This window comes from Nitrococcus mobilis Nb-231 (assembly GCF_000153205.1).
GTDB lineage: Bacteria > Pseudomonadota > Gammaproteobacteria > Nitrococcales > Nitrococcaceae > Nitrococcus > Nitrococcus mobilis.
Map to the genome: position 1 here is coordinate 2322023 of NZ_CH672427.1, position 57671 is coordinate 2379693.

The following is a 57671-nucleotide window of genomic DNA, read 5'->3' on the forward strand; positions in this document are numbered from 1 at the left end:
CCGGCGAGGGTATCGCGTAGCGTGCTCCAACGCTCGCAGATGCCGTGGGCGGCGAGGCAGTGGCGGATGAGCTGGACGAACTGATAGGCGAGCACGGTGATGAACAGGTGCCCCTCGGCGCGCTCTTCCTTGTGATGGAAGATCGGGCGCAGGCCGAGCTCCGATTTCAGGCTTCGGAAGACCGCCTCAAGGTCGGTGAGCATGATGTAGGTGCGCCACATTGTCTTCTCGTCCCAGCCGGTCTCGTTGCTGCGCAGGCAATAGACGCCCGGCTCGGTGACCAGAGAGCCTTTCACGGGCAGGCGCTGCCAGTGGATCGCACGGGCGCGCTCGCCGCTGTCACCGGCGATCACTTCAATGTGGTAGTGCTGGCCGAGGCCGCGGCTTTTCTCCTTGAGCCGCCCGATGCGCTCCCAGAGCTTGTCGATGCGCTTGGTGGTGCCCCGCCGGCTGAGTCCGGTCGCAAGCTTGTCGAGCCCAGCCTCGAAGCGGTCCATCAGGCGCCCGGCGATCGCTTGCTCCTTGCGCACGCGGCCCTCGGAGCGACAATACAGGCGCACCTCCTGGCCATCAGCCGAGGGCACTTTGAGTAGCTCCACGGCCTGCCCGCCGGCGTTGTCGAGGGTGATGGCCTCTTTAAAATCGACCGCGCGGCGGCGCTCGCGGCTGACCACCAGATAGCGGTAGCCCTGCTCGGCCAGCCAGGCGAGGTTGCAGGCCCTAGACTCCCAGAAGCTGTTTTCTTTGACCATCCGATATTAGATGGGGGCAGTGGATAAGAACTCAAGGGCCATTGAGCAGAGGTCGATGCAGTTGGCTGTACTGCTACATCCGGGCCGGGTTGCTATAAGGAGGCGCGTTAGCGTGGCTCGAGCGCCGTCAAGTGCCGGCCCACGGCTAGCCGCGAGCCAACCAAGCCCAAAAACGCCCCGCAACCGAGCAGGGTGAGTCCACCGGAGAAGCCGATTCCGGCCAGCTCAAAGCGACTGCCATAGAGACTCGCCAGGTGGCTGACCGGCCCGGCCAGCAACAATCGGCCCGTTTCTACCAGCAGACAGGCGAGTAGCCCGCCCGCTAGCCCGTGCCATAAACCCGAGTAAAGGAAAGGACGGCGAACGAAGGCATCGGTGGCGCCGATCAGTTTGACGATAATGATTTCATCACGGCGGTTTTCGATGTCGAGTCGGATGGTGTTGCCCACCACCAATATGACCGTGATACCGAGCAGTGCGGCCACGACCCATGTGCCGCGCTCGAACAGATAAAGGATAGCGTGTAGGCGCCGCAGCCAATCTCGATCCATGCGGATGCGCGCAACGCTCGGTAAGGCGGCCAACTCGTCGATGAGCGAATCCACCTGCGCGGGCGTCAGCGCGCCGCTCGGCTCCACCTCGATGACGGGCGGCAACGGATTGCTTGGCAGCAGTGCTAGCGCTTGGCGGAATCCCGAGAGCTCGCGAAGCTCCTCCAAGCCTTGCTCCGGGGTGATGATCCGCGCGTGAATGACGCCGTTGCGAGTGCCAATCTGCTGCGCGAGCAGCGCCACTTGCTTGGTATCCAGATCACGTTTGAGAAACAACGAGGCGTGCGGCTGTCCTTGCCAGCCACTGGTCAATGTCTGGATGTTATCCAACAGCAAAAGGAAGGCGGCCGGCAATGCGAGTGCGATGCCGATCACGCCGGCCGTCATCAGGCTTGGTACTCGGTTGCGGGTAAATGCTCCCAGTGAGCCCACCAGAGCCCGTGCGTGCTGCTCGAGCCAGGTTTTGAGAAACCGGCGCCAGCGGCCATGTGGCTTCATCGGCGCCTCAGATCTCCTGGCGCTGGCCCAGACCGTCATCGATCAGCTTTCCATCGGCCAGGGTCAGGCGTCGATGTCCCAGGCGGTTAATCAAAGTCACGTCATGGCTGGCGATCATCATGGTGGCGCCCAGTTCGTTGAACTGCTCGAACAGCCGCATGATCTCTCCCGAAAGAGCTGGATCGAGGTTGCCCGTGGGTTCGTCGGCCAAAAGAATAGGCGGGCGAGCAACCACCGCGCGCGCGATACCGACGCGTTGTTGTTCACCGCTGGAGAGCGTGACCGGATAGTGACGCTCCTTATCTAGCAATCCTACCTTATCGAGCGCGGCGCGAACGCGGCGGCCGATTTCTCTGTAAGGCGTCCCGGCGATGATCAGCGGCAGGGCCACATTATCGAACACCAGGCGATCATAGAGCAGACGGTGGTCTTGAAAAATCATCCCGATGCCGCGGCGCAGTAGTGGGATGCGCCGGCGCGGCAAGCGCGCCAGACTCATGCTGGCTATGAAAATCTGCCCCCGTGTCGGTCGCTCCAGCAGTGGAATCAGTCGCAGCAACGTGCTTTTGCCGGCGCCTGAGTGCCCGGTTACGAAAACCAGTTCACCGCGGTTGATGTGCAGCGAGATGTTAGATAGAGCTTCTTTGCCGCCAGGGTAGCGCTTGCCGACCCCTTGCAATCGGATCATTCAGCTGCGCTCTCCTGCGCCGGCGCGGCGAGCAGGGCATCGACGAACTCCTCAGCGGTGAACGGGCGCAGGTCCTCGAGTTGCTCGCCCACGCCGATGCATCGAATGGGCAGACCGAGCTGTTGGGCAATGGCAAAAATCACACCGCCTTTGGCGGTGCCGTCGAGTTTGGTGAGGGCGATGCCGGTCACCCCCACTGCCGCATGGAACTGGCGGGCCTGCGCCAGCGCATTCTGGCCCGTGCTGGCATCTACGACCAGTAACACCTCGTGAGGTGCGGAACTATCCTGTTTGCTCAGGACACGCTTTATTTTTTTGAGCTCCTCCATGAGGTTGCTCTGCGTGTGTAGGCGTCCGGCGGTGTCAGCGATCAACACATCGATGCCCCGGGCAAACGCGGCCTGGTGGGCGTCATAGATCACCGAGGCGGCATCCGAACCGGTGGGTTGGGCAATGACCGGAATGTCGCCGCGCTCGCCCCAGATCTTGAGCTGCTCGACGGCGGCCGCTCGGAATGTGTCGCCGGCGGCGAGCATCACCTCGTAGCCATTATCCTGTAGGCGCCGTCCAAGTTTGCCGATGGTCGTGGTCTTACCCACGCCGTTGACACCGACGGTGAGCATCACGTAAGGGTGAGTGTCGATGACCAGCGCTTGTGTGCATGGTGCCAGGATTGCGATCATTTCGTCGCGCAACGCGTTTTGCAGGGCCATCGCATCGGCGAGCTGATTGCGCTTTAGCCGCTCGGTGAGGTTATCGACGATGCATTGGGTCGCCTCGACGCCGACATCGGCCATGAGCAGCAGCGTTTCCAACTCCTCAAGCAGTTCCTCATCGATGGCTTTGCGGCCGAGGAATAGTGAGGAGAATCCGCTGCCGGTCTTGCGCAGCCCCGAATGTAGACGGATGAGCCAGCCGGTGCGCGGCGCGCCTTCCTCCTGAATCGTACGGCTCGGTTCAGCCGGCTCGCTCGCCTCAGGCGCTTCACCCCGTTCCGGCATCGACTCGGTGCTTTCAGCCGATTCGGTGGCGCGATCTTTCCTGTGTTTCTTACGACGAAAACTCAGCATGGAATTCAACGTTACTGGCTGTCCCCAAGGAGAATGGTATCCTACCACTCCTTTTGCTGCGCCGAAGGGAATAGGGCGAGTGATTATGACCAGAACGGCCATTGTTATGCTACTCACGGGTCTGCTGTTATACAGCACCGTATGCGCCAGCGCCGACGACTCCGCACCCAGTACCGAGCAATGGCCGGTTAGCGAGTACCGGCTCGACAATGGAATGCGCGTCATCGTTCGAGAAGACCACCGGGCGCCAGTGGTTGTCTCGCAAGTATGGTACCGCGTGGGGTCGGGCTACGAGCGGCTTGGCCGCACGGGTATCTCGCACCTGCTCGAGCATATGATGTTTAAAGGCACCGCGAAGCATCCGCCCGGAGAGTTGCTGCGCATAATCGCTCGCAACGGTGGACGCCAAAACGCTTTCACTGGGCGGGATTTCACGGTTTATTTTCAGCAACTGGCAGCGGACCGGCTCGAGATCGCTTTTCGGCTCGAGGCCGACCGGATGCAGAATCTGATTTTGGATGCGCAAGAGCTGGCCAAAGAGCGCCAAGTGGTCATGGAAGAGCGGCGCATGCGCGTCACGGATCAGCCTAGAAGCCATTTCGGCGAGCACTTCAACACCATCGCTTACCCGGCAAGCCCCTATGCGTGGCCCGGTCTCGGCTGGCAAGCGGACCTCGAGGCCATCACCCTAGCAGAGCTGCGAGGCTGGTACGCTCGGTGGTACGCTCCGGGCAACGCCCTGCTGGTGGTCGTCGGGGATGTACAGCCAGAGCATGTGCTGCGTCTTGCCAAAGCGGCTTTCGGCAAGGTGCCGGCGCGCGCTACGACGCATCCGCATCGCGAAAATTATCTTCAAGCGCCTGGTGAACGGCGCCTCGTCATGCACAGCAAGGAGGCCAAGGTGCCCTATGTGCTACTGGGCTACCAGGTGCCTTCGGTGGCGACCGCCCAGGAGCGCGACGAGATTTACGCGCTTATGGTGCTGGCGAGTATTCTCGATGGTGGCAAGGGGGCGAGACTGTCCCAAGAGCTGGTGCGGGATCGGCGCATTGCGGCCTCGGCCGGTGCCGGTTACAGCGCGGTCGCACGATTGGATTCGTTGTTCGTGCTTGACGCCGTGCCCAGCGACGCTGAGGTCGCCATCGACTCTCTAGTAAAGGCGCTGCGCGAGCAGGTGCAGCGCCTGCAAAGTGAGCCGGTGGATACCGAGACACTCGAGCGGGCGAAAAATTTGCTGCTTGCGGATCACCTTTATGAGCTTGACTCCATGTTCTATCAAGCCATGCAGATCGGCATGCTGGAGACGGCCGGGGTCGATTGGCGCATGCTTGAGGTCTACCCTGGCAAAATCCGTGCGGTGAGCGCCGCAAGCGTACAGGCGGTTGCCCGTAAGTATCTGATACCCAGTCGATTGACGGTAGGCACCCTATTGCCGCAGACGCCGCCCGATGACGACGCGCAGACGGGCAACGGGGAGGGACGGTCGTGAAGGCGCGATTCATCATACTGGTGCTTTGCGGGTTACTTGCGTTGCCTGCGGCGCGTGCGGCGATGCCGGAGATCCAACATTGGACTACGGCGAGCGGTACCCGGGTGTATTTCGTTGCGACCTCCGTGCTGCCGATCGTGGACCTGAGTCTGGTCTTCGACGCCGGTGCCGCGCGCGATGGGAATAAATCGGGTCTTGCGGCGCTTACCAGCCGGCTGCTTACGGATGGCACTGCAGAACTCGACGCCGGGGCGATTGCGCGGCGCTTCGAGCGTTACGGCGCACGGGTGGCGACGGATAACAGCCGTGATACGGCCCGACTCACCGTGCGGAGCCTGAGTGCATCGGAGAATTTGCAGCCCACACTCGATCATCTCATCGAGGTGCTCAGTAACCCGACTTTCCCCGCCGCAGCGCTCGAGCGACGTCGCGCGCAGGCGCTGGTCGGCCTACGTCAGGCACAGCAGAACCCGGGCCGCGTTGCCGAGCGCGCTTTCGCTCAGGCGCTTTTCGGTGATCACCCCTACGCCAATCTGTCGCAGGGCAATATCAGTGGCGTGCAAGCCGTTACCCGGGACGATGTGCAGGCCTTCCACGACCGCTACTACGTCGCTGCCAATGCGATCATCGCGATCGTCGGCGATTTGCAACGCCCGCAAGCCGAATCCATTGCCACGCGGTTGGCGCAGGCGCTAAAGCCGGGCTCGGCCGCGCCCGCATTGCCGCCCGTGCCGGATCTAAAAAGGGCTAAAATCGTCCGTCGCTCGTTCGATTCCTCCCAGACGCACATTCTAATAGGCGCGCCCGCGATTTCCCGTACCAATTCCCACTACATACCGCTCTATGTCGCCAACCACGTGCTTGGCGGCAGTGGCTTGGTTTCAGTGCTCGCTGATGAAATGCGCGCGCAACGCGGCCTCTCCTATAGCACTTCCAGCACTCTGATAACCGCTGCGCAGCGGGGTTGGTTCGAGCTTGCGAGCTCGGTGCGCAACGACAAACTCGACGAGAGCTTGCAGGTATTACGAAACATCCTCCAGCGCTACGCGGCTTCCGGTCCGAGTCGGCAGCGACTGGAGGCGGCGAAGCGTAACATTACCGGTAGTTTCCCGTTGCGACTGGACAGCAACCAGGACATTCTCGCTCATATAGTTATGATCGGCTTCTATGGGCTGCCCTTGGATTATTTACAAACCTTCCCGAAGCGAGTGGAGGCCGTATCGCAGCCGCAAACGCGGCAAGCGTTCCAAGCGCATGTCGATCCCTCGCATATGGTGACGGTGCTGGTGGGGCCGAAGGCGGTGATTGGTGATGTATCGACTGATTGACGAACATCATGCCAGGTCAAAACCAGCTGCGTATCATTGGTGGGCGATGGCGGCGCCGCTGGCTGCGTTTTACTGCGATCGCGGAGCTGCGACCGACTCCCGATGCGGTGCGCGAGACGCTCTTCAACTGGCTGCAATTCTCCGTAGAAGGTACGCGCTGTTTGGACCTGTTTGCCGGCAGCGGTGCCTTGGGACTGGAAGCCGTCTCGCGCGGGGCGCGTCAAGCCGTGCTCGTGGAGCGCTCGCAAGTCGTAGTCCGATCCTTGTTGGCGAATGTGGATCGATTGCAGGCGGGCAGCGTGGTGCGAGTGATCCACGCTGAAGCACAACGGTTCCTGGCCGGTAAGCCGGAGCCTTTCGATCTGGTGTTCCTTGATCCTCCGTTCAAATCCATGCTTGCTGAGCGGGTTTGTCGGCAACTTGACTCAGGCGGATGGCTTACCGATGGTGCCTTGATCTATCTGGAAACGGATAGTCATTGCTCATTGGGTGAGTTGCCAAGTAACTGGCGACCCCTGCGCGCCGGAGTCGCTGGAGCGGTGTGCTATCGTCTGCTGCGATACGAAGCGGCGGCGCTCGCCGGGGATGATTAAGATATGGGCATTGTTGCGGTTTACCCAGGGACGTTCGATCCCATCACCAATGGCCACAGCGATCTGATCGAACGGGCCGCCAGCCTGTTCAATCGGGTTATCGTCGCTATTTCGGGCGCACCCGGGGCGGCGAAACAACCGGCGTTCAGTCTTGAGGAGCGAGTGGCTATGGCCAAAGAGGCGCTCGCTTGTCACGCCAATGTCGAAGTGACGGCGTTCGAGTCGCTGTTGGCGAATTATGTGATCGAACGTAAGGCCAACGTCATTTTGCGTGGCTTGCGGGCCGTCTCGGATTTTGAGTACGAGTTTCAATTGGCCGGTATGAATCGACAGCTTGCCCCACGTGTCGAGACGCTGTTTCTGACCCCCGCCGAGCAATATGCCTACCTTTCCTCGACTCTGGTGCGAGAGGTGGCCATGCTTGGCGGCGATGTAAGCCGATTTGTCCATCCCGTAGTGAAGGAGGCGCTGCGCCGACGCCTCAAGCGCGATTAGCCGGTGCCTTGGCGTCGGATCGCTGAAACGGCACAGGGTGGGTAATCATGGTTCAAACGCAGCAGCGGTGGCTGATTTTTGTTTTTGTTAGCGCTGTTCTGAGCTCCTCGGGCAGCCTGAGCCTGGCGGCAACGGGGCCGGGGCGGGCGGCCGTGGCGAGCGCGCACCCCTTGGCGACCCAGGCCGCGCTCGAGGTATTGAGTAAGGGCGGTAACGCCTTTGATGCCGCAGTTGCGGCGAGCGCTGCGCTGGCTGTGGTGGAGCCGGCCAGTTCGGGTCTGGGAGGTGGCGGCTTCTGGCTGCTGCACGTTGCCGCCAGCGGGCGCGATATCATGGTGGACGGCCGCGAACGCGCCCCGTTGGCAGCTACTCGGGACATGTATCTAGGCTCTGATGGGAAGGTCAAGGCTCACCTGTCCCTGGATGGGCCCCTGGCGGCCGCGATCCCGGGTGAGCCGGCGGCATTGGTCCACATCGCCGAGCACTACGGTCGGTTACCGCTCGCGGAGAGTCTGCGACCAGCGATTCGCTATGCACGGCAAGGTTTTGCGGTCGACGCACATTATTACCGGCTCGCGCAGTTTCGACAGCCGGTGCTCAAACGCTATCGAGCAGCGGCGGCGGTATTCCTGCAGGCTGGGGGCGTACCGAAAGTCGGCTGGATGCTGCGCCAACCTGATCTCGCTGTTACGCTGGGGGCCCTCGCCGAGGCCGGCCGAGCCGGTTTCTACGAGGGCGAGATCGCGCGTCGTTTAGTCAGGGCGGTACGCGCAGCCGGTGGGATCTGGTCGCTCGAAGACCTCAAGCAATACCGGGTGGTCGAGCGTGAGCCGGTCCGCCTACGGTATCGTGGGTTGAACGTCGTCACGGCCGCATTGCCCTCGGCCGGTGGGCTACAGCTTGCCATCATGCTCAACATCCTGGCGGGCTACGATCTCGGCTCGCTCGATAAGGCCCACCGTATCCATTTGGTGGTGGAGGCCATGCGCCGTTCCTATCGAACGCGGGCCCGCTATCTTGGTGATCCTGACTTTGTCGCCGTCCCGCGCCGGCGTCTGGCCTCGGCGGCCTACGCTTCGGCATTGCGGCAGGGGATCGAGTTGAACCACGCTACGCGTAGCACCGCGCTTGGTGAGCTCAGCGATCCGCCGGGTCAAGGCGCGGACACCACCCATTTCTCCATAATCGATGCCGCGGGCAATCGCGTATCGGCCACGCTGTCGATCAATTATCCGTTCGGCAGCGGTTTTGTCGCCGCCGGTACCGGGGTCGTACTCAATGATGAAATGGATGACTTTGCTACCCATCCCGGTGAGTCGAACGTTTATGGTTTGGTCGGGGGGGAAGCCAATGCCATAGCACCGGGCAAGCGGCCGTTGTCCAGCATGAGCCCAGCGTTCGTTGAAACCCCGCAGCGGATAGGGGTGCTGGGTACGCCCGGGGGCAGCCGCATCGTGAGCATGGTGCTGTTGGGCATTTTGGGGTTTGCCGACGGGCAGCCGCCAGCGGTTTGGGTTTCTCGGGCGCGTTACCATCACCAGTATTTGCCCGATGCCATCCAATACGAGCCGGATGCGTTCGGCGCCCAGCTGCGCGAGCGCCTCGCCGCCATGGGGCATCGCTTCGAGCCACTCACGCAGGACTACGGCAACATGCAAGCCATTCTCTGGGAGCGCCGCGGCAATAGGCTGCAGGCCGCTTCGGATCCGCGCGGCAACGGCTCGGCCCGGGTGACGAACCGGCCCGCCACGATTATGCCAGGCGATTGACCGATCCTGCTGAAAGCGTCTCGACCGCGCAGCCTTTGTGCACATACTCGTCAAGGCGAGGGTGGTTTCGTGTCGAGCCAATCAGACGAATAAAAAAGCCCCGCCACTGGCGGGGCTTTTGGCCGGTATTACATTGGCCGGTTGGGTGGGTTACATCATACCCATATCGCCCATACCGCCCATGCCACCAGCGCCGGCGCCCATACCCTCTTTCTCTTCCTTTGGGTGCTCGGCCACCATGGCCTCAGTGGTGATCATGAGTCCGGCGATCGAAGCGGCGTTCTGTAGAGCCGAGCGGGCCACCTTGGTCGGGTCGAGGATGCCCATGGAGACCAAATCACCGTACTCCCCGGTCTGCACGTTGTAACCGTAATTGCCCTCGCCCTCGCGGACCTTATTGACGACGACAGCGGCGTCCTCGCCGGCGTTGGTGACCAGGATGCGCAGCGGCTCCTCGATCGCACGCCGAACGATGCCGACGCCGACCTCTTGGTCGTGGTTGTCGCCCTTTAGCCCATCAAGACCCTTCTGCACCCGAATTAGGGCCACGCCACCACCGGGGACGATGCCTTCTTCGACCGCGGCGCGGGTCGCGTGCAGGGCATCCTCGACGCGGGCCTTTTTCTCCTTCATTTCGACTTCGGTGGCGGCACCGACCTTGATGACCGCAACGCCGCCGGCGAGCTTGGCTACGCGCTCCTGCAGCTTCTCGCGATCGTAGTCGGAGGTAGCCTCCTCGATCTGCTTGCGGATCTGCTCGACCCGGCCCTTGATGTCCTCATTGCGCCCGTTGCCACCGACGATGGTGGTATTCTCCTTGGTGACGTTGACTTTCTTGGCGCTGCCCAGATCGTCCAAGCTCGCTTTCTCGAGCGTCAGGCCGATCTCCTCGGAGATCACGTTGCCGCCGGTGAGCACGGCGATGTCCTGGAGCATGGCCTTGCGTCGATCGCCGAAGCCAGGTGCCTTCACGGCCGCCACCTTGACGATGCCGCGGATCGTATTGACCACCAGCGTCGCCAGGGCCTCGCCTTCGACGTCCTCGGATACAATCAGCAGCGGTCGGCTGCTCTTGGCTACATTCTCCAGCAGCGGCAGAAGTTCCCTGATATTGGAAATCTTCTTGTCGCAGAGCAGAATAAAAGGATCATCGAGCTCCGCGGACATGTTCTGCTGGTTGGTGATGAAATAGGGGCTGAGATAGCCGCGGTCGAACTGCATGCCCTCGACCACTTCGAGTTCGTTCTCGAGGCCAGAGCCTTCTTCGACCGTGATCACCCCCTCCTTACCGACCTTTTTCATGGCATCGGCGATGATCTCGCCGATGGCGGATTCGGCATTGGCGGAGATGGTGCCTACCTGGGCGATGGACAGGTCGGTATCGCAGGGTTTGGAGAGCTTCTTGAGCTCCTCGACCGCCGCATTGACGGCCTTGCTGATGCCACGCTTGAGGTCCATCGGGTTCATGCCGGCGGCGACCGCCTTCATGCCCTCGCGCAGGATGGCTTGGGCCAGCACAGTTGCGGTGGTGGTGCCGTCGCCCGCTTTATCGGAGGTTTGCGAGGCCACCTCCTTGACCATCTGCGCGCCCATGTTCTCGAACTTGTCCTTGAGCTCGATCTCCTTGGCGACGGAAACTCCGTCCTTGGTCATCGTTGGAGAGCCGAAGCTTTTCTCCAACACGACATTGCGACCGCGCGGGCCCAGTGTCACCTTGACCGCATTGGCCAGAATATTGACGCCCGCAATCATGCGGTGGCGCGCGTCGTCCGAGAAGCGTACATCTTTCGCTGCCATTGTCGGTTTCCCTCTCGAGAATTCGGTCCGTTAACTAAACTGTTCTTGGGAGCCTTCGTGACGTTTTGCGATCAGTCTTCGACCACGGCCATGACATCGTCCTCGCGCATCACGAGGAGATCTTCATCGCCGATTTTGACCTCGGTGCCGGCAAATTTGCCGAACAACACCTGGTCGCCGACCGTGACGTCCAGCGGCCGTATCTCGCCATTGTCGAGCTGCTTGCCGTTGCCGACGGCGATGATCTCACCGCGGATCGGCTTCTCGGCCGCAGTATCGGGGATAACGATGCCCCCCGGCGAGGTCCGCTCCTCCTCCAGGCGCTTTATGACCACTCGATCATGCAAGGGGCGTAGTTTCATCGAGCCTTACTCCCTATTAAAATGTATCAAGCAAGTGTTCCATAGTGATCGGCGATTATTAGCACTCACCGATAGTGAGTGCTAATAATAATCCCCATGGCGCGTCAGTCAATAGTCTGATGGCCAGCCGATCATCCTTTCTTGGCGCTGCCGGCGATCTAGGGATAGGGATGGCAGGGTCAAAATTCAACGCTTAGTCGGCCAGTGCGTCGAGAAAATCGAAGGTGTAGTGGTGGCGACAAACTGTCTTTTGGTGATTTCGACCTGTCCGGATCAGTCGTCTGCGCAGACCATCGCGGCGGCGTTAGTGGAGGGCGGGCATGCCGCCTGCGTCAATATTGTGCCTGGGTTGACTTCAGTCTATCGTTGGCAAGGCCAAGTTGAGCGCGACTCCGAGCTGTTGCTGCTGGCGAAGACGACAGCCGAAGCGTATCCTCGCGTGCAGGAGATTCTACGCCGACTGAATCCGAATGAACTACCCGAGATCATAGCGCTCCCTGTTGATCGGGGTCTGGCCGATTATCTCAATTGGGTATCCCATCAAACGGCACAAGAGGGCTGACAAGCTGATGAGGCTGCGACTGATTGCTCGCCTTGTGTCGCTGCTGGTTTTGTTGTCCATAGCCTGCGCTATCAGTGCTGCGCCGAGCGGTGTACTGGCCGGCTTGTTCGGCAGCGACGAGCCGGTACTGCTGCCAGTGGAGCAGGCGTTCCCAATCAGCGCCGAGTTGGTTGCGCCGGATCGCCTCGTTGCTCGATGGGATGTGCAGCCGGGTTATTATCTTTACCGCGATAAGCTGGCCTTTGAGCTGGCAGACACAGGTAACTCAATTCGGCGCGCGCAAACTCCGGCGGGGGAGCCCAAAGAGGACCCTTACTTCGGGCGTCTAGAAGTTTATCATCACCCGGTCGAGGTCACGCTGCAGCTTGAGCATGCGGCGCGCCGCCCGTTCGAACTGGTGGCTCACTATCAGGGCTGTGCCGATGCCGGGCTGTGCTACCCGCCACAGACGACCCGTTTGCGCCTCGTTCCCGCAAGTGCGGGTCTCGGCGTCGATGTAGATACGACTCGGGATGCGAGTGCGGCGGATGTCGATTTGTTATCAGCGGGGACGAATCAGCTGGCGCAAATTTTGCAAGAAGGGCGGCCGCTGGCCATTCTTGCGACCTTTTTCGTGGCCGGTTTGTTGCTCGCGTTCACCGCTTGCCTGTACCCGATGATCCCGATCCTCTCGGGGCTGATCGCCGGTGATCGCCACCGGCGCAAAGGATCGCGCGCCTTCTTGCTCTCCCTGGTCTATGTCGAGAGTACGGCCCTAGCCTATGCGATCGCCGGAGTCATCGCCGGTCTCACCGGGCAGGCCGTGCAAGCCGATCTGCAAAGCCCCTGGTTTCTCGGGGCGTTTGCGGCCGTGTTCATCGCTTTGGCGTTATCGATGTTCGGGCTTTACGAGTTGCAGCTGCCCAGCCGTTGGCAGACGCGGCTTTTCGAGGCCTCGCGGCATCAACGCGGCGGCACTGTGGTGGGCGTGGCCGCGATGGGTGCGCTCTCCGTGCTGATCGTGGGTGCTTGTTCCGGACCGGCGTTGGTTGCGGCGCTGGTCTTCATCAGCAGTACCGGGGAGGCCTGGCTGGGCGGGCTCGCCCTGTTCGTGCTTGCCAATGGCATGGGCGTGCCGCTGTTGCTGATCGGTACCGCCGCCGGTAAATGGCTGCCACAGGCCGGGCACTGGATGGAGACGGTGCGCCGGGTTTTCGGTGTGCTTTTTTTAGCAGTCGCGTTGTGGATGCTCGAGCGGGTGCTTCCGGCTGAGCTCGGTTTGGCGCTATGGGGCGCGTTGCTGCTTGGCTGCGGTGTCTATCTGGGTGGCTTGGATCGACTCACCGGTGCGGCGGGCGGCATGCAGCGGCTGTGCAAAACGGGTGGTTTGCTGCTGCTCATTTGGGGCAGTGCGGCTCTGATCGGTGCGGCTAGCGGTGGTGGCGATTTGCGCCAACCGCTGCGTGCGCTTGTCGCCGTGCCGCCGACTTCGGTCAGCGTGAGTTCCACACATGGTTTTCGTCAAGTGAACAGTGTTCAGGAACTCGATGCCGCGCTGCAGCGGGCCAGTGTCGCGGGGCAGCCGGTTGTATTGGATGTGTACGCCGATTGGTGCGTTTATTGTGTAGAGCTCGATGAGCGGACGTTCAGCGATCCTCGGGTCCAACAATTGCTTTCTCGAGCGGTTAGGCTGCGTGCCGATGTCACCGCCATGAGCCCCGCCCACAAGACGTTGCTCCGACGCCTCGATGTGTTTCTGCCGCCGGCGGTTATGTTCTTCGGTTCAGACGGCCATGAGCGTCGAGGCTTGCGCGTGGTGGGCTTCCTCGAACCTGCCGCTTTTCTGCAGCGCGCACAGCTCGGCCTCTTTGGGGGCGCCTCATGAACCGAGGGCCGTTGTGGTGGTCGTTAATTGTCCTGATTGTTCTGCTGGTGGGCGTCACGATAGGAATCGGTAGCCACACTTGGTATAGCAATCTCGAAGGGAGTCAACGCCCGGTCTTTACGCTGCCGGCCATGAGCAGCGGCAAGCAAAAAAGCATCGCCGAGTGGGACGGTAAGCTCGTAGTGCTCAATTTTTGGGCTACCTGGTGCGAGCCTTGTCGTCGCGAGATTCCGCTTCTCATAACGCTGCAGCGGCAATATGAGGAGCGTGGCTTGCAAGTGCTCGGAGTCGCCATCGACAGTCGAGTTGCGATTCGCGATTTCGCCGCTACGTTAAGTATCAACTATCCCGTGCTCTATGGTGTCGAGGCTGCTATGGATGTCGCCGCGAGCTACGGCGACGAGCAGGGGACGTTGCCGTACACCGTAGTGATCGATCGCTCGGGGCGTATTCGCCAGGTATTCCGCAAAGAGCTCAAGCGTCCCGATATCGAGCCCGTGATACGCGAACTGCTATAATATCGCGTTGTCTGATTCAGCGCATGGCTGAGGGCAGGCATACCGGCGGATGGTACTTGGGGCCGGTTTGCAATTCGGCTTTGAGTTGGATGTCTCGATTCTGCGTGATACGCGGCGCAATTTATTCCATCGGTTGGTTTGATTACGGTGCGCTCGCTCGGCGTTGCTGGCCTTGTCGGGGAAGTGCGCTATGCGCCCATCTGCAGCGAAAAATCGATAAAACGACAGAATCTGGACAAAATGGCTGGGGTAGTCCAGAATCCCGCGACGGCTGCGACCGCCTCCAACGCTATGGCGAAGGAAGGGGAATGACCAAGGTTTTGGTGCTCAACGGGCCCAATCTCAACCTGCTCGGTACGCGCGAGCCGGGCCGCTACGGCACCGAGAGCTTGCAGACGATAGTTCAGCGCCTTATGGATAAGGCCAAAGCGGCAGCTATCGGGCTCGAGGCCTTTCAGAGCAATGCCGAGCATGAGCTTATTGAGCGTATTCATCGGGCCGCCCAGCAAGGCGTCGCTTATATCATCATCAATCCAGGGGCTTTGACACATACCAGCATTGCCCTGCGGGATGCCTTGCTCGGGGTCGAGATACCATTCATAGAGGTACATATTACGAACGTGTACGCTCGCGAATCATTTCGTCGACATTCTTATTTGAGCGATATTGCGGCCGGGGTGATCAGCGGTCTGGGCCCTCTGGGTTATGAATTGGCACTATACGCGGCGCTGCGGAATGCGAAGCGGAGCTGACTGAGATGGATATTCGCAAGATCAAGCGCTTGATTGAGCTGATCGAGGAATCAGGCGTCAATGAGATTGAAATTCGGGAAGGTGAGGAGTCGATCCGGATCAGTCGCAGCAGTTCTGTAGCCGCGTTGTCGCAGGTGCCGGCCCAGGCTCATACTTCGCTGTCGCCTGCTGTGCAACCCGCTGCGGCTTGGCCGGTGGCGAAACCTGCGGAGGAGTCGCCCGTCAGTGGTCACGTGCTGCGCTCGCCGATGGTGGGCACCTTCTACCGAGCCTCCTCGCCAGGTGCTAAGCCTTTCGTGGAAGAGGGTCAGAGCGTTCGAGTCGGGGACACGCTGTGCATCATCGAGGCCATGAAAATGCTCAATCAGATTGAGGCCGATGTAGCCGGTGTGGTGGAGCGAGTTCTAGTGGAGAACGCACAGCCCGTCGAGTACGATCAGCCTCTGTTCGTTATCGAATAGGCGCGTTGCTCGCCAACACGGCTTTGTTCGCCCACCGAGATTACGGATTATCATCGATGCTGGACAAGATCCTCATCGCTAACCGCGGTGAAATCGCATTGCGTATCCAGCGGGCTTGCCGCGAGCTCGGCATCCGTACGGTTGCGGTTCACTCGAGCGCTGACCGGGAGCTCAAACATGTGAGGCTCGCCGATGAGTCGGTATGTATTGGGCCGGCGCCCTCAAGTGAAAGCTATTTGAACATCCCGGCAATCATCAGTGCAGCCGAAGTCACCGATGCGGTGGCGATCCATCCAGGTTACGGTTTTCTTGCCGAGAATGCGGGTTTTGTCGAGCGAGTGGAGAGCTCTGGTTTTGTCTTCATCGGGCCTCGGGCGGAGACCATCCAACTCATGGGTGATAAGGTTTCTGCAATTCGGGCGATGCAGGACGCCGGGATTCCTTGCGTTCCAGGCTCTGATGGGCCGGTCGGTGATGATGCCGAAGCCAATCTGAGGCTCGCCGCCGAGATCGGTTATCCGGTTATCATCAAGGCGGCCGCAGGAGGCGGTGGTCGCGGCATGCGTGTCGTCCATAGCGAGGCCAGTCTGTTGCACGCTATTGCCGTGACGCGGGCCGAAGCGCGTGCCGCCTTCGGCAGCGATACCGTCTACATGGAGAAGTTTCTAGAGCGCCCACGCCACATCGAGATCCAAGTGTTAGCGGATCAGTATGGCAATGCCATTCACCTCGGTGAGCGTGATTGCTCCATGCAGCGACGCCACCAGAAAGTGGCCGAAGAGTCTCCGGCACCTGGGATCACGGCCGAACAGCGTCAAGCGATTGGGCAGCGCTGCGCCGATGCCTGCCAGGAGATCGGATACTGTGGCGCTGGGACGTTCGAGTTCCTCTATCAGGACGGTAATTTCTTTTTCATCGAAATGAACACCCGTATCCAGGTTGAGCACCCCGTGACCGAAATGGTTACGGGTATAGACTTGGTCAAGGAACAGATACTGATCGCCACCGGGCAGCATCTGCGCTATCGGCAGGAGGATGTGTGCCTTCGTGGCCATGCCATCGAATGCCGAATCAATGCCGAGGACGCGCGAACTTTCATTCCTTCACCGGGGCGGATCACCCAATATCACGCGCCCGGTGGCCCGGGCGTTCGGGTCGATACTCATATTTACAATGGCTATATCGTGCCGCCTTTCTATGACTCCATGATCGGTAAGCTCATTACCTGGGGGGAAGATCGTGCCAGTGCCATCGCTCGCATGCGCACGGCGCTTTCCGAAATCGTGGTGGACGGTATCGAGACCAATGTGTTGTTACAGCAAGATATTATGCAGGATGCGGCGTTCCAGCAGGGCGGCACGAATATCCACTATCTGCAGAAAAAACTGAGTTTGGTTTGATCGGCGCATTGGCGCGGCCTTGTATCGGGCACTCAACTTGGCTTTTGTTGCAGTCGAGCGTATCGACTTGGTAAGAACACGTGCCCCGTCATCCGTAAGTTGACGCAGCACAAGCACCACATGGTATTTGCAGTAGTACCTATCTCACATGAGTGAAAAGCGTTGCTGAGAGGGCACTGGACGCCCCATCAATAATGCCGGCACGCTCGTGTAGCGGCTTTGGGTTGACTGGCCCTGGTTTCACCCAACGTCCTTTCTGCCTCGATCCACGCCAGGCAGGTGTGGTGGCGCCGTGAAGTCCCAATTCCGACACTTTTGCGAAGATGACCGATTCGCACATCGAATTGGCGTTGGAGTGAAATGGCACTTATTTTACCGGCTTGCAGCGGGCTGAGAGGGTTTCGTGGTGTTCGACCTGGGGGCGTTTGCCGCATGGATGCGGCAAGCGAGCCTCTAAGGGTGGATTTACGGCGGTTATTTTCTGGATTGTCCAGTCGCCTAGGATCAGCAGGTCGGTCTTAGCGAGTTGGTCCATCAGACGCGGGTAGCTGCCGGCCCCATAGGGGATGCACAGTTGCTCGATCAGCCGCGGTAGCCGGAAGTAGCACACGGGCAGCCCCTGTCAACAGGCCCTAACAACCCCTTACTATTTGCTTCGCGATCTCTTGTCATATCGGGAACTCTTGGATGTATGCCCAATCAATGAGTGCACTGAACGGCCCAGCGTCGGCCGGTAAGTTCTGCGGTGCACACACCTTAGGAGACTCTGAACTATTCCCGGCCACGCCAGTATAATTGCGGCATTGCCACCGACCCAGGCGGAACCGATGAAACAAACCACCTTTGCTTCGATGAGTTTTGCGGCCAAGAAGCGGCGCACGCGCCGGGAGAAGTTTCTCGCCGAGATGGAGCAGGTGGTGCCTTGGGCAAAACTGGTGGCGCTCATTGAGCCGCACTACCCCAAGGCGGGCCGGCGTGGCCGCCCGCCGATGCCGCTTGAGTCGATGCTGCGTATTTATTTCATGCAGCAGTGGTACGCGCTCTCCGACCCGGCGATGGAGGATGCGCTCTATGAGATCGAGTCGATGCGCCGCTTCGCCGGGCTTGAGCTCATCGACGACGCGCTGCCCGACGAGACCACGATTTTGAAGTTTCGCCGCCTGCTGGAGCGCCACGGCCTGACTGCCCAGATGATGAACGTAATCCACGACGTGCTCGCCGAGCGCGGGGCGCTGCTCAAGGGCGGCACTATGGTCGATGCCACGAGTGTGCACGCTCCGGCCTCGACGAAGAACAAGGCGCGCCGGCGCGACCCGCAGATGCACCAGACGCGGAAGGGCAATCAGTGGTATTTCGGCATGAAGATCCACGTGGGGGCCGATGTCAACAGCGGCCTTGCTCACACGGTTTCGGTGACTGCAGCCAACGCCTCGGACATCAGCCAATTGCCGCGCCTGCTGCGCGAGGACGACCGCGCGGTCTTTGGTGATAAAGGCTACGTCGATAACACCCTTAAGCGCGCGGCGCGCGGGGCGGGTGTCCACTGGGGCGTGTCCTTGAAGGCAAGCTCCAAGCACAAACTCACCGGTGCGAACAAGCGCACCAACCGCAAGCGCTCTTCGGTCCGTGCCCGGGTGGAGCACATTTTCCGGGTGATCAAGCGCCAATTCGGTTACACCAAGGTGCGCTACAAGGGGCTTGCCAAGAATGCCGCACAGGTGTTCACGCTGATCGGCCTGACGAATCTGTATCTGGTGAGGAGGCAACTGATGACGAGCTGACAGGCAAACTCCGCCTGCTTGCTCAGAAAAGGGGTTCAGCGGCGCCAAACGGCCCCGTAAATCAGCACTCGGCGGCGGGAAACCGAGCATTTTTACCCTTCCTCTCGTCAGAGACGAATGCGTTTGACTTCAGCTCGAATAGTTCAGACGTTCCCTTAAGAGTCCAGTTACGACCGACGGGTTATACGGTACGTGATCGAGTCAGCTTCACGGCTCACGGCGTGCCCCACAATACGCCTATGTGAATGGATTTCGATATTTGATAGGAGTGCCGATGAAAGTTCGTATCCAACCATATCTTGCGCAGTTCACCGCCGCGCGCGCGTAGGCTCGTAGCGGTGTGGTGGAATTCCACCCCTAACGGGGTGCGTATGTGGATGGCTTATGGAGAGCTCATGCGGTAAATTTGTTGCGGGCTGTTGCGCGACGAACCGATGAGGCTCCGGCACTTCGCCGTTGCTAAATCGTAATGCGCTCGGCCACTGCGGCAGGTGTCTACGAATTTCCCCACCGGATTCAAGCGTGAGGTGCCTGGGGCACCTTGACCACCAAACTTTCTCAGCCGGCAAGATTATTACAGACCATGAGCGATCAATCTGACGAGAACTTTGACCTCGCCGCTTTGGTGCAAAAGCGCCAAGGGGAGAAGTCTGCCCTGTTCGACAAACACATCAATCCCAAGCTGGTGCAAGTGTTGCGCACCATCGGCTTTGATCGCAACTACGTGCGCGGCGAAGGCAGCTACCTCTGGGACGAGGCAGGCAACAAATACCTCGATTGTCTCTCCGGCTACGGTATGTTCAACATTGGCCGCAACCACCCGGTCATCAAGAAGGCTGTGTGCGATTATCTTGATCTGGATGATCCGTGGAAAATCCAGATGGGCACGACCCTGCTCCCCGGGCTGCTCGCAGAAAGGTTGCTCTCGCTCGTTCCGCACATGGAAAAAGTTTTCTTCACCAACTCAGGCGCTGAGTGTAATGAGACCGCATTAAAATTCTCCCGTTGTGCCACAGGCCGTGAACGGGTGATTTATTGCGAACGCGCCTTTCATGGATTGACCTACGGTTCATTGTCCATGAACGGTTGCAACAGCTTTCGTGATGGCTTCGTCAGTTTTCTGCCAGGGCCGGTCCCCGTTCCTTTTAATGATCTTGAAGCGCTCGAAGCCGAACTCAAACGCGCTCCTACCGCCGCGTTCGTCGTCGAGCCGGTGCAGGGCAAAGGAGTGTATCCTGCTAGCGCAGAGTACTTGCTCGGCGCTCAAGAGCTTTGCCGCAAGTACGGGGCGAAGTTTGTCTTGGACGAAGTGCAAACCGGCATGGGCCGAACCGGTAAATTGTTCTCCTTTCAGCACGTCGCAGGTTTGGAGCCGGACATGCTGCTGCTCTCCAAGTCGCTGTCAGGCGGGATGGTCCCCGTCGGCGCGGTGCTGATGAAAAACGAGACTTACCAGCGCGTGTTCTCCAGCTTGGATCGCTGCGTAGTCCACTCCTCCACTTTTTGCCAAGGCGGTCTCGCGATGGCTTGCGGTCTCGCCACACTGCATATTTTGGAGAACGAAGGCCTTATCGAAAATGCCGCCAAACAGGGGCAAGCTCTCCGGGACGGCCTCTGTGCGATGATCCCGAAGTTCGACATGCTCAAAGAAGTGCGTGGGCAGGGATTGATGATCGGCATCGAACTGGGGGCACCGAAAGGCTTGGCGCTCAAATCCGGATGGGCGCTTATGCACAAGGCGGACAAAGGGCTCTTTCCACAGTGCCTGCTCATGCCCGCGCTGGACAAACACCACATTCTCATGCAAGTCGCCGGACATCACATGGATGTTATCAAACTGCTGCCGCCACTGGCGCTCACGGGTGAGGATGTGCAGTGGTTCTTGAAGGCCTTTGAGGAGGTTTTGGCAGAAGCTCACAAGTTCCCCGGCCCCATTTGGACTACAGCCGCGCACCTCGTCAAGTTCGCCGCCAAAGCTTAATCGGTAAGTGCTTTCCGGGCGGTGTCGGCGCATAAAGAATACGGCCCCAGATTTGGTTACTGATTTCCAGCCAGGTAAAGAGTAAAATGGCGATCAATGGGGTCGGATTCTAATACTGTTACCTTAGCGGAAATAATCGTATATTTATCATTATCTTGTATGATTATTAGGTAACTTCTTATTAACCCCTGGCACAGAAGTGTCAAAAAGGGGTTCCGGGGGCTGGACATACTTCGCCGATCGTGCGTGACATGCGAAGCATGAGCACGAGCGGTCCTCGCAAGCTTCCTCAGATCAGCGACTTTCCGCCTTAGGAGGTCACCCCGGCGGTCCTGCTGCTGCTGGAGATCTGCTATCAGCTGCATGAGGAGAACCAGGCGCTGCGCGATGAGACCGCGCGCTTGAAAGGCGGCAACCCGAAGCCGCCGATTAAGCCCTCGAAGCTGGAGAGCGCGGAACAAGATGCCGAGAGGCACAAGGACAAACGCCGAGGTAAGCACAAACGCAGCAAGACCCAGCGCCTCGAGATCCACGATGAGATCGTGCTCGCGCCCGTGCCGGCGCCGCCTGCGGGCAGCCGGTTCAAGGGCTACGATGAGTTCACCGTCCAGGATCTGCACATCGGCGCACACAACACCCGCTATCGGCTCGAACGTTGGGTGACGCCACAGGGCGAGATGCTGCATGGGCCGCTTGCCGGTGCAGCTCGGTGGCGGACACTTCGGGCCGCGGCTGCGCGCGTTCATCCTCTATCAGTACCACCACGTCACCTAGCCGCTGCTGCGCGTCGCCCTGCAATGCAGCGAGTTCGTCCATGTCGACGACACCGGCGCTCGTCACCAGGGTCGCAACGGCTTCTGCACTCACATCGGCAATGAGCTGTTCGCCTTCTTCGCGAGCACGGCCTCCAAGAGCCGCATCAACTTCCTCGAGCTGCTGCGTGCCGGCGACGAACGCTACGTCATCAACGACATGGCGCACACCTACATGCTCGCCCAAGGGCTGCCACAGGCGCCGTTGGCGAAGCTCGCAGCGCTCGAGCCGAGTGTGATCGAGGATTACGCCGCGTGGCAGACTACGCTCAAGCGCCTTGGGATCAGCAACGAACGCCATGTGCGCATCACCACCGAGGGCGCGCTGCTCGGCACGGTGATCGCCACCGGGATCAACCCCGAGCGGGTCATCGTCAGCGACGACGCCGGACAGTTCAATGTCCTGACTCACGCGCTGTGCTGGATCCATGTTGAGCGCGGCATCCAGAAACTGCTCGGCTTCAACGCCGATCAGCGCGCCGCACTCGCCTGGGCACGTAGCGAGCTCTGGGCGATCTATCAGGCGCTCAAAGCCTATAAGGCCGAGTCGAACGCCGCGGCACGTGGTGCGATCGAGGCCCGCTTCGAGGCGCTGTGCACCACCAAGACCTGCTTCGAGAGTCTTAACCACGCGCTCGAGCGCTTGCATAACAGTGGTGCCGAGTTGCTGCGCGCCCTCGATCGCCCCGAGATCGCGCTGCACAACAATCTCGCCGAACGCGACATCCGCGAGTACGTCAAAAGGCGTAAGATCAGCGGTTCGACCCGCAGCGCCGCCGGCCGGCGCTGCCGCGATACCTTCGCTAGCCTCAAGAAGACCTGCCGCAAGCACGGCCTCTCATTCTGGGCCTATCTGCTCGACCGGCTCGCCGGCGCCGGCACAATCCCGTGGCTGCCGAGCGCGATCTTCGGCGCGCACGGCGCGCCTGCTGCGATCAACTGCGCGCATCCCTCGGCCGGCCCCTGAAGCCGCGCGCTCGCCCAGCACGCTACGGTTACCGGCCCGTGCGCCTGGAGACCTTCGTCGAGCGGCCGCGCTTGCGCGGCACCGCCGAGCAAGCCGCGAACTGGCATCGAGTCGGTGAGATCCCAGGGTCGGGGCAAGCTCGACATCCATCAAAATGTGCGCGGTGGAGCCCCAGTACCTGAGCGCCGTCACGCCCGGGGTTAATGAGAAGTTACCTTCCGTCACGCTAAGCGCTTGTTTCTTCAAGCCACCGAACGCCCGCAAACCTCAAAAACGGCTCGCGAACTGCGGAACTTGGGATGGGTATACCCGCACGTTAAAGGTCGCGGCCAAGAGGCCATCGAGCTTCAAAAGCAGCCACACAAACGGCCGCGATGTTGGGTTGTCGAAGTCACTTATAGTTGGTTCAATCGCTTGCGAAAACTGTTGGTACGCTACGAGAAACTCGATCGCAGCTTTCTGGCTCTGAACCATTTGGCTGCCGCCATCATTGCGCTTCGCAAAGTGCCGATCAAAGTGAATATTATTTATGGATAAATTCTAAGCTTCATCTGGTCGGAGACCGTCGAAGTGATAGCAGATTGCGACTGAGATCAATTGTCGTTGATCTTTATCGAGATCGGGGAAAATGGCATCCATTACTTTGAATGCATGCATTGCGCCGTCGATTGCGTTTTGATTGCCACCACCATCGTCGATCCGCGCCAAATCATGGGATCCACTTTACTGTATGGCGGCTATTCGTCGTCTTTTTCGCTCGCATCATCCCTTCACCTTTATGGTTATCGATACCTCCCCCGTTTCACCAACCGCAAGTGAGGAGATAATTGGATTATACTCCTCATTACACATTACTCCGGAATCGCAAAGAGCTGTCTGAAGCGCTTCGTACGTAGAATGTTCGATCTCATTGCGACTGGAGTGGAGAAACTGATATTCAGAATACGATGGCAGCCACTCCAGATATGATGCCTGATCGATAACTTCGGCTATGAATCCACGGAGCGATGGGAGCTTGACGCAGAACAGGTCCTCGCTTTCAACGATACGCCAGTACTTGCTGAGAAAAACGGACGGCTTTTCGATGGAGTCGAATGCCGAGCGTGCCGTGTCGAGGCTGGCTAGGCATGCATCGGCCAGAGGTTTAACTGCAGTCTCGGCGTATCGTTTTGCCAGAATAGTAATGATGTGATTGCTGTATGCTCGGAACTGGCAATCCCTCCACTCCCGATGGATATCGGGAACGATCCTGGAATCGAGCGCGTCACCCCCCCTTAGCAAGGCTAACGCCCGTTGACGCTCTAAGGCGTCTGTGCTTGTCCAGCCGTCATCGTGTGGATACCGATGAACGATATCGAACTCCAGGCGATTCATCGCTTCCCAGAAGCGCATAAATGAGTCTCTGCGCTTTCTGACATACGAGAAAACCTTACCTAGAGCGAGCAGATTAACGGCTACAAGGGATTCCCTGTTTGAGTCGTAGCCGTGACCCTGAAAATTTTTGAGCGATGAGAATCGAAGACCGGCTCGCAGCGCGCTATCAAAACCTTTGATGCGACGGGCAAGAAGCGGAAACATCTCAGCGGCGAGCACAAGCCACGCGACCGCGATATGAGTAGGAAAATAAGCAAAGTCAACACGGGCATCCGATGGCATATGGAGATCGAGAGGAATAGCCCAGGAGCCATTCTTCATCTTTGGATCGGTGTCATTGCGTTGCCCGGAAACCAAATATTCAGTGAAGCTAATGACTTGCGTTTCGGATGGGAAAAGGCTGCTGCCATGACCGGCGCGTAGAATTTTCAGCCGGGTCAGCCAATCGTCGCGTACCCGGAGAAAGTCGTCTATGCAGTGCTCTTCCACGGGAAAGGTAGGCACATTGTCCCAGTCGAAGTCGGACAGGAGTCGCTGTGGGTTTGGATCACGATCAAGGAGATCAGGATAGGTCGTCGATGATAGGCACATAGCGTCCCTCAGGGTTGGACAATGTCTAGCGGCACCCCAAAAATCCCCTAAAGGGGGATGGGAATTCTCCGGCGTACCTTTCGTGAACGGCTACATAGCCGCTATAGTTGCTACGCCGTTTCCATGCATCACAATCTTTATCTGTCCTCCCAATGGTCCTGGATCTAGGGCCACAAGCCGTGGACGCTTACTGCAGATAGTCTGGCAAATTGGCTCTATGGCCTTGCGGGCAAAGTATTGTCGTGGCTCCAACGGGTCGTTGCCGTTCTGGTTGCCAGCCTCAAACATTCTCTTCAACCACTTGGCTGTGAAGAGCGGCTGCAGCTCGTCTCCAAGCGTCTTGATCTCCTGCTGTGACAATAGATATTCGTAAGCGAGCTCGCTGACGACATCTTGCGTGATCGCCAACATTTTCTTCGCATCGTCTTCGATCCACCGGTCAAGCATTTGGCGAGCGCCCACCCTTCCGGCTGTGCCGCCGCCGAAAGCACCCAAGAGCCCGCCGACCAGGGCACCGGCCGGGCCGCCCAGAGCCGCACCGGCTGCCGTACCGGTCATCCAACCACCCATGCCCGTGATAGTGCCAGAGGCCGTTATCGCCAAATTCTTGGAGAACTGAGACCATGAAATACTTCGTGCGACCGCAGCACGACAGAAATCTGGGGTCGTGCTGATCACGGTGGTGGCAGCAAACGTAATAACATTTGTCCGAAGGAGTTTCGCCACATGGTTAGTTGCTGCTCCGCCGTGTACCACCTTACCCAGGGAACCATGAGCTAGGTTAGTGACGAATGCGTGCACTGGTCTTGAACGCGCCCCCCAGCGGACAAAGCGCCGGCTGGCAACGGCCCCGACCGCAGCAGCTCGGGTCCTGAGCATCTGGGCGGTTGCAGTCCCAGCAACAAAGGAAGTTATGCTGGCATTCCAGCTGCCGTCCATCGCCGCATAGGCCGCATCTTTGTTGGAAAGACCATCCTGTTTTGCCCGTATGAAGCAGATAAGAAACGAGATACTGAGCGCACCCGTCGCCGTCACCGCCTGAGTCTTCGCGTCGTAGGCGAGGGAGTCTATGTTGCCTGCACGGGCGATGTTTCGCGCCTGCTTATAGGTGATATGCCCTTTGCGCACGAGACGCTCCGCCTCATCAGGCGATGTCACTCCCGGCACTTTCCCGCCGCTGATCTTCTGGCGCATCAATTCAATGCAGCTTTCATACTGGTCAGCCGGCACTTCGAGCACTTGATCGCCGTAACGGTAATTTCCCGAATCAGGAGCGAACGCCGCATTGATCGTTGCCTGTGGGCTCTGACAGTACTTTAATTGCAATTGGACGCCATTGGCGAGTAGATCGGCGCCGTTCGCCTGATTCGTTCCGCCGATGATCTTCGCGTCTTGACCGTGCAACTTGTAGCTTAGGGCGCTAGCTTCTTCGGCCGCGAATCCATGACCGCCTTTGGTATGGAACTTCCCGATTTGGGTTTTTTCTAGGCTGCTCGCCGTAGCTGCCGCACTGTAGCCGTTAGCTATGTTGAAAGGATAATTTTTTTTATGATTAGCCATAATTGTACCCCTCATCCTCTCATTCAGAGCGCTTTCTCAGAGATTTTCGTTAGCGCTAATTCACTATCTTTTTGGAAGATCGTCCATCATATGCTTTGCATTGTTCTACCTTTGGTACCCGTATCCACTATTGGTGCTCAGCCCAGGTCCGTAGAAATTTTTTGCCATGGCGACCACTTTCAGTTCATAGTCGGCGGTCTCCATGGCATGCCCGTAATGGCATATTTCATCAATCATATTGTCGGTCTTCGCCGACGAAAGAGTGCTCATCAACTTGTACTGTCAGTCTAGAATGTCTTCGAGCACCCGGTATACACAGTGACAAGATTGTAGGCACCGTTAATGTGCTTGTTACTTTTATCTGAGATGCGGCAGGTTCCGTTTCGTACTGGACTGTAACTCTCCCAGGGCATACGTTCTCTCCATACCTATCCGCTAGATACCGAACGATCGGTAATACTTAAGGAACGTCTGAACTATTCGATCTGAAGTCAAACGCATTCGTCTCTGACGAGAGGAAGGGTAAAAATGCTCGGTTTCCCGCCGCCGAGTGCTGATTTACGGGGCCGTTTGGCGCCGCTGAACCCCTTTTCTGAGCAAGCAGGCGGAGTTTGCCTGTCAGCTCGTCATCAGTTGCCTCCTCACCAGATACAGATTCGTCAGGCCGATCAGCGTGAACACCTGTGCGGCATTCTTGGCAAGCCCCTTGTAGCGCACCTTGGTGTAACCGAATTGGCGCTTGATCACCCGGAAAATGTGCTCCACCCGGGCACGGACCGAAGAGCGCTTGCGGTTGGTGCGCTTGTTCGCACCGGTGAGTTTGTGCTTGGAGCTTGCCTTCAAGGACACGCCCCAGTGGACACCCGCCCCGCGCGCCGCGCGCTTAAGGGTGTTATCGACGTAGCCTTTATCACCAAAGACCGCGCGGTCGTCCTCGCGCAGCAGGCGCGGCAATTGGCTGATGTCCGAGGCGTTGGCTGCAGTCACCGAAACCGTGTGAGCAAGGCCGCTGTTGACATCGGCCCCCACGTGGATCTTCATGCCGAAATACCACTGATTGCCCTTCCGCGTCTGGTGCATCTGCGGGTCGCGCCGGCGCGCCTTGTTCTTCGTCGAGGCCGGAGCGTGCACACTCGTGGCATCGACCATAGTGCCGCCCTTGAGCAGCGCCCCGCGCTCGGCGAGCACGTCGTGGATTACGTTCATCATCTGGGCAGTCAGGCCGTGGCGCTCCAGCAGGCGGCGAAACTTCAAAATCGTGGTCTCGTCGGGCAGCGCGTCGTCGATGAGCTCAAGCCCGGCGAAGCGGCGCATCGACTCGATCTCATAGAGCGCATCCTCCATCGCCGGGTCGGAGAGCGCGTACCACTGCTGCATGAAATAAATACGCAGCATCGACTCAAGCGGCATCGGCGGGCGGCCACGCCGGCCCGCCTTGGGGTAGTGCAGCTCAATGAGCGCCACCAGTTTTGCCCAAGGCACCACCTGCTCCATCTCGGCGAGAAACTTCTCCCGGCGCGTGCGCCGCTTCTTGGCCGCAAAACTCATCGAAGCAAAGGTGGTTTGTTTCATCGGTTCCGCCTGGGTCGGTGGCAATGCCGCAATTATACTGGCGTGGCCGGGAATAGTTCAGAGTCTCCTTAACCCCGCAGGTTATCGGCATGCCGCGGGTAGGCTTTAGCATCACAGCCGCCGGCACTCATTTATCAGTTGATCATTCGGTTAGCACTGACAATTTTGGAACACAAGACGAATTGAGCCCCTTACTCATATGCTACTGAACCTGTCCCCACAAACCACACCGGGTCAGTGTGACCGCTCTCACAGCCCTTGGGCGCTGAGAGCGGCACGCTATATGTTCGACGAGTCCAAATAGGGGTGTGGTGTTGGCCCTGCGTGGGCGAGTATTCGCCTATTGGGGGCAGGTGCTGTGTTTGCCCTTGAGCGAAGGTGGTTCAGGGCAGAACGCACGATCGGTACGATAGCTGAAAGTGTCATCGACTGGGGCTATGAGTTCAATGACCTTCGATCCAAGCAGCTCGAGCTGTTTATAGGCAACAGCCCTTTTCCTCACCGCCACCGCTACAGGAGACAAAGAAGATGCGGGTATTCGTTTACGGCACCCTGCTTAAGGGGCTTGAGCGCAACAAGATACTTGGCACAAGCCCCTGCCTGGGTCCCGCGCTAATCAGTGCCATGTTGTACGACCTCGGCAGTTACCCTGGCATCAAAGAAGGTAGTGAGCCGGTTGTTGGCGAACTATACGACGTGGACGCCTCGGTTCTCGAGTTGCTTGATCAGATTGAAGGGTACGTTCGATCCAATCCGGGCGATTCGCTGTATAGACGCCAAACAGCCCCAGTTCAATGCTTTTCGGATGGCAGACATCTCGAAGCATTCGCGTATTACTACGCGCCGCCCATTGACGGACGAGAGATCATTGCGCACGGTGATTATCGCCGCTATCGGCTCGAATCAAAGGACGAGGAACAGTGGCTGATCGCCTACGGATCCAACCTTTCGACTCAACGGCTGAAACAGCGCGTGGGTCAGATCTCCGATACCAAAACCGGGTTTATTGAAGGTTACGAATTGAGTTTTAATAAAGCTGGTGCAAACGGAAATACTTACGCGAACACCCGCTATATCGGCACTCATGTCGCATGTCCCGCGGTCGCTTACAAGCTCGCCCTAGAGCAAGCGGAGATGCTCGATCGCTTTGAGGGTGTTCCCACGCACTATATGCGTGTGGCTATCCCGTTTGCTACGGTGTCTGGGGTTGAAATCGTTCAGTCCTATATCACACATCCCAATAAACTGGTTCCTGAAAGGCGCCCTAAAGATGAGTATCTAGGCCATATTCAAAAGGGCTACCGCGAGCACGCGTTAGACGCGACATATCTGGAGCACGCACTTGGCCGAGTCACGCGGCTACCTTGCCGTTAAGGCCATCCCATTACACATAAATCCGTACCATATGAGTGTGCGAAGCACTGGAGGTGCGGAAAGATGGGCTGGGCGAAGGCAGAGTTCGAGACGATTGACCTGGGTGATCAGCGGTTGAACCAACGGGCCGTGCTATTGGCTGAACGGCTAGGGCAAAAGCCGGGGGCGAGCATTCCCGGAGCGTGCGAGAGCTGGGCGGAGACGGCGGCGGCCTATCGGTTTTTGCACAATGCGCAGGTGGGCTGGGAGGAGGTGCTGACGGCGCACGCCAGGGCGAGCCAGGCGCGTATGCGTGAGCACGCGGTGGTGCTATGCCTGCAGGACACGACGGAGCTGGACTACAACGGCCGGACGATGCAGGGGCTGGGGCCGCTGAGCTACGAGGCCCAGCGCGGAATGTATCTGCATCCGACGTACGTAGTGACACCGCAGCGCGAACCACTGGGGGTGATCAACGCGTGGAGCTGGGCGCGTGCCTTCAAAGCGGGCGATGAACCGCGCGGCGGGCTGCTAGAGAGTGTGCGTTGGGTAGAGAGCTATGAGCGGATCGCTGAACAGGCCGACGAGTTGGCCAAGACGCGGCAGGTCTGTGTCGGCGACCGCGAGTCGGACATTCTGGCGCTGCTGGTCAGGGCGCATGAGCTAGGCTATCCGGCGGACTACCTGGTGCGCTGCCAGCACAACCGGGTACTGCCCGAAGGCGGCAAGCTCTGGGATCGGGTCATGGCGAGCGCGCCATTGGGGCACGTGCGCTTTGAGCTGCCCGCCGGGCGCGGGCGCAAGGCCCGTTCGGTCGAACAAGCCGTGCGCGTGCAGCGCGTGGCCGTACCAAACAAGCAGGGCAATCCGTTCGAAGTGACCTGCCTGATTGCCTCGGAGGTCAACCCACCTGCCGGTGCCAAACCGGTAGTGTGGCGGCTTTTGACCAACCGGGCGGCTCCCACGCTGGAGGCGGCCGTCGAGCTGATCGATTGGTACCGCGCGCGTTGGGTCGTGGGCGTGTCCAGTGAAGGGCACATAATCCAGTCGGTGGAAGTCCGACCGGGGCTAAGAGACTCAAGCCCTGTAGCTTGGGAGGCGCCGTGGCGCGAGAGCAAGGCGGTGGAGCCCTCCGACAACATTCTCAGAAAGGAGGATGCGCAACGCACCAGGTTGCAACGTGCAGTGAACGTAGAGGTAGCCTCGTTACACGCAAAAATCCGGTGGCCGAGACGGTCTATAACGCGCGAAGGCAGCAAGGGTCGTTCGAAATGAGTCCGATGCGGCGGCCCTCATCGGCGGGGTATCAGCGGTGACATGGTGTGAAGGATTTTGTGTCAACTGGAGAAACCCTTGTCGCCCGGCGAGGAAAGCTCGTCGAGGAGACACGCCCTATAACCGTGAGTGGGAAGTGGGTGGGTAGGCAACAGGGTGGCGGGTCGGACCGTACTACCGTTGATCGGCGTGCAGCAAAACGCGCTGGGAGGGAAGGGTCCGGACCGGTGGGTATTTCGTTGCTCGAGGTGAGGCAGGGGTGAGATGACAAAGGCACCCGTGAGTCTGCAGGAGCTGAGACGGCGGATATACCGGAAGGCGAAGTCTGATAAGACGCATCGTTTCTGGGGGCTTTTCGTCCACATGTGCCGGACGCAGACCCTTGAGGAGGCCTATCGTCTAGCCAAGAGAAACGGCGGTGCCCCGGGCATTGACGGTCAAACCTTCGCGGACATCGAATCGCGGAGTCGGGCCGATTTTCTCGCGGCGATACGAGACGATCTCCTGACAGGCAGGTATCAACCCCAGCCGAACCGCTCAGTCGAGATCCCGAAGGGCGAGGGCAAGGTTCGCACGCTTCAGATCCCCTGCATCCGCGATCGCGTGGTGCAAGGCGCACTGAAGCTCATTCTCGAAGCCGTCTTCGAGGCGGACCTCTGCCCGAACTCCTACGGCTTTCGGCCAAAGCGGTCACCACACCGTGCTCTGGCGGAAGTCAGGCGCAGTGTGCTGCGGCGCATGTCCATCGTGATCGATGTCGATTTGTCGCGTTACTTCGACAACATTCGGCACTCGGTTTTGCTGGACAAAATCGCAAAGCGGGTCCAGGACCCCCGGGTCATGCACCTGGTCAAGCAGATCATCAAGGCGAGTGGCAAGCTGGGCGTCCCCCAGGGGGGGCCGTTGACACCCTGAACGCAAAAGGTAACTTTGGTCGGGGATCGTCACATTGCCATTGGAGGGTGGCGGTTGGGTGCTGGCCGAAGGCGTAGTTGGTTGCGCCGGGATCGAGTGGCGGATGGTGATAGTATCATCATCAACCAAGACCTCCTTAACCAGCAAGCGGACGATTCTCTGGCGGTCACTGATTTCCAAAGTCTCTGCCGATTCCCGCAGTCGCTGGAGGAAAGCGGTCAATGTTTCGGCCAAACGCAGGAACGACATGCGGTCGGCGGCCTGACTGAAGATTGCCTGCAGCTCGGATTTCAATCCCTGTTCGCGGGCCCGCAGTTCGGGCATGCGGCCTCGCAGTTCGTCCAAAGACACGAGGTCTTCCTGGTAGGCGGTCACCAGGCGGTCCATGCTTTTGCTCAGGCGCGTGAGGTCGCGTTCGACAGCGTCCTGGCGTTTCTTCGTCGGTTCACTCGCACGGGCCGCATCCAGGCGGCGGTCAAGCTCGGCGTTGATGAGCCCCGGATCGGCGATCAGCCGCATCACCTCCTGCCACACGATGTGGTCGAGCAGGTCCTGGCGGATCGGGCGACTGTCGCACACGGATCCGCCGAGATGACGCCAGCCATCCGAACCCAGGCAGCGGTAATAGTGGATTTTGCGTGCACTCGTGCGGGTCGACGCGCGGTAGAGCGCGTAGCCGCATTTGCGGCACGAGACCAAGCCCTGCACAAGGCTGGGCTCGATGGTCCGGCGCGGTGCGAAACGCTTGTTGTCGGCCAAGCGCTCGGCCGCCAAAGCGAAGGTTTCCTCGCTGACAAGGGCGGGGACCGGCACTTCGATCCATTCCTCGCGCGGCCGCTCATGTGCGCTGGTCTTTTCACCATGGACCGACCGACCCGACAGACGGAATGGCTTGGTCACCTTTTGCCTCGGCCCGACCTGTGTCTTGTTGAAGCAGGCGGTGCCCTTATAGGCGGGATTGCGCAACATCCCCCACACGACCGAACGCTCCCAACGGGTCACTCGCCGGCGTGTCGGAGGGCCCATCTCCCGCAACAGCCGGGCGATGGCGCCGATGCTCAGACCGTCGACGGTGTATTTCTCAAACACCAGCCGCACGACTGCCGCCTCGGCGGCATCGATCTCGTAACGCGCCGGCGTTTCGGGCATCTTGCGAATGTAGCGATAGCCGTAGGGCGCCCCGCCAAGCACAGAGATCTCGCCCGATTTGGCGCGGTGACGCTTGCCACGGCGGGAGCGTTCGAGAATCTGGGCGCGTTCGTACTCGGCGATCATCCCTTGGAATTGCAGCATGAGCTGATCTTCGGGCGTGGCGGAATGCGGCGCCTTGATGAAGATGGCTTCGACACCATGGCGGGCGAACTCTTCGGTCAGCAGAACCTGATAGGCATACTTTCTGCTCAGCCGATCCGGCGAGTGGATGAGCACTGCTTGGATTTGGCCCTCGGCCGCGAGGTCGCGCAGCCGCTCCAAGCCGGGCCGCAGCAGGCTGGCGCCGCTGAAACCTTCGTCCTCGATTATCCATTCATCGGGTACGGTGAACCCCTGCTCGCGGGCGAACTCGATCAATGCCGCGGTTTGGCTGGCGATCGTGTTCGCTCCCTTCTGTTGGTCGGAGGATACCCGGGCATAAATCGCGGCGATCTTCATCGCTCCCCTCCCTTACGCACGGTCCCACACCGGCGACACGGACCCGCTCCGGTACCAAAATCCCATAGACCTGTTCCAGTTTGACGGCGAGGAGACGGTCAAACGCATGCTCGAGACGGACGCTGCGATCACTGGCGCCGCGCCGGTCAGCCATTGCCGCCGGCTTCGTCGAGAAACGCGCGCAGCGCCCGACTGACCATGTCGCTGATCGTCGTCTCCTCGGCCGCAGCCCGCGTTCGAATCGCGTCGACCAAACTGGGCGGAAGCTTGAACGTCACGGCCGTCGTTGGCTCGGTCACTGGCACCGGCCGGCCGATTGCCTGGGCCGCCTCGATGTAGCGATAGGCCTGACGTCGGGACAGCGTGAATTGGCGCGACAACAACACGGCAGCCTCCGCCACCTTCAGCCCACGCGCGAGCAACCCATAGGCCGCATTGAGACGTTGCGCCTTCTGCGTATCGGTCGATCGCGACATATGACATACGTATATTACCTCCTGAGACGCAAATCAAGCACAGAACGGGAACGGTCGAGCGGGATTGTCCGATCGAAGCCGAAGTTACCCTTTGCGTTCAGGGCGTGTTCAGCCCGCTTGCCGCCAATATCTACTTGAACGAGGTGGACTGGTTCTTCGAGGCGATTCGCCGCAAGACGGCACAGGGGCCCTACGAGGCGGTGAACTATCATCGGTTCGCTGACGATATTGTCATCACCGTGAGCGCCCACCACACGAAACGTGGGTGGGCCGAGCGTGCCCGGCAACGGCTCCAAGAACAGCTCACCCCCTTGGGGGTAGAGCTGAACGAGGAGAAGATGACGCTGGTCAACACGCTTGACGGTGAGGCCTTCAGCTTCCTGGGGTTTGACCTGCGCCGCGTGCGAAAGCGAACCGGCAACGGATACCTCATCCTGATGACCCCGAGAAAGAAGGCTCGTCTCGCCATCAAGGCGAAGATCCGCGACATCATCCGGCGCGGAGGAGCGATTCCCGCTACGACCCTTGTCGCGCGCATTAACGCGGCCCTGGCGGGTTGGGTCAATTACTTTCGGGTGGGCAATGCCAGTCGGGCCTTCAGCGAAGTGCGCGACTACGTCGAGATGAAAGTCCGGACCCTGCTCACACGACGCAAGCGGCGGCAAAAGCGCAGTGTCGGGTGGCGGCGGTGGAGTAACGAGTATCTCTATGACGTTCTCGGGTTGTTCTGGGGATGGCACGTGCGCCCCCTGCCGAGCGCGGAGACCTACTCGTGAAAGCGGCTGCCAATAACGACAGGACACATAACCCTTCCGCAGAAGCCTGCTGGGTGAGCCGCTTGAGGGAAAACCTCACGAGCGGTTCTTATGGGGAGGGGCTGGAAACGGGCCGAGCCTGGACTCAGGTACCGCGCCAGTCCCTTACCCGACAGCTGTTTTTCCTCGTGCTCAAGGAAGGCTGTCGGGTCGAGCAGCTACAGCTGGCCGACACCGAGCGCCTGCAAACCGCCCTGGCGCTGTATATGGTGATCGCCTGGCGGATCAATCGGTTGATGCGACTCGGGCGCACTCTCCCCGACTTGCCGGCCGATCTCGTATTCGAGCCCGACGAGTGGCGAGCGGCGTTCATCCTCAACAAAAAGCCTATACCCAGGCAAGTGCCGCCTTTCAATACTGTGTTACGCCTGATTGCTCAGCGCGGGGGCTTTCTCGCCCGCAAGCACGATGGCGAACCGGGAGCCAAAACCATCTGGCTCGGCCTGCAGGAGATCGCCGTCTTCGTCGAGGGTGCCCGCTATGCCCGCTATGCCCGCTATGCCCGACAGCTCAACTAGGTATGACGATGTGTGTAATGGGATGCGTTAAGGCACCTTGAGCATTAATAGAGTACCGCCGTTTTGCCGAAGCGGAGCCAAGACACCTTGCCCATCACAACACCAAACCCAAACCGTTCATCTGGACCAAGAGCGCACGCGACATCCTGCAAAAGGTCATTCGCGCCAACTCACGCTTAAGTTCCAAACAGAATGAAACACTACACTAGTGTCATGTCACGCATTAAAGGTCGGATAAAGGCGCTTCAGTTTGATGCGTGCGTCTTGCGTGGTGAACTGCCAGTTCACCTTCGCCTGAAGCTGATCGCGATGCTCCTGCCAGGCTGAGACCTGCTCGCGCAACTGCGCAATGGTGTCGATTCGTCGATTCAGGCATTGGCTGATCATCACATTGAGCTCGATTTCGGCGACATTGAGCCAACTGCCGTGCTTCGGTGTGTAAATGAACTCAAAACGGTCCCAGAGGGCTTTGGCCTGATCCGGGGGAAAGGCTTCGTATAGCGCTCCCGGTCTGTGGGTATTCAAGTTGTCCATGATCAGCGTGATCCGCTCGGCATCAGCGTAACGCTCGGCAATGTCCTGAAGGAACTGCGCCCAGTCGATCTTCGTCTTGCGATCCGTCACCTTGGTCATCCGGGTTTCGGCCAACGGTTCAGTGGCCATGAACACGTTGCACACGCCGCATCGCTCATACTCATAGTCATGGCGTTGCACACGCCCAGGGCCGGGTAGGAGCGGCGAGCGTGTCTCTCGGATGAGCTGTCGCGGCGTCTCGTCCATGCACACAACCGGATTCGCACCATCGTAAGGGCGTCGATACACGTCCAAAACCCGCTCCATCGCGGCGACAAACTCGGCGCTGCCCTCCGGTGGAATCACCCAACCGATCCGCCGCCAGGGTTTGATTTCGTTTTTTTTAAAACCCGGCGGACCGTCTCGTAGGATAGGCTGTCGACGTACTCGAGTTCGACAGCACGATCGGCGAGTAACCGAAGCGACCACTGAGAGTAACCCTTCGGCGGCTCACTACAACTCAGCGCGACCAGGCGCGCTTCCAGATCACCGTCGGCCTTGCGCTCGTACTGCCGCTGGCGCGGCCGACCGCCCAAAGCCGTCTCCAGTCCCTCTTCGACAAATCGTTTTTTGACCCGATCGAGTCTGCGCAGGCTGACCTTCAGCACCTCGGCCACATCCTCGCCCCGCAAGCGCCGCTGATTGAATTCGCCTTCATCGCAGTTCAGCAAGATCAATGCGTTGATGACCTTCCGAGATTGATGCGAGCCCTTCTGCGTCATCGCCTCGAGCGACTGCCTCTCCTCCGCCTGTAACGTCACTTTGTATTTCTTGACCAAGGATCTCTCTCCGTCTGTTCAGACGGAAAAACAGCCTATCACACCATAAGCACATACGACGCTTTACGAGTGATGCGACACTAGTTTCCTTTTACCCCTCTCTCGATCCGTGCGCCAATTTCCGGATCAATATTCTTCCAATACTCGAACACGCGTGACAAGACGGGCTCTTTCACACCACCCTTTACATGACCGACCACGTTGGAGACTAAGCGGGCGCGGGCGTCCGCGTCCATGACCTCATTGATTAGCTTGTTGGCCTGGCCAAAATCGTCGTCATCCTTGCGCAGGGTATAGGCGGCACGAACCATTTCACCGCTGGTTTCCCAGGTCGAATCGGTTGGATAGCGCTCGCCAACAGCACTTGGGCCACCCTTGGAGTTGGGCGCATATACCGGGTCAGAGACGTTCTGAACCCGCATTGCACCGTCCTTACTGTAGCTGTGCACGGCCACTTTGGGTGAATTCACCGGGATCTGCTTGTAATTGACGCCTAAACGGGCACGATGCGCGTCGGCGTAGGCGAAAGCACGCCCCAGTAACATCTTGTCGGGGCTGAGGCCAATGCCGGGTACGAGGTTGTTGGGTTCGAAAGCCGCCTGTTCGATCTCGGTATGGTAGTCCATGGGGTTACGGTCTAGCAGCAATTTGCCTACTTTGATCAACGGATAGTCGCCGTGCGGCCATATTTTAGTGAGGTCGAACGGATTGTACCGGTAGGTTTCAGCCTCTTTGAACGGCATAATTTGCATGTAAAGCGTCCAGCTTGGATAGTCACCACGCTCGATCGCCTGGTAAAGGTCACGGGTGTGATAATCACCGTCCTCACCGGCTAGCCGATCGGCCTCTTCTTGGGTCAGAAAATCGATTCCCTGGTCGGTCTTGAAGTGGTATTTGACCCAGAACTTCTCGCTTTGGGCATTGACCCACATGTAAGTGTGGCTGGAGTAGCCATTCATGTGGCGCCAGGTTTTGGGAATGCCGCGATCGCCCATTAGCCAGACGACTTGGTGGGCGGATTCCGGCGACAGCGTCCAAAAGTCCCATTGCATATCGTGGTCACGTAAATTGGTGTCGGCACGGCGCTTCTGAGAGCGGATGAAATGCTGGAACTTCATCGGATCGCGTATGAAGAACACCGGCGTGTTGTTTCCTACCATGTCGTAGTTTCCTTCGCTGGTGTAGAACTTTATCGAAAAACCGCGCGGATCGCGCCAGGTATCAGGGCTGCCGCGCTCACCGGCTACGCTGGAGAAGCGGATCAGTACGTCGGTCTTGGTGCCCGGTTGAAATACCGCAGCCTTGGTGTATCGGCTGACATCCTCGGTCACTTCGAAGCGGCCGAAGGCGCCTCCTCCCTTGGCATGAGGTTGGCGCTCGGGAATTCGCTCACGGTTGAAATTTGCCATCTGCTCGATGAGGTAGTGATCATGTAGAAGCAGTGGGCCGTCGGGACCGATGGAAAGGGAATGCTCGTCGCTTGCTACCGGAATCCCGGCATCGGTTGTGGTGGGCTTGCGGTTGTCATTCGGCATCATGATTTCCCCCTTGCGAGATACGTGTGATGGCATAGCGCATACGCTTTCTACAACTCAGCGAGTGCGGCCACACAGCCAGCCTTTGGGTTTGCATGGCTGATAATCAAGGAGCGAACCGTTCAGGCGTGCCGGAAGTCGTGTTGAGACGTATAGATAAAAAAGCGAGGGCCATCCACCATCCGTGGGTCTCGAATGGCCTTCCCTTTGCAAAAAATCGCGGGTATCTCTTATAGGGGTGTACTTGATAATAGCGGCTCAGCGGATCTTGAAGGTACACCATCGGCTAGAGTGGTCTGCCTCCGCTTGTCAACTTAGCGTCGGCGTTTGGGAATATAGAGATCGGTGAGCGTTCCGGCGGCGGCTTCCGCTGCCATGCCCACCGTCTCCGATAACGTCGGGTGCGGATGTATGGTCAGGCCGATGTCATGATAGTCGGCGCCCATCTCGATCGCGAGCGCCACCTCCGCGATCAGATCGCCGGCGTTGGGCCCTACGAGGGCGCCGCCGATGAGGCGCTCGGTTTTAGTGTCGAAGATGAGCTTGGTCAGTCCCTCATCGCGACCTAAGGTTAACGAGCGGCCGTTGGCGGCCCAGGGGAAGGAACCGACTTGATAATCCAAACCCTGTGCCTTGGCTTGCTCCTCGGTTACGCCCACCCAGGCCACCTCCGGGTCGGTATAGGCTACCGCCGGGATGACCCGCGCGTCGAAGGCGCTTTTTTCGCCGGCGCAAACTTCGGCGGCTACCTTGCCCTCGTGGGTCGCCTTGTGAGCCAGCATGGGCTGACCGACGATGTCGCCGATGGCGAAGATGTTGGCTACATTAGTCCGCATCTGCTCATCTACGCTGATGCAACGCTGCTCGTTGAGCTGCACGTCCGTTGCCTCGAGGTTCAAGCAATCGCTGTTGGGATGACGGCCGGTGGCTACTAAGACACGATCGAAGCTGGCCGTCTCTGGGGCCTTGTCACCTTGTAGATGCACCGTGATTTCGCGCTCTGCCGGTTGGACCTCGGTGACTTTTGTGCTGAGGTGGATTTGGTAGCGCTTGTCGATGATGCGCCGTAGCGGTTTGACGATATTGGGATCGGCTTCGGCCATTAGGCGATCGAGCAGCTCCACCACGGTAATCTCGGAGCCGAGGGCATGGTAGACGGTTGCCAGTTCCAATCCGATGATGCCACCGCCGATCACCAGCAGGCGGGACGGTATTGTCTCGAGCTTCAGCGCATCGGTGGAGTCCATGATTAGCGGATGAGACAGATCGAAGCCCGGCGGTGCGGCCGGCCGGGAGCCCGCCGCGATGATGCAGTTTCGAAAAGCAAGCGTGCGCTTGCCTTGTGCGGAATCGACCTCGACACGGTGGTTGTCCAGGAAGCGGGCGCTGCCCTGGATCACGTTCACCTTGCGCTGCTTAGCAAGCCCCTTGAGTCCACCGGTCAGTCGGTCAACAACTTGTTGTTTCCAGCGGGTGAGCTTTTTCAAGTCGAGTTGCGGGCTGCCAAAATCGATGCCGTTGGCGCTGAAAAACGCTGCCTCCTCGATGATCTTGGCGGCATGCAGCAGGGCTTTTGAGGGAATGCAGCCGACGTTGAGGCAGATCCCACCCAGGTCCGGGTACCGCTCGACCAATAGGGTTTTCAGACCGAGGTCGGCGGCCCGGAAAGCCGCGCTGTAACCGCCCGGTCCGGCGCCGATCACCAGTACATCGCAATCCGCGTCTGAACCAGCCGGTTGGTGAGTTGCAGCGGCTCGTTCGGCAGATTCTTTGTGGGTGGCCGGTGCAGGGGCCGCGGCGGTCGGCTGCGCAGGGCTTTCAGTGCGTTCCTTGGCGATGGTATCGGGCTCGTCGACCGCGGCCAGCAGGATCAAATCGCCTTGCGAGACCTTGTCACCCACCTTGACCTTGATCTCCTTGACCACGCCGGCAATCGGTGAGGGAACTTCCATCGATGCCTTGTCGCTTTCCAGCGTGATGAGGGAGTCTTCAGCTTGAATTCGATCATCGGGTTTGACCAACACCTCGATGATCTCGACGTTCTCGAAATCGCCGATATCCGGGATGCAAACTTCCGTTGGTTCTGCCATGACTCCACTCCCCAATAGTGTTCGATTCGTTTAACGTTGGGCGGCCGCGCCCCTCGGGCCGTAATGGGCCAGGAACGGCGCGGCTTGACGATCTCAGCGGCTAAGCGCTTGGGTTGCACACGGTCCAGTGCTATAGGAGCAGACGACGCAGATCTTGTAAGGCTTGTGACAGGAAGCGGGTGAACCGCGCGGCCTGGGCGCCGTCAATGACCCGGTGATCGTAGGATAGCGACAGCGGCAGCATCAGGCGCGGTACGAACTCCCCAGCCTGCCACAGTGGCTTCATCACGGCGCGGGATACGCCCAATATCGCCACCTCGGGGCCGTTGACGATTGGTGTGAATGCGGTGCCGCCGATGCCTCCGAGGCTGGATATGCTAAAGCAGCCGCCTTGCATATCAGTAGGGGAGAGTTTGCCATCCCGGGCTTTCTGGGATAGGGCTGCGAGCGTTTCGGCAAGCTCGAAGAGTCCCTTTTTATCCGCCTCTTTGATAACCGGGACCATCAGTCCGGCGCGCGTATCTACGGCCACGCCGATGTGGTAGTAGCGCTTGAGCAACAGCGCATCGCCCTCGGTGGTCAAGGAGCTGTTGAACTGTGGATACTCCTTGAGCGCCGCAACGCAGGCCTTGATCAGGAAGGCGAGTAGCGTCAGCCGCACGCCGCGGCTGTCGGCTTCCTTTTTCATGGATTGGCGAAACTCTTCGAGCGCCGTGATATCGGCTTCATCGAACTGCGTGACATGGGGAATGTTTAACCAGCATTTGTGCAGATGCGCCCCGGAGAGTTTTTGAATGCGCGAGAGCTCCCGGTGTTCGACTTCACCGAATTGGCTGAAATCGGGGAGCTCCAGGCGCGGGATACCCAAGGACGGCTGGGCCGAGCCCACAGCCGCGGCGCCGCTACCCAGAGCGCCTTTAACAAAGCTCTGAACATTCTCCCGCGTGATCCGTCCCTTGGGCCCGCTGCCTTTGACCTGGGACAGGTCCACCCCCAGTTCTCGGGCGAAGCGTCGCACCGAGGGGCTCGCATGCGGCAGCGCTCGTTGCTCGGTCTGGATCTGTGGCGCGATCGGCTGATCGTCATGCACCAGCTGGTGCACCGCCGCCGATGGCTGGTGGGGCGGCTCGGGGGGCGGCTCCTCCTCCGGCGGTTCAGTCGCGGCTGGTTCGCTTGCCGAGGTGGGGGGCTCAGCTGTTGCGGTCTCGGCATCTTTTACAGTCTCCAATGTCAGGATTGGGATGCCTTCCGAGACCTTGTCGCCCACGCTGATCAATACATCCTTGACGATGCCGCCTTCGGGACTGGGCACTTCCATGGTCGCTTTGTCGCTCTCGAGGGTGATCAGAGAGTCTTCTGGATTGATCCGGTCACCGGGCTTGGCCAGTATTTCGATGACATCGACGTCGTTGAACTCGCCGATGTTCGGTACCTTGATCTCCTTGACACTTGCCACGGACACTCCTCCACTGGCGCGGTTGGGCACACAATAAATGCGAGACGGGTGATATACCCCGTCCCGCAGCGACCGGAATCAAAGGGTAGCGGGGTTCGCTCGCTCCGGATCGATCCCATAGTGCTCGATGGCTTTGGCCACCTGTTGGGGTGGGATTTGGCCCTCGTCGGCCAACGCCTTCAGCGCGGCCACCACCACGTGATGGTGGTCCACCTCGAAGAATCGGCGTAGGTTCTCGCGGGTATCCGAGCGGCCGAAACCATCAGTGCCCAGCGTTACGTAACGCCGTTTCAGATAGGGTCGGATCTGCTCGGCGAACGCCCGCATATAGTCCGTGGAAGCTACGGCGGGACCTTGCCGGTTTTCCAAACATTGAGCGACGAAGGGCTTGCGGGGTGTGCCTGCCAGTGGATGGAGCCTATTCCAGCGCTCGGCGGCGATGCCGTCGCGGCGCAGCTCGGTGAATGAGGTGCAGCTCCAGAGGTCAGCACTGATGTCCCAGTCCTCTTTGAGCAGGTCGGCCGCGGCGATGACTTCGCGGAATATGGTGCCCGAGCCCATGAGCTGTACTTTAAGTTTGGCCTCGCCGCCATCGCGGAAAAGATACATTCCCCGTCGGATGCCCTCTGCAGCACCCTCCGGCATGGCCGGCTGACGATAGTTCTCGTTCATCATGGTGACGTAGTAGAAGCACTTCTCCTGGTGCTCGTACATTCGCTTGAGACCGTCATGGATGATCACGGCAAGCTCATAGGCGAAAGTCGGATCATAGGCGATGCAGTTCGGCACGGTTGCGGCAGCCAAATGGCTATGGCCGTCTTGATGTTGCAAGCCCTCGCCATTGAGGGTGGTGCGCCCGGCAGTACCCCCCATGAGGAAGCCTTTAACCTGCATATCGCCGGCTGCCCAGAGCAAATCGCCTACTCGCTGGAAGCCGAACATGGAATAAAAGGCGAAGAACGGAATCATCTCGATGCCGTGATTGGCGTACGAGGTGCCCGCCGCCATCCATGACGCGGTCGATCCGGCCTCGGTGATGCCCTCTTGGAGCATCTGGCCTTTGCGATCTTCCCGATAGTACATGAGTTGATCGGCATCCTGCGGCTCGTAGAGCTGGCCTTTCGGGGCGTAGATGCCGATTTGACGGAACAGTCCCTCCATGCCGAAGGTGCGCGCCTCGTCGGGAACGATGGGCACCAGATGGGGAGCCACCTTATTGTCTCGCGCGAGGATAGCCAGGACACGCACGTAGGCCATGGTGGTAGACATCTCACGCTCGCCGCTGTCCTTGAACAGCGCCTCGAAGGCGGCTAGCTCCGGAATCTCCAAGGGCTCGGCGTTGACGTGGCGCGCCGGCAGATAGCCGCCGAGCGCTTGGCGGCGCTCATGTAGGTACTTGGCCTCGGGACTGTCTTCTTCCGGCTTGTAGAAGGGTGCCTCGGCGACTTGCTCGTCCGGGATGGGAATATTGAAGCGGTCCCGAAATTGCCGGAGTGCATCCTCGGCCATCTTCTTTTGCTGATGGGTGATGTTCTGGCCTTCGCCGGCTTCACCCATGCCGTAGCCCTTGATGGTCTTGGCCAAGATGACGGTGGGTTGTCCCTTGTGTTTCACTGCGGCGGCGTAGGCCGCATAGACTTTGTGCGGATCGTGGCCACCGCGGTTGAGGCGGGCGATGTCCTCATCGGTCATGTTGGCGACCATTTCCCGCAGCTCGGCATATTTACCGAAGAAATGCTCGCGTGTGTAAGCCCCGCCTTTGGCCTTGAAGTTTTGGTACTCGCCGTCGACGCATTCCTCCATGCGCTGGCGCAGTAATCCCTTGGTGTCGCGTGCGAGCAGCGGATCCCAGTCGGAGCCCCAGATGAGTTTGATCACATTCCAGCCGGCGCCGCGGAATTCGCCCTCGAGCTCCTGAATGATCTTGCCGTTGCCGCGCACCGGGCCATCCAGGCGCTGCAAGTTGCAGTTGACCACGAACACGAGATTATCCAGCTCTTCCCGCGCGGCCAGGCCAGTGGCGCCGAGGGATTCGGGTTCATCCATCTCCCCGTCGCCACAAAACACCCAGACTTTGCGTTTTTCGGTGTTGGCAATGCCGCGGTTGTGCAGATACTTCATGAAGCGCGCTTGGTAGACGCCCATGATCGGGCCTAAACCCATGGAAACGGTGGGAAACTGCCAAAAATCGGGCATCAACCAGGGGTGAGGGTAGGAGGAGAGGCCGTTGGGATGGCAGTCCGCCCGAAAATTGTGCAATTGCTCCTCGGTGAGACGACCTTCCAGAAACGCCCGTGCGTAGATACCAGGCGCGGAGTGGCCCTGAATAAAAATCAGATCACCGCCATGATCTTTGTTCGGAGCGTGCCAGAAGTGATTGAAACCGACTTCGTAGAGTGTTGCGCTGGAGGCGAAGCTGGCGATATGGCCACCGATGCCTTCGCGTTGGCGGTTTGCCTGCACGACCATGGCCATGGCATTCCAGCGGATCAGTGAGCGGATCCGCCATTCCAGTGCGGCATCGCCGGGTGATCGCTCCTCCATCTGCGGCACGAGCGTGTTCTGATAGGCCGTCGTGGCCTTGAACGGCAATTGGGCGCCCCGTCGGCGCGACTGATCTACCAGCGCTTCCAGCAGGAAGTGGGCGCGCTCGGGCCCCTCATATTCCAGGACGCTTTCGAGCGCCTCGAGCCACTCTTGGGTCTCCTGGGGATCGGCATCACCCCGAATGGGGGTGGGTTTCAGTTTTGCTGCCATCTTTCACCTCGTGGGTTAGCAATTCGCCAGTCCATTCACGCACCGCTCGCTCGCAGGCGGTTGCGGCTCCAGGGCCCTTCCGGGAGAGCTTTGGAGGCGAGTTCGGGTGCGTGCCCATTTTTGGGAGATACGGAGATACAAAGGCGGTTCTAATACCGATGTCCATAAAGTTCGCACATAATTGTTTCACTGCCGTTACTGCAGTGATCCGGCCGTGCTCTCGAGTGCTGAGTATAGTGGCCTCGCTGCAGCATTTTGCCCGCGTCAATCACCCGCGTGTCCTCGCAATTCGATCCGGTTGTTGCGTAAACCTGTGCGGGTTATGCCCATGAGCGGGTCAAGCAGAGCGATACCGGCAGGCCCGATTCATGAAACTTCCGGGCTAAAGAAGTCAGATGAAGCCGGCGCCGCAGCCAGGTGCCTGGCCGCTTACTTATTTTGCTATTATATTTCGTTCGTCGACCCCTCTGGGTAACGTCAAACCGCCGACTTGCGGTGTCTCACAACGCCCAGCAATCCATGAACGTGTCCACCGGCATCGCTTCCAGGCGCGCCTGGCTGCTACAGACTTTTTTGATGCGCTCGGCCTGGCGTGGCGCGAAACGGGTAGCGAGTGCCGCCTCGAATTTGCGGATCAGCGCCGGGATACCCTCGCTGCGGCGGCGCCGATGACCTATAGGGTACTCCACCCGGATCTGCTCGGTCTTGCTGCCGTCGGTGAAGAATACCTGCACGGAATTGGCGATGGATCGCTTCTGTGGATCCAGGTAATCACGACTGAACTGCGCGTTTTCCGAAACCTGCATCTTTGCCCGTAAGGCGTCGATACGTAGATCCGCCGCCACTTCGTCCTCATAATCGGCCGCGCTCAAACGACCAAAGATCAAAGCTATGGCCACCATATATTGAATGCAATGATCTCGGTCGGCGGGATTGTCTAGTGGCCCGGTTTTGTCGATGATGCGCGCGCCGGCCTCTTGCGTCTCGATAACCACCTTGTCGATTGCGCTCAGGCGGTGATGAACCTCTGGATGCAGCACCATGGCGGCTTCGACCGCCGTTTGGCCGTGAAATTCGGCCGGATAGGTGAGCTTGAACAAAATGTTCTCCATCACGTAGCTGCCGTAGCCGCGCGAGAACTTCAGCGGCTTGCCCCCAAACAGCACATCCTGGAAGCCCCAGGTGGGTGCCGACAAGGCTGAAGGATAGCCCATCTCGCCGGTTAGGGTCATCAACGCCAGACGTACCCCACGCGCTGAGGCGTCACCGGCAGCCCAGCTTTTGCGTGAGCCGGTATTCGGCGCATGGCGATAGGTGCGCAGCGCCGCGCCATCGATCCAAGCCTGCGACAAGACGTTGACCACATCTTCGCGGCTGCCGCCCAACAGGGCGGTGACCACCGCGGCCGAGGCGAGCCGAACCAATAGCACATGGTCCAGCCCCTCCCGGTTGAAGCTGTTTTCCAGGGCAATCACGCCTTGGATTTCATGGGCTTTGATCATGGCAGTGAGCACATCGCGCATGCTCATTACCCGCTGCTGCGAGCCTGTTGCGCGGCGGGCGAGGTAATCGGCCGTTGCTAGGATTCCACCGAGATTGTCAGAGGGGTGGCCCCATTCGGCAGCTAGCCACGTATCATTATAATCCAGCCACCGGATCATGGCACCGATATTGAAAGCTGCCTGCACCGGATCCAAGCGGAAGTGGGTACCGGGAATCTTCACGCCATCGGTCATCTCGGCCCCGGCAACGATCGGGCCGAGCAGTTTGGTGCAGGCCGGGTACTGCAACGCGAGCAGAGCGCAGCCCAGCGCGTCCATCAGGCAGTAGCGCGCTGTCTCATAGGCTTCGGCGGAGGTGATCTCGCCATTGATCACGTACTCGGCGGTATCGAGTAGTTCAGCATCCGGCGGTGGTCGCCGCGTGCTTCGGCTAGCTCCTCGGCTCATCGATTTTTGTCCTGCTCAGTGTGTGTCGTATCAAGCGCCTGATAGCCGCCTCAGGGGCGCTCCCCGATTGGAATCCAGGCGCGGGGCCCCGGGCCAGTGTAAGTGGCGCTCGGTCGGATGATGCGGGGGTTCTGACGCTGCTCCATCACATGGGCGCACCAGCCGGTGATGCGCGAGAGGACGAACATTGGCGTGAACAGCTCGGTCGGGATGCTCATGAAGTGGTAGGCGGAGGCGTGATAAAAATCGGCGTTGGCAAACAGGCGCTTCTCCCGCCACATAACCGCCTCGACCCGCTCGGAGATTGGGTACAAGCGGCTATCGCCGACCTCCTCGGCAAGTTTTCGTGACCAGGCCTTGATGATGGCATTACGTGGGTCCTGGCTCCGATAGATGGCATGCCCGAAGCCCATGACCTTCTCCTTACGCTCGAGCATGCCCAGGATCGCCCGCTCGGCCTCATCCGGGTTCGACCATTGCTCGAGCATAGCCATGGCCGCCTCGTTGGCGCCGCCGTGCAGTGGTCCGCGCAGCGAACCGATGGCACCGCTGATACACGAGTGCATATCGGACTGAGTCGAGGCACAGACCCGAGCGGTAAAAGTGGAGGCGTTGAATTCGTGTTCTGCATAGAGGATCAGCGAGGCATGCATGGCCTTCTCGTAGAGCGGGTTGGGTTGCGCTCCGCCGAGCAAATGCAGGAGTTGGCCGCCGATCGAAGCATCTGCGGTTGCTGGGTCGACGCGCACACCGTCGTGACTGTAGCGATACCAATAGGTGAGGATGCCCGGTAAGGCCGCGAGCAGACGATCGGCCACCTCGTGCTGCTGCGCGAAGCTGCGCTCCGTCTCGAGCACCCCGAGCACGGAACAACCGGTGCGCATGACATCCATCGGGTGAGCGGTGCGCGGCAGCCGCTCCAACACCTCCTTGAGTGCCTGTGGCAGCGCCCGCCGACACGCGAGCCGCGCACAGTACTCTTGCAACTGCGTGCGGTTGGGGAGCTCACCGTAGAGCAGTAGGTAGGCGACTTCCTCGAATGTGGCGTGGTTAGCGAGATCACGGATATCGTAGCCCCGGTAGCTCAGCCCGGCGCCCTCCTTGCCCACGGTACATAGCGCGGTCTCGCCGGCCACGACTCCGCGCAGACTCGGTAGCGTTTTCTTCTCTGTCATCGCGCTGCTCCTGTTCAGGGCCTAGTCGTGGCCGAATAGCTCATCGAGCTTGCGCTCGTAATTCAGGTAGCCGAGGACCTCGTAGAGCTCGTCCCGGCTTTGCATCTGCGGGAGCATGGCTTGTTGAGTCCCATCGGCGCGGATCGTCGCATAGACTCGTTCCGCCGCCCGGCTCATGGCACGGAATGCCGAGAGCGGATAGAGTACCATCGCGATCCTCGCCTGCCGCAGCTCATTTACCGAGAACAACGGAGTTCGGCCGAACTCCGTGATGTTGGCCAGCACCGGCGCCTCGACGGCGGCCGTGAAGGCGCGGTATTCCGCCAGCGATTGCAAGGCTTCGGCGAAAATCATATCGGCGCCGGCCGCCACGTAAGCCGAGGATCGTTCGATAGCCGCTTGCAAGCCCTCGCTGGCGTGGGCGTCGGTGCGGGCCATGAGCACGAACTGCTCGTCGTAGCGGGCGTCGACCGCCGCCTTGATGCGATCGACCATTTCCTCTTTCGCCACCAGTGCCTTGCCGGGTCTGTGGCCGCAGCGCTTGGCCTGAACCTGATCCTCGATATGCAGCGCCGCCGCGCCCGCCCGTAGCAGCTCGCGCACACTGCGGGCAATATTGAACGCGCCGCCCCAGCCGGTATCGGCGTCGACCAGCAGGGGCAGATCGCAGGCCCCGGTGATGCGCCGAACCTCTTCGGCCACATCGGCGAGATTCGTGACGCCGAGGTCGGGCATACCCAGCGAGGCATTCGCCACCCCCGCCCCGGACAGATAGAGCGCGCGAAAGCCCGCCCGTTCGGCCAGCAGAGCGCAATAAGCGTTGATGGCGCCGATAATCTGCAACGGGCGCTCTTGGCCGAGGGCGTTGCGGAAGCGCGCGCCTGCGCTTTCCACGATTGCCATTGATGCGCTCCTCCTGTGTCAGCTCGTCGAGGTGGTTCTAGCGACGAGCACCAAGCCTTATGGCGCCATAGCCGCGGCGGCGCCTATCGCCAGTATGAAATTTTCTAGCCTTGTGTCGAGTGTGATTCCGCGTCACTGAAGGCGGTTCCTAGTGGTGGGCAACCTGCGACGGCGTGTAGCGAGCGCAGATCCTACGACGCGCGTCCCTAGAGTACGCTCAGACCCGCAGACGGAACTCAGTAATGCGGCAATCAATCCGGAGATCAGCATGATTCACCGTCGGCGCAACTGCCCGGGCCGCACATCTGCGCCCCCATCAGAGAACTGCCATGTGATTCAATCAACGGTTCGGCCCTCTTGACGGCGAGAGTTGTATCAGCATCGCAGGTTCGCTGCACCGCAGAGTTAGGTTACACCTCTCAGGAACGCCTCGGTGGGCATGCCTTGATGAAAGAGCATTTGCCTACCCAGGTCGGTACTGCCACGCGATGAACGATGGGTGTGGCGCTCAAGCTCTCCCGGAGCGTTGATATGGGCCGACTTGTATGTGAGCAGCGCCAAGTTCTCAGGCAGCCGGTCCACCTGGAATTCTTGTGACTATACCTCCTGCGTTTGCCGCCGCTCGGAGATCTCGCTGACAAGGTGTCGGTGGCGCGGGGTGAGCGCAGCGCGCCGTTCGGTCAGCCGAGCGAGACGGGCACCAGCGTCATGGTGTCGTTGCCGAAGATATCCACCACCTTCACCGCCACGGTGTAGCGGCCGGGGTGGTCGTAAGTGTGCTCGGCGGTGATGAGCTCGAGCTCGCGGTTCCGGCGGGTGCGGAAGCTCTGCCATTCATTCTCGAATATGTAGCCGCCGGTCCAGCGCCGCTCGAACTCCAGCGGCATCTCGCCCTGCGGCGCCTCGAAGCCCGGCAGCACACCGTCGACTCCCGCGCCCGCCGGCACCGTGATGATTTCCTTGCGGGATTGGTAGTTGAAATCCACCGCCCAATAGTCCACCCAGTCGGTCCAGTGGCGGGTCAGCACCGCGCGTTTGACCGCGCCGTCCTTGCTCTTGCTGATCTTGACCAGTTGCCCCTGATCGCAGATCACGCCGTTCTTGCCGTCCTTGAGTGCTTTGATCGCGGCCTCGGCCGCGCCCTGGGTGTAGTAGACGGAAAAATCGGTCAGCTTGATCCGCAGGGTCAGCCGGTCGCGGGTGCTCCGGTCCTTGGCGTAGCGCGGGGTGGCCTCGACGAAGCTGATGTCGTGGAACACCACTTGTCCCCGGTCTACCGCGCGCTTGTCGAACACCTCGGCCGGAATGTATTTCGGCGTGAGGTCGATGCCTTTCTGTTTGGCTTCTTCCAGCACCGCCGGGAACAGGCCCATTTCGAACTCGAAGGCGAGCAGGTCCACGCGGGTCGCGCCGCGCTTGCGGCACTCGGTGATGACCTCCTCGACGAACAGCCGGCCCACCGGCAGATTGATCGGGCCGATCACCACCAACCGCCCAGCCTGCTTGCCGTGGAAGAAGCTGTCGTTGTCGAGCGGCTCGGTCTTGTAGGCGCGCAGGACCAGCTCGCGGAATTCGCGCTCTTTCTGCACCAGCGCCTGTTCGCGCTGCTCGGCGGAGAGCCGCCCGCCGACATTGAGGTAGGCCCGGCGTTCGTAGCGGCCCAGGTTCAGCACTTCGAAGGCGCGGAAGGGCCGGTCGGCGGCCTTGAGTTCGCGCTGCACGCCGATCAGGCGCTTGCGCGTGGTGTGGATGGCGAACTTGCCGAGATCGGTGGCGATCCACTTGCGGCCGAGTTTTTCCGCGACCGCCGCCGTGGTGCCGGAGCCGGCGAAGAAATCCGCGACGAGGTCGCCTCCATTGGTGCCGAGCTTGATGATGCGCTCAAGCATTTCTTCGGGCTTTTGGGTCGCGTAACCCGTGCGTTCGGACGCTTGAGGCTGGACCATGTTGATGTCTAGCCACAAGTCTTGCAACGGGACTCCGGGCATCTCGTCAAGGTAGCGTTTCTGCTGCGGCACGGTACCGGGTTTCGTTTGCACTATGCGATCTTGCTGGTATAGCATGTTCCATGCGCTCCTTCTTGAAGCGCCAAAAACGTGTAACTCCAAGAAATTCGTAGCGCGGGTTCCCCTTGCTTGCTCCTCCTGGCGCCGTTGCATCACTCAAGCGATAGCGGCGGCCTGATTCAGGCTCTACGTACTTGTAGAACGCATCTGTGTACTCTTGCGAGTAAGGTTGGTATTGCATGTTCCAAGTGAACCGCTCGCCCTTTGAATAGAGCAGAATTACGTCGTGAATGCGGCCCAAATGCGCTGATCCTTGGCCGATGTCACTGTGAGCCGTTTGACGCCGCCAAATGATCTGATTTATGAAGCTCTGCCGCCCGAACACTTCGTCCATCGCAAGCCGCACGTGTTGGCTATCCAACCCATGTGCAGCAGCATCACCCCATCCTCCGCCAGCAAATCCCGCATCAAAATCAGTCGCTCGTAGATCATGCTGATGAAGCTGTCCGCCCCGCGCCCCCAGGTATCGCGGTAAGCGATCTGCTCCAGCAGGTTCGGCTCCTTGTGGAAGGTCTCGCCGCCGATCTCGATGTCCATGGAGAAATCGGCGCCGACGTCGAACGGCGGGTCGATGTAGATCAGCTTCAGGCCGCCGGCCTCCTCGATCTGGCGGCGCAGGGCGCCGGCCTTCAGTGAGGACAGGATCAGCTTGTTGTCGCCCCAGATCAGCTTGTTGGTCCAGCCGCCGGTCTGCCGGCCGCGGGCGTCGAACAGGTCGCCCTGCAGCTTCGTCTCCGCGCGCGGCTCGTCTACGTGCTCCAGGGTCTGGAACGGCAGCTCCGCGGTGCACACGTCGGCGGTCTTGCCGTTCCACACCAGCTCCACCTCGCGCTTGTCCTCGAACAGCAGGAAGCGGTAGCGCTCCGGCAGCGGCTTGCCGGCCTGGATGAGCTGGATCAAGTCGCGCTTTTCGGCGTCGGACAGCTCATAGGCATCTTTGTTAGCTCGGCTCATCTTTAGATTCCGGTCAGGTCATAGCAACGCTTCTATCAAAGAAAAATATATTTATTATCAGAATATTACCCAAGTTATTGGTTAGCTTTCTTTGTTAGTCTCAACGGCCGAACCAGATTTAACCAAGCGCCAGCGAGCGTGGGCTCTCGGGCCGAAACGATCGATCAATCCCTCACGCCGCATGGACGACAACAGGTTGTGAATCTTGTTCTCCTTCTGGGCGTCATCCAGCACCTCTGGCAGCTTGCCCAGCAGCAGCTCCCGGAGGTCCACGCGCCGGGCTTCGCCGAACTGCCGCAGGTAGTCCAGTATTAGCTGCCGGTAGTGGGCATCGTCCTAGCGCCGGGTGAGAATGTAGCGGGCCTTGTCACCCGTAGCGGCCGCTACCCGTGCGCTGATGTGCAGTGCGGGTTTACGGCCCTCGACCAATCCGCGCTTACGCAGGCTACGCAGGACGCTGTCCTCCGGCACCTGGCCTTTCTGCACATGGTCCAGTGCCAGCGCCTCGGCTAGGGTTACGTCTCCAACGGTCAACAGTGCGCGGCTGTAGTTCTCATCGATAAACCGGCCGGGCAGGTGTAGCACCACGTGCGCCGTGTCGGTCAAATCGTAATCCGGTAGCGGCAGGTAGCGCTTCATCTGGCCGCGGAACATCACCTCACGGATGCCGAAGCCCATGGTGTCGATCATCCGCAGATTGACCATGGCCTGGGCGAGGAAGCTGTTGCGATAGCGGGTGGGTGTTTTGTTGCCGAGCACATAGTCCTCCGGCACGCCGTCGAAGAAGTCCCCGGCGTTCTGGAACACCAACTCACCCAGACGCTCGATCACCAGCACCCGTTCGCAACGGGTGTAATCCTGGTGGGCAACGCAGTTATGCAGGGCTTCCAGCACGATGCGCTGGTCGTACTTGGGAAACTCGACCGGGATCAGCTCGCCGGGCCGTTGTAGGCGCAGCCGGACGTTACGGATGCGCTGGTACAGCCGGGAAGTCTCCAGCAGGAACGGCGGGGAGAAGTGTTCGTAGTCCTGCTCCTCACCTTCCAGTTTCCAGCTCAGCTCGGCGACGAACGGGCTGAGCAGATGCGTGGCCTCCCGCCTGCCGACCAGAAGCACGGCGGTGCGGGTAGTCTGGCCGTGGATAGCAAGCTTGGCCTGATTGAGGAACGTCGTGTCATCCCAGTCGCGAATGGTGCTCTCGGGGATGCGTCCGGCAAACCGGGCGGCAAAGATGTCGCGTGCCTTGGCCAGAGCATCCGGATCCAAGTCACTCAGGCTCGCATTCGGGCAAATGGCGGCCGACCAGTCGTCCGCTGCACTCTGACGACGGATCTCGTCCTGTTTGTCCAGCGCCAGGGCTACGAGGCTTTCGCCGTTGCGGGCGTAGTAGTGACCGTTCCAGGCAATCGGGATGCCGCGCGGTGCGGGCGGGATTTCCAGCAACAGGATACGCCCCCGTTTCGTGTGCAACTCGTGGATCTCGCGCAAGCTGGACGACGGGTCCGTGCCCTGGGCAAGCTGCTGCTTGAGGCTATGCAGCCGTTCGTGGTCTTCGCGGAACGATGTGCCGACGATGCTCCGATGCCGGTTGCGGACACCGAACACCAGCTAACCGACCTTGCAACCGCGGAGGTTGGCTTCATTGCTGAGCGCGGAGAAGTATTTGCGGATGTCCGAGGTCGAGAAGTTATCGTTGGCTTCCTTGAATTCGACGCACTCACCCTCTCAACCGGAGATCAGTGCTTACAGCTGCCCTTGCAGCTCGTCCGGGGTCATTGCATATCCTGATATTCCGTGAAGCCTGCCACCAGGGCGGCAAACGACGTCGGCGGATGGCGCTCGAATCCACTCTGGTCCACATACACGAAGCGGTAGGCCGGGGCGCCTTCGGCCTGGCTTGCTTCGGTAGCATCCGTGCACCACTGGCGCAGGCGGGTCATCTTCTGCGGCAGGTCGATCTCGGCACGGCCCTTGGTCTCCACGATCCAAACGGTGCCGTCCGGCGTCTTCACGAGGAAGTCGGGCACGTAGTTGGACAGATCACCGTCGGCCTTCACGTAGTCGATTTTGAAGCCGACTGCGAGGTAGTTCTTGGCGAAGCTCGTGATGTCGGGGCGTCGTCCAGGAAACGGGCGAACTTCAGCTCGAAGCCGCCGCCGGTTGGCTCGGGCACCATTATGTTGAAGACGGATCGCTTCGCGGGCAGGTATTCGCGGTTATCGGTGCGGAACGGCCGGGTATGGCGCAGGCGGATGTGGTCTTCAATTCGCGAGCTGCCGCTGTCCCGGACGGTGAGCGCGTTGATGGCGGTCTTGAAGCGGTCGAAGATGATCTTGCCGGCCTCCGGCTCGGCGAGGTTGCGCAGCACCGTTGGGTCGTCGAGGTGGGTGGGCGCATTCTCGAAGAGACGGTCGCGCAGAAATGCGCGCACCTGGGGTACAGCAGGTCGTAGCCGCCGACCAGGCGCAGCTCCTTGAGGATTTGACGGGCAAAGAACCCGACCACCGGGCGATGGTCCACCGGGGCGAGGTCGTCCAGCTTCACCGTGTGGTGCACCTCGCCATTGAGCATGGTCTTGAAGACGATTTCGCGGGTTTCCTCGGGCGTGAACGGCTTGAACGGGATCGGCGTGTGGGTGAAGGCCGCCGGATCCAGCGCGGCCAGATCTTTGTATTTCCGGTTGAAGCGGCGCGACAGCCTGGGAATGGCGATGTCCAATGCGTCCAGATCCTTGTCCGGGTTCCCTTCGTCCACTTCTACCACCAGCGACTGCTGGCGGGTGGCGCCTTGGCCCATGGGTTTGCGCTCGAACTCGACGCCCTCGGTCTTGATCGACTCCACGAACTCCATGAAGGCGCGGGTACCCATGATCGAGACGTGCTCGGCCGTGTCGCTGCCGAAGTACATACGGCGCAGGCCGCGGCCAAGCGTCTGCTCGGGCAGGATGTTGCTCTTGGCGCTGTAGGCGCGCAGGCCCACGATAGTGGTGACATTGCGCACGTCCCAGCCCTCCTTGAGCATCAGCACGGAGACGATGGCTTTGTAGGGACTTTCCCAGCCATCGATCTCGTTGGATGCCCGGCGCAGCTTCTCCAGCTCGTCCCTGGTCTTCTTGCCGGCCGCCTCGGAGACCTCGCCATTCTTCTTGGTGTGAATCACTAGCACCTTGCCTGCCAGCTCCGGCGCGGTCCGTTCCAGATAGGCGCCCACCTGGTCACAGTTCCGGGTGTCGTCTACCATCACAAACAACACGGCCTTCCTGCCCAGCGCCTTGTGCTCCTCGGCGCTCTTGCGCCATTCCTCCACGCCCAACCGCAGGTAGTCGGCGTAGCGCTCCTCGAAGATGGCGCTGGGCTGCTCATTGAGGCGGGCGATGCTGGCCGCATCCGGCAGCGTCGGGTGCTTGACCACGTTCTGGTGGATGGCCTCGACCAAGGGATAGTCGGAGACCGTCTGGACGAAAATGGCGCCGTTGTTGTGCTTGGGTGTGGCGGTGACGTCGGTCTGCAGCGCGAGGCGAGTGTCCTTCTGCAGCATCCGGTGGTGAATGTCCTGGATCGACTTGAACCACGCCATGCGCTCGTCGTGTACATGATGGGCCTCGTCGTTGAACACGGCCAGTTCGTCGATCTCGCGCACGATTTCCCCCAGATCGGTCTGGCTGTCGGTGGTCTTGCCAGCCGGTTTGGGGCCGAAGGGCGCGAGGAAATAGTCGGTCAGATCGTCGTCGTCCAGCGAGGGCTCCCTGAGGTCGCCGAGGTAGACGCGGTGGATGTTGGTCAGGAACAAGTTGCCGGTCGGCCGGACGATGCGGACGTCGTCCTAGATGGGCAGTGTGATCTGGAAGTCATCACGCCAGTTGCGCCCGGCGAAGCCGTTGTCGGGCAGCACCGGGTCGTTGAAGAAGATCTTTAGGCCGTCGAAGTCGCTGCGCAGGCGATCGAGCACGATGATGTTCGGCGCGATCACGAGCATGTTGCGGGCCAGCGCCGAATCCGCTTCGTAGAGCCTGTGGAAGTAGCTCCAGGCGATCAGCAGGGACAGCACCTTGGTCTTGCCGGAGCCGGTGGCCATCTTGCCGACGTAGCGCGGCCAATCCTCCGGGAACAGGCCGGCGGAGACGGCACCGGAGGCATCGAAGCGCATCAGATCGAATTTGTCGCGGGCCTTGCGGACGTCGTAGAGCCAGATGACGGTTTCCACCGTCTCGCGCTGCGCGAAGTAGTACTGGAAGCGGCTCAGGCGGCCGTCGGCCTGCTCGATCATGTGATCGGTGCGGAACCACCATTGCAACAGCGCCCTCGATGTGGCTGTGGCGGCCGGATAGCCGCGCTGGCGCCAGTCGCCGACCTCCCGGCGGATGTTGGCGACGAGCGGGGGCAGCAGCTTCTCGTAGGCGGTGGTGTGCAGGTCTTCCGCGGCCGGGAACCAGCGCTGGTCCGGATGCGGTATTGCGTAAGGTGATTTCGGGAAATCGGGATGAAGCGCCATACCCCCTCGCACCGAAGCAGCTTCGTGCAGGCGACGTCACGGTTTGTCCGGCTGAGCGGGAAACGTGAGTGCCCATTTGTATTGTTCGTGATTGGTAAGCCGAATACGGCCCGCCCGAGCGAAACAGTAATGCGGCAACCCTCCGCGGAGATCAGCATGATCCACGGTCGAAGCAAACGCCCGGGGTCCGCACATCTCCGAACTCTCAGCGGAGAACTGTTATGTGGTTTAAGCAATGGTTCTGCCCGCTTAACGGCGAAAGTCAAAACGTCTCAGTTCACCTTATGGAGGGCGCGCTTGTGCACGCTGAGGGCCGCTTCATGCATGGCCTCGGAGAGTGTCGGGTGCGCGTGTACGGTGCGCGCCAGATCCTCGGCGCTGGCGGCATATTCCATGGCAAGGACCGCCTCGGCGATGAGCTCCGAAGCCTGGGGCCCGAGGATGTGTACGCCGAGAATTCGATCGGTTTCATCGTGAGCGATGACCTTGACCAGGCCAACCGGCTCGTCCATGGCGCGGGCACGACCGTTGGCGCCAAAGTTGAAGCTGCCGACCCGGTAGGGTTCTCCCGTAGACTTCAGCGCCTGCTCCGTGTGTCCAACCCAAGCAATTTCAGGGTGAGTATAGATCACCCAGGGGATGACATCGTAGTTGACCTCCCCGGCCCGGTTGGCCAGGCGCTCGGCCACCATGACTCCTTCCTCGGAGCCCTTGTGGGCGAGCATCGGTCCCCGAACCGCATCACCCACGGCGTAGACGCCGGGCAGATTGGTCTCGCAATGCTCGTTGACGTGGATGAAGCCCTGCTCATCGATCAGCAGACCCGCATCCTCGACGGCCAAATTTTCGGTACGTGGCCGGCGGCCTACCGCTACGATGAGCCGATCGACCTGGATGTTGTGCTCGCCTTCTCGATCTTCGTAGTGAACACTGAGTGTCTTGCCTTGCCGCACTTCGGTGACGCGGCTGCCCAGGCGGATGTCCAAGCCTTGCTTGGTGAGTTGGCGCTGGGCTTCGCGAGCCAGCTGCTGATCGACGGTGGCCAGGAAGCTTTCCATGGCCTCCAGCAGAACCACTTTCGAGCCCAGGCGGTTCCAGACGCTGCCCATCTCCAAACCGATGACCCCGGCGCCGATGATGCCCAGACGCTTGGGTACCTCGGTGAATTCCATAGCACCGGCGGAGTCGACGACGCGCTCGCCATCGAGCGGTGCGGCATCGAGTGTCATGGGCTGCGAGCCGGCTGCCAGGATTACGCTTTCGGCCTGTAGCAGCTCGGAGTCGCCCTCGTGCGGGCTGAATTCCACCCGGCGATCTTCGTGTAGCGTGCCGTGCCCAGGTAGCCATTGAATTTTGTTCGCTTTGAAAAGCTGTCTTATGCCCCCCGTGAGATCAGCGACAATCTGATCCTTGCGCTCGAGCATTGCTCCGAGATCCAGCTCGACATCGCGGACTTGGACCCCGTGGCGAGCGAGCCCCGTGCTTGCATAGTGGTACTGTTGTGAAGAGTCCAGCAATGCCTTGGAGGGGATGCAGCCGATGTTCAGGCAGGTTCCGCCCAATGCGGGTTGGGCTTTTTTATCAAGGAACTCATCGATCACTGCGGTATTCAATCCCAGCTGCGCGCAGCGCAACGCCGCTACGTATCCAGCCGGTCCCGCGCCAATGACAATGACATCGAACGATCTCGCCATGATCTCTCCTGTTGAGTACTTAGACTGGCCTTGAGCGAGGCGCCGAATCGAGTTCAGACCTCGAGCAGCAGGCGGGAAGGATCCTCGAGCAGTTCCTTGATGGTAACCAGAAATTGTACGGCCTCGCGGCCGTCTATGATGCGGTGATCATAGGAGAGCGCCAGATACATCATGGGGCGCACGGTCACTGCAGCGTTTTCCACCACCGGCCGGTCCTGGATTCTATGCATTCCTAAAATCCCGCTCTGGGGTGGGTTCAGGATAGGGGTGGACATCAATGAGCCGAAGATTCCCCCGTTGGTGATGGTAAAGGTCCCACCGGTGAGTTCGTCGATGTGGATCTTGCTTTCCCGTGCCCGCCGGCCGAAATCGGCGATCGCCTGTTCGATTTCAGCAAAGCCGAGCTGATCGGCATCGCGCAGCACCGGCACCAGCAAACCCCGCTCGGTCGATACGGCGATGCCGATGTCGTAATAGCCGTGGTAGATGATGTCCTTGCCATCGATCGAGGCGTTGACTGCAGGGAAGCGTTTGAGCGCTTCGATCACGGTTTTCACGAAGAACGACATGATGCCGAGCTTGATGCCGTGATAGCGCTCGAAACGCTCCTTGTAGCGGTTCCGCAACGACATGATCGGCTGCATATTGCATTCGTTGAAG

Annotated in this window: 47 protein-coding genes and 4 pseudogenes (1 of these 51 cut by a window edge); 20 read left to right on the forward strand and 31 right to left on the reverse strand. The window is 60.0% G+C overall.

Annotated elements, in window-relative coordinates; translation table 11 throughout:
* From NB231_RS16935 to ftsY, 4 genes and pseudogenes are all read right to left on the reverse strand, one after another.
* Window positions 1-713, reverse strand: a pseudogene (locus tag NB231_RS16935) (IS1634 family transposase); the annotation flags it as partial.
* A 146-nt stretch (window positions 714-859) separates the two neighbouring features.
* Entirely contained in the window at window positions 860-1801 is a 942-nt protein-coding gene (gene ftsX, locus NB231_RS10590) for a permease-like cell division protein FtsX (RefSeq protein WP_005002591.1), read from the reverse strand.
* 7 nt (window positions 1802-1808) lie between these two features.
* Window positions 1809-2489 carry a cell division ATP-binding protein FtsE gene (gene ftsE, locus NB231_RS10595; RefSeq protein ID WP_005002592.1) on the reverse strand — a complete coding sequence of 227 codons (681 nt, stop codon included), beginning with the start codon at window positions 2487-2489 and terminating at the stop codon, window positions 1809-1811.
* Window positions 2486-3559, reverse strand: coding sequence for a signal recognition particle-docking protein FtsY (gene ftsY / locus NB231_RS10600; protein ID WP_005002594.1), 1074 nt, complete (start codon window positions 3557-3559; stop codon window positions 2486-2488). Before ftsY ends, ftsE begins: the two co-directional genes overlap by 4 nt.
* A gap of 85 nt (window positions 3560-3644) precedes the next feature.
* On the opposite strand from ftsY, the gene NB231_RS10605 reads away from it, so the two are divergent.
* Genes NB231_RS10605 through ggt form a run of 5 tightly spaced genes read left to right on the forward strand, consistent with a single transcriptional unit; the run spans window position 3645 to window position 9233 of the window.
* The gene (locus tag NB231_RS10605; protein ID WP_005002595.1) at window positions 3645-5048 is read left to right on the forward strand and encodes a M16 family metallopeptidase; all 1404 of its coding nucleotides are present in this window, start codon (window positions 3645-3647) and stop codon (window positions 5046-5048) included.
* Entirely contained in the window at window positions 5045-6376 is a 1332-nt protein-coding gene (locus NB231_RS10610; protein WP_005002596.1) for a M16 family metallopeptidase, read from the forward strand. The genes NB231_RS10605 and NB231_RS10610 overlap by 4 nt, the downstream gene beginning before the upstream one ends.
* A gap of 8 nt (window positions 6377-6384) precedes the next feature.
* A complete protein-coding gene (rsmD, locus tag NB231_RS10615) occupies window positions 6385-6969 on the forward strand; it encodes a 16S rRNA (guanine(966)-N(2))-methyltransferase RsmD (RefSeq protein WP_005002597.1) in 585 nt (194 codons plus the stop codon).
* 3 nt (window positions 6970-6972) lie between these two features.
* Window positions 6973-7464, forward strand: coding sequence for a pantetheine-phosphate adenylyltransferase (gene coaD / locus NB231_RS10620; RefSeq protein ID WP_005002599.1), 492 nt, complete (start codon window positions 6973-6975; stop codon window positions 7462-7464).
* Between the two features lie 47 nt (window positions 7465-7511).
* Window positions 7512-9233 carry a gamma-glutamyltransferase gene (gene ggt, locus NB231_RS10625; protein ID WP_005002601.1) on the forward strand — a complete coding sequence of 574 codons (1722 nt, stop codon included), beginning with the start codon at window positions 7512-7514 and terminating at the stop codon, window positions 9231-9233.
* Window positions 9234-9383: 150 nt separating this feature from the next.
* On the opposite strand, the gene groL is transcribed toward ggt, so the two are convergent.
* Both groL and NB231_RS10635 read right to left on the reverse strand, forming a co-directional pair.
* A complete protein-coding gene (gene groL, locus NB231_RS10630) occupies window positions 9384-11030 on the reverse strand; it encodes a chaperonin GroEL (protein ID WP_005002602.1) in 1647 nt (548 codons plus the stop codon).
* A gap of 71 nt (window positions 11031-11101) precedes the next feature.
* Window positions 11102-11392 (reverse strand): co-chaperone GroES, encoded by a 291-nt coding sequence (locus tag NB231_RS10635; RefSeq protein ID WP_005002604.1) that lies wholly within the window; start codon window positions 11390-11392, stop codon window positions 11102-11104.
* Between the two features lie 229 nt (window positions 11393-11621).
* Between NB231_RS10635 and cutA the strand changes: the two genes are divergently transcribed.
* The 6 genes from cutA to accC all read left to right on the forward strand — a co-directional run bounded on the left by cutA (window position 11622) and on the right by accC (window position 16949).
* On the forward strand, window positions 11622-11954 hold the full coding sequence (cutA, locus tag NB231_RS10640; protein ID WP_005002605.1) for a divalent-cation tolerance protein CutA: 333 nt from the start codon (window positions 11622-11624) through the stop codon (window positions 11952-11954).
* A 7-nt stretch (window positions 11955-11961) separates the two neighbouring features.
* Window positions 11962-13818, forward strand: a complete 1857-nt coding sequence (gene dsbD, locus NB231_RS10645; protein WP_005002607.1) for a protein-disulfide reductase DsbD — start codon at window positions 11962-11964, stop codon at window positions 13816-13818.
* Window positions 13815-14336 (forward strand): peroxiredoxin family protein, encoded by a 522-nt coding sequence (locus NB231_RS10650; RefSeq protein ID WP_005002608.1) that lies wholly within the window; start codon window positions 13815-13817, stop codon window positions 14334-14336. Before dsbD ends, NB231_RS10650 begins: the two co-directional genes overlap by 4 nt.
* Window positions 14337-14644: 308 nt before the next feature.
* Complete coding sequence (gene aroQ, locus NB231_RS10655; protein WP_005002611.1) at window positions 14645-15088, forward strand: type II 3-dehydroquinate dehydratase; 444 nt, start codon at window positions 14645-14647, stop codon at window positions 15086-15088.
* A gap of 5 nt (window positions 15089-15093) precedes the next feature.
* Window positions 15094-15549, forward strand: a complete 456-nt coding sequence (gene accB, locus NB231_RS10660) for an acetyl-CoA carboxylase biotin carboxyl carrier protein (protein WP_005002612.1) — start codon at window positions 15094-15096, stop codon at window positions 15547-15549.
* Window positions 15550-15605: 56 nt separating this feature from the next.
* Window positions 15606-16949, forward strand: a complete 1344-nt coding sequence (gene accC / locus NB231_RS10665) for an acetyl-CoA carboxylase biotin carboxylase subunit (protein WP_005002613.1) — start codon at window positions 15606-15608, stop codon at window positions 16947-16949.
* Between the two features lie 367 nt (window positions 16950-17316).
* On the opposite strand, the gene NB231_RS18615 is transcribed toward accC, so the two are convergent.
* Window positions 17317-17559, reverse strand: coding sequence for a hypothetical protein (locus tag NB231_RS18615; protein ID WP_005002614.1), 243 nt, complete (start codon window positions 17557-17559; stop codon window positions 17317-17319).
* Between the two features lie 217 nt (window positions 17560-17776).
* Between NB231_RS18615 and NB231_RS10670 the strand changes: the two genes are divergently transcribed.
* Together NB231_RS10670 and NB231_RS10675 are read left to right on the forward strand one after the other, a co-directional pair.
* A complete protein-coding gene (locus NB231_RS10670) occupies window positions 17777-18730 on the forward strand; it encodes an IS5-like element ISNmo4 family transposase (RefSeq protein WP_005002615.1) in 954 nt (317 codons plus the stop codon).
* Window positions 18731-19271: 541 nt separating this feature from the next.
* Complete coding sequence (locus NB231_RS10675) at window positions 19272-20711, forward strand: aspartate aminotransferase family protein (RefSeq protein ID WP_232210450.1); 1440 nt, start codon at window positions 19272-19274, stop codon at window positions 20709-20711.
* A gap of 600 nt (window positions 20712-21311) precedes the next feature.
* Here the strand turns inward: NB231_RS10675 and NB231_RS18620 are convergent.
* Entirely contained in the window at window positions 21312-21824 is a 513-nt protein-coding gene (locus NB231_RS18620; protein ID WP_232210451.1) for a hypothetical protein, read from the reverse strand.
* On the opposite strand from NB231_RS18620, the gene NB231_RS16950 reads away from it, so the two are divergent.
* Both NB231_RS16950 and NB231_RS10685 read left to right on the forward strand, forming a co-directional pair.
* The gene (locus tag NB231_RS16950; protein ID WP_232210452.1) at window positions 21825-22490 is read left to right on the forward strand and encodes an IS66 family transposase; all 666 of its coding nucleotides are present in this window, start codon (window positions 21825-21827) and stop codon (window positions 22488-22490) included. It abuts the gene before it with no gap.
* A 261-nt stretch (window positions 22491-22751) separates the two neighbouring features.
* A pseudogene (locus tag NB231_RS10685) lies at window positions 22752-23027 on the forward strand (transposase); the annotation flags it as partial.
* A gap of 3 nt (window positions 23028-23030) precedes the next feature.
* On the opposite strand, the gene NB231_RS19680 reads toward NB231_RS10685, so the two are convergent.
* From NB231_RS19680 to NB231_RS10700, 4 genes are all read right to left on the reverse strand, one after another.
* Complete coding sequence (locus NB231_RS19680) at window positions 23031-23198, reverse strand: hypothetical protein (protein ID WP_005002624.1); 168 nt, start codon at window positions 23196-23198, stop codon at window positions 23031-23033.
* Between the two features lie 54 nt (window positions 23199-23252).
* Entirely contained in the window at window positions 23253-24353 is a 1101-nt protein-coding gene (locus tag NB231_RS10690; RefSeq protein ID WP_232210453.1) for a hypothetical protein, read from the reverse strand.
* Between the two features lie 192 nt (window positions 24354-24545).
* Window positions 24546-26015, reverse strand: coding sequence for a hypothetical protein (locus tag NB231_RS10695; protein WP_156776983.1), 1470 nt, complete (start codon window positions 26013-26015; stop codon window positions 24546-24548).
* A gap of 618 nt (window positions 26016-26633) precedes the next feature.
* Window positions 26634-27587, reverse strand: coding sequence for an IS5-like element ISNmo4 family transposase (locus tag NB231_RS10700; RefSeq protein ID WP_005002630.1), 954 nt, complete (start codon window positions 27585-27587; stop codon window positions 26634-26636).
* 528 nt (window positions 27588-28115) lie between these two features.
* Here NB231_RS10700 and NB231_RS16955 point away from each other — a divergent pair.
* The 3 genes from NB231_RS16955 (at window position 28116) to NB231_RS20325 (ending at window position 31130) form a co-directional block, all read left to right on the forward strand.
* The gene (locus NB231_RS16955; protein WP_005002632.1) at window positions 28116-28961 is read left to right on the forward strand and encodes a gamma-glutamylcyclotransferase; all 846 of its coding nucleotides are present in this window, start codon (window positions 28116-28118) and stop codon (window positions 28959-28961) included.
* 63 nt (window positions 28962-29024) lie between these two features.
* Window positions 29025-30215 carry an IS4 family transposase gene (locus NB231_RS10710; protein ID WP_005002634.1) on the forward strand — a complete coding sequence of 397 codons (1191 nt, stop codon included), beginning with the start codon at window positions 29025-29027 and terminating at the stop codon, window positions 30213-30215.
* Between the two features lie 363 nt (window positions 30216-30578).
* Window positions 30579-31130, forward strand: coding sequence for a reverse transcriptase domain-containing protein (locus tag NB231_RS20325; RefSeq protein WP_408634406.1), 552 nt, complete (start codon window positions 30579-30581; stop codon window positions 31128-31130).
* A 531-nt stretch (window positions 31131-31661) separates the two neighbouring features.
* Here the strand turns inward: NB231_RS20325 and NB231_RS20330 are convergent.
* Window positions 31662-32780 (reverse strand): annotated as a pseudogene (locus tag NB231_RS20330) (recombinase family protein); the annotation flags it as partial.
* 146 nt (window positions 32781-32926) lie between these two features.
* On the reverse strand, window positions 32927-33256 hold the full coding sequence (locus tag NB231_RS10720; RefSeq protein WP_005001121.1) for a ribbon-helix-helix protein, CopG family: 330 nt from the start codon (window positions 33254-33256) through the stop codon (window positions 32927-32929).
* Window positions 33257-33360: 104 nt separating this feature from the next.
* On the opposite strand from NB231_RS10720, the gene NB231_RS10725 reads away from it, so the two are divergent.
* Both NB231_RS10725 and NB231_RS10730 read left to right on the forward strand, forming a co-directional pair.
* Entirely contained in the window at window positions 33361-34032 is a 672-nt protein-coding gene (locus NB231_RS10725; protein WP_005002641.1) for a group II intron maturase-specific domain-containing protein, read from the forward strand.
* 152 nt (window positions 34033-34184) lie between these two features.
* A pseudogene (locus NB231_RS10730) lies at window positions 34185-34589 on the forward strand (IS4 family transposase); the annotation flags it as partial.
* A gap of 216 nt (window positions 34590-34805) precedes the next feature.
* Here NB231_RS10730 and NB231_RS17810 read toward each other — a convergent pair.
* The 17 genes from NB231_RS17810 to odhB form a co-directional block, all read right to left on the reverse strand.
* A protein-coding gene (locus NB231_RS17810) for an IS630 family transposase (protein WP_156777111.1) occupies window positions 34806-35884 on the reverse strand; the annotation gives its coding sequence in 2 pieces (ribosomal slippage) (window positions 34806-35512 and window positions 35512-35884; 1080 coding nt in all).
* 137 nt (window positions 35885-36021) lie between these two features.
* A complete protein-coding gene (locus NB231_RS10745) occupies window positions 36022-37479 on the reverse strand; it encodes a catalase (RefSeq protein ID WP_005002645.1) in 1458 nt (485 codons plus the stop codon).
* 311 nt (window positions 37480-37790) lie between these two features.
* Window positions 37791-39566, reverse strand: a complete 1776-nt coding sequence (gene lpdA / locus NB231_RS10750; RefSeq protein WP_005002646.1) for a dihydrolipoyl dehydrogenase — start codon at window positions 39564-39566, stop codon at window positions 37791-37793.
* Between the two features lie 130 nt (window positions 39567-39696).
* Entirely contained in the window at window positions 39697-41022 is a 1326-nt protein-coding gene (gene aceF / locus NB231_RS10755; protein ID WP_005002648.1) for a dihydrolipoyllysine-residue acetyltransferase, read from the reverse strand.
* A 78-nt stretch (window positions 41023-41100) separates the two neighbouring features.
* Entirely contained in the window at window positions 41101-43779 is a 2679-nt protein-coding gene (gene aceE, locus NB231_RS10760) for a pyruvate dehydrogenase (acetyl-transferring), homodimeric type (RefSeq protein ID WP_005002649.1), read from the reverse strand.
* 500 nt (window positions 43780-44279) lie between these two features.
* Entirely contained in the window at window positions 44280-45728 is a 1449-nt protein-coding gene (locus NB231_RS10765) for a bifunctional 2-methylcitrate dehydratase/aconitate hydratase (RefSeq protein ID WP_005002650.1), read from the reverse strand.
* Window positions 45729-45778: 50 nt separating this feature from the next.
* Window positions 45779-46903: a bifunctional 2-methylcitrate synthase/citrate synthase gene (gene prpC, locus NB231_RS10770; protein WP_005002651.1), complete on the reverse strand. Its 1125-nt coding sequence runs from the start codon at window positions 46901-46903 to the stop codon at window positions 45779-45781.
* 21 nt (window positions 46904-46924) lie between these two features.
* Entirely contained in the window at window positions 46925-47806 is an 882-nt protein-coding gene (gene prpB / locus NB231_RS10775) for a methylisocitrate lyase (RefSeq protein ID WP_005002653.1), read from the reverse strand.
* 680 nt (window positions 47807-48486) lie between these two features.
* Window positions 48487-49869 (reverse strand): DNA methyltransferase, encoded by a 1383-nt coding sequence (locus tag NB231_RS19140; protein WP_005002655.1) that lies wholly within the window; start codon window positions 49867-49869, stop codon window positions 48487-48489.
* Window positions 49799-50206 (reverse strand): site-specific DNA-methyltransferase, encoded by a 408-nt coding sequence (locus NB231_RS19685; protein WP_232210546.1) that lies wholly within the window; start codon window positions 50204-50206, stop codon window positions 49799-49801. Before NB231_RS19685 ends, NB231_RS19140 begins: the two co-directional genes overlap by 71 nt.
* Window positions 50173-50826, reverse strand: a complete 654-nt coding sequence (locus NB231_RS19145; protein ID WP_005002658.1) for a site-specific DNA-methyltransferase — start codon at window positions 50824-50826, stop codon at window positions 50173-50175. Before NB231_RS19145 ends, NB231_RS19685 begins: the two co-directional genes overlap by 34 nt.
* A 336-nt stretch (window positions 50827-51162) precedes the next feature.
* A complete protein-coding gene (locus NB231_RS10785) occupies window positions 51163-52431 on the reverse strand; it encodes an ATP-binding protein (protein WP_005002660.1) in 1269 nt (422 codons plus the stop codon).
* Between the two features lie 167 nt (window positions 52432-52598).
* Window positions 52599-52883 carry a hypothetical protein gene (locus NB231_RS19155; protein ID WP_005002662.1) on the reverse strand — a complete coding sequence of 95 codons (285 nt, stop codon included), beginning with the start codon at window positions 52881-52883 and terminating at the stop codon, window positions 52599-52601.
* 118 nt (window positions 52884-53001) lie between these two features.
* Window positions 53002-54615, reverse strand: coding sequence for a DEAD/DEAH box helicase (locus NB231_RS19160; protein ID WP_005002665.1), 1614 nt, complete (start codon window positions 54613-54615; stop codon window positions 53002-53004).
* A gap of 33 nt (window positions 54616-54648) precedes the next feature.
* Entirely contained in the window at window positions 54649-55317 is a 669-nt protein-coding gene (locus NB231_RS19165) for a DEAD/DEAH box helicase family protein (protein WP_005002666.1), read from the reverse strand.
* Between the two features lie 272 nt (window positions 55318-55589).
* The gene (gene lpdA / locus NB231_RS10795; protein ID WP_005002668.1) at window positions 55590-57011 is read right to left on the reverse strand and encodes a dihydrolipoyl dehydrogenase; all 1422 of its coding nucleotides are present in this window, start codon (window positions 57009-57011) and stop codon (window positions 55590-55592) included.
* A gap of 53 nt (window positions 57012-57064) precedes the next feature.
* A protein-coding gene (gene odhB / locus NB231_RS10800) for a 2-oxoglutarate dehydrogenase complex dihydrolipoyllysine-residue succinyltransferase (RefSeq protein ID WP_005002670.1) crosses the window boundary here: on the reverse strand, window positions 57065-57671 show its end. Its footprint extends 725 nt past the window's final position; only the last 607 of its 1332 coding nucleotides appear in the window; its start codon lies off the right edge, out of view; its stop codon occupies window positions 57065-57067.

What these genes read in the sequence shown, in the direction of transcription:
- ftsX (WP_005002591.1), bottom strand. Translation starts at nt 1,801, where the DNA reads ATGAAGCCACATGGCCGCTGGCGCCGGTTTCTCAAAACCTGGCTCGAG.
- ftsE (WP_005002592.1), bottom strand. Translation starts at nt 2,489, where the DNA reads ATGATCCGATTGCAAGGGGTCGGCAAGCGCTACCCTGGCGGCAAAGAA.
- ftsY (WP_005002594.1), bottom strand. Translation starts at nt 3,559, where the DNA reads ATGCTGAGTTTTCGTCGTAAGAAACACAGGAAAGATCGCGCCACCGAA.
- NB231_RS10605 (WP_005002595.1), top strand. Translation starts at nt 3,645, where the DNA reads ATGACCAGAACGGCCATTGTTATGCTACTCACGGGTCTGCTGTTATAC.
- rsmD (WP_005002597.1), top strand. Translation starts at nt 6,385, where the DNA reads ATGCCAGGTCAAAACCAGCTGCGTATCATTGGTGGGCGATGGCGGCGC.
- coaD (WP_005002599.1), top strand. Translation starts at nt 6,973, where the DNA reads ATGGGCATTGTTGCGGTTTACCCAGGGACGTTCGATCCCATCACCAAT.
- ggt (WP_005002601.1), top strand. Translation starts at nt 7,512, where the DNA reads ATGGTTCAAACGCAGCAGCGGTGGCTGATTTTTGTTTTTGTTAGCGCT.
- groL (WP_005002602.1), bottom strand. Translation starts at nt 11,030, where the DNA reads ATGGCAGCGAAAGATGTACGCTTCTCGGACGACGCGCGCCACCGCATG.
- NB231_RS10635 (WP_005002604.1), bottom strand. Translation starts at nt 11,392, where the DNA reads ATGAAACTACGCCCCTTGCATGATCGAGTGGTCATAAAGCGCCTGGAG.
- dsbD (WP_005002607.1), top strand. Translation starts at nt 11,962, where the DNA reads ATGAGGCTGCGACTGATTGCTCGCCTTGTGTCGCTGCTGGTTTTGTTG.
- NB231_RS10650 (WP_005002608.1), top strand. Translation starts at nt 13,815, where the DNA reads ATGAACCGAGGGCCGTTGTGGTGGTCGTTAATTGTCCTGATTGTTCTG.
- aroQ (WP_005002611.1), top strand. Translation starts at nt 14,645, where the DNA reads ATGACCAAGGTTTTGGTGCTCAACGGGCCCAATCTCAACCTGCTCGGT.
- accB (WP_005002612.1), top strand. Translation starts at nt 15,094, where the DNA reads ATGGATATTCGCAAGATCAAGCGCTTGATTGAGCTGATCGAGGAATCA.
- accC (WP_005002613.1), top strand. Translation starts at nt 15,606, where the DNA reads ATGCTGGACAAGATCCTCATCGCTAACCGCGGTGAAATCGCATTGCGT.
- NB231_RS10670 (WP_005002615.1), top strand. Translation starts at nt 17,777, where the DNA reads ATGAAACAAACCACCTTTGCTTCGATGAGTTTTGCGGCCAAGAAGCGG.
- NB231_RS18620 (WP_232210451.1), bottom strand. Translation starts at nt 21,824, where the DNA reads ATGGCGTTCGTTGCTGATCCCAAGGCGCTTGAGCGTAGTCTGCCACGC.
- NB231_RS10695 (WP_156776983.1), bottom strand. Translation starts at nt 26,015, where the DNA reads ATGGCTAATCATAAAAAAAATTATCCTTTCAACATAGCTAACGGCTAC.
- NB231_RS10700 (WP_005002630.1), bottom strand. Translation starts at nt 27,587, where the DNA reads ATGAAACAAACCACCTTTGCTTCGATGAGTTTTGCGGCCAAGAAGCGG.
- NB231_RS16955 (WP_005002632.1), top strand. Translation starts at nt 28,116, where the DNA reads ATGCGGGTATTCGTTTACGGCACCCTGCTTAAGGGGCTTGAGCGCAAC.
- NB231_RS10710 (WP_005002634.1), top strand. Translation starts at nt 29,025, where the DNA reads ATGGGCTGGGCGAAGGCAGAGTTCGAGACGATTGACCTGGGTGATCAG.
- NB231_RS20325 (WP_408634406.1), top strand. Translation starts at nt 30,579, where the DNA reads ATGTGCCGGACGCAGACCCTTGAGGAGGCCTATCGTCTAGCCAAGAGA.
- NB231_RS10720 (WP_005001121.1), bottom strand. Translation starts at nt 33,256, where the DNA reads ATGTCGCGATCGACCGATACGCAGAAGGCGCAACGTCTCAATGCGGCC.
- NB231_RS10745 (WP_005002645.1), bottom strand. Translation starts at nt 37,479, where the DNA reads ATGATGCCGAATGACAACCGCAAGCCCACCACAACCGATGCCGGGATT.
- lpdA (WP_005002646.1), bottom strand. Translation starts at nt 39,566, where the DNA reads ATGGCAGAACCAACGGAAGTTTGCATCCCGGATATCGGCGATTTCGAG.
- aceE (WP_005002649.1), bottom strand. Translation starts at nt 43,779, where the DNA reads ATGGCAGCAAAACTGAAACCCACCCCCATTCGGGGTGATGCCGATCCC.
- NB231_RS10765 (WP_005002650.1), bottom strand. Translation starts at nt 45,728, where the DNA reads ATGAGCCGAGGAGCTAGCCGAAGCACGCGGCGACCACCGCCGGATGCT.
- prpC (WP_005002651.1), bottom strand. Translation starts at nt 46,903, where the DNA reads ATGACAGAGAAGAAAACGCTACCGAGTCTGCGCGGAGTCGTGGCCGGC.
- prpB (WP_005002653.1), bottom strand. Translation starts at nt 47,806, where the DNA reads ATGGCAATCGTGGAAAGCGCAGGCGCGCGCTTCCGCAACGCCCTCGGC.
- NB231_RS19140 (WP_005002655.1), bottom strand. Translation starts at nt 49,869, where the DNA reads ATGCTATACCAGCAAGATCGCATAGTGCAAACGAAACCCGGTACCGTG.
- NB231_RS19685 (WP_232210546.1), bottom strand. Translation starts at nt 50,206, where the DNA reads ATGGACGAAGTGTTCGGGCGGCAGAGCTTCATAAATCAGATCATTTGG.
- NB231_RS19145 (WP_005002658.1), bottom strand. Translation starts at nt 50,826, where the DNA reads ATGAGCCGAGCTAACAAAGATGCCTATGAGCTGTCCGACGCCGAAAAG.
- NB231_RS19165 (WP_005002666.1), bottom strand. Translation starts at nt 55,317, where the DNA reads ATGGCGCTTCATCCCGATTTCCCGAAATCACCTTACGCAATACCGCAT.
- lpdA (WP_005002668.1), bottom strand. Translation starts at nt 57,011, where the DNA reads ATGGCGAGATCGTTCGATGTCATTGTCATTGGCGCGGGACCGGCTGGA.